This window comes from Alcaligenes sp. 13f (assembly GCF_020496585.1).
Taxonomy (GTDB): domain Bacteria; phylum Pseudomonadota; class Gammaproteobacteria; order Burkholderiales; family Burkholderiaceae_B; genus Alcaligenes; species Alcaligenes phenolicus.
Window position 1 is genome coordinate 1 of the sequence record NZ_JAHKKC010000012.1, and the last position, 57373, is coordinate 57373.

Consider the following 57373-nt stretch of genomic DNA (forward strand, 5'->3'; position numbering starts at 1 on the left):
GATTGAGATCCTGGCGGACCTGACCTTGTAACTTCTTCAGGTCTGCCAGACTACGCCCTACGGCTTTGGGCTTATTTGTTTTCATCCAACCAGCGCTGTGCGTCCAGGGCGGCCATGCAACCGCTGGCTGCACTGGTAATGGCCTGACGATAGATATTGTCTTGCACATCGCCCGCAGCAAAGACGCCAGGAACGGAAGTCATGGTGGCCATGCCTTTCAGACCGCTGCGAGTCGTGATGTAGCCGTCGTGCATTTCCAGCTTGCCTTCAAAGATCCCGGTGTTGGGCTTGTGGCCGATGGCGATAAAGGCACCAGTCACAGCCAGGTCTTCAGTGGCCTGGGTCTGGTTGTTGATGATGCGCACACCTGTCACGCCCGAAGCGTCACCCAGCACTTCTTGCAGTTCGCTGTGCAGTTTCAGCTGGATATTGCCATTCTGGACGCGGTCCATCAGCTTGTCGGTCAGGATGGGTTCGGAACGGAAGGTATCGCGACGGTGAATCAAGGTCACGGTCTTGCAAATATTGGACAGGTACAGGGCTTCTTCCACGGCGGTATTGCCACCACCGACCACGACCACGTCCTGGTTCTTGTAGAAGAAACCATCACATGTTGCGCAACCGGACACGCCACGGCCCATGAATTCCTGCTCGGTTGGCAGGCCCAGGTATTGGGCCGAGGCGCCTGTCGCAATAATCAGCGAATCGCAGGTGTAGACTGTGCCACTATCACCATTCAGGGTCAGGGGACGGGTGGACAGATCAACCGAGGACACCATGTCAAAGATTAATTCTGTTTCGAATCGTTCCGCATGAGCCTGGAAACGTGCCATAAGATCAGGTCCCTGGACGCCTTGGGCATCGGCTGGCCAGTTATCTACATCCGTGGTGGTCATCAGTTGGCCACCTTGCTCCATGCCAGTGACCAAGACGGGGTTGAGGTTGGCGCGGGCTGCGTAGATCGCTGCGGTATAGCCGGCCGGGCCTGAGCCCAGAATGAGTACTTTTGCGTGCTTAGTAGTCGACATCACAGAAAATCCGAAAAAGACGATCTCCAATTATAATGAGTCCATGGCAAGAATACCTGCAACATCCCCTCGTTCGTCCCGGTCATCCAAAAATGTGCGTAATGGGCCTTCAGCCCTGCAACAGCGCCTGACAGGACTGCTGCGCGAAGCACGGTGGATTATCTTCGCTGCTCTGGCAGCCTGGCTGGGCCTGGTACTGGCAACCTGGGATCCGGGCGATCCCGGCTGGTCGCATTCCGTGCACTCGGGTCTGACTCAAAACGGCGGGGGCATCTTTGGTGCTCACATCGCCGATTTCCTCCTGTTTCTATTTGGTCTGACGGCCTGGCTTTGGGTGGTGCTGCTGGTGCAGCGCGTGGCCGTGGGCTTTTACCGTCTGACTGCTTTGCTCTTGCCCAGCACAAAAAACGAGGATGTTCTGCCTCGGGTGCGCTGGGAAATTGGCATAGGCTTTTTCTTTTTGTTTCTGGGCAGCATGGGCCTGGAATCGCTGTTTTTTAAAGACCTGGGCCAGCAATGGCAGCTCCCTGCGGGGGCTGGTGGGCAGTTAGGCCAATTATTATCGCAACTATTAGTAACTTCGATAGGCTTTGGTGGAGCCTCTCTGGTGCTGATGGGCCTGCTCGCCGGTGGGGCCAGTTTGTTTTTCGGTTTTTCATGGCTGACGTTGGCAGAACGTCTGGGCGGCTTCATCGAAGGGGCGATTCGCCGTGTGATGACTTTGTGGTCGGCCCGTCAAGATCGTCGCGTGGGCGAGGTCAAACGTGCCGAGCGTACGGAAAGCGTGGTCGCCAAGCAGGAGCAACTGGTACACGAACAGCCTGTGCGTATCGAACCTGCTTTTGTGGCTGTGCCCAAATCGGAGCGCGTCGAGAAAGAAAAGCAGCAGACTTTGTTCAAGGCGCCTCGTCAGGCTGGCGAAGCGGGCGATTTGCCTCCGCTGTCCCTGCTGGACCCCGCCTCTGACAATGTAGAAACGGTGTCGCCGGAAACCATTGAGTTCACCTCGCGCCTGATTGAAAAGAAATTGTCGGACTTCGGTGTTGCGGTGACGGTAGTGACCGCCCAGGCGGGGCCGGTCATTACGCGCTACGAGATTGAGCCTGCCACGGGCGTGAAGGGTAGCCAGATCGTGAATCTGGCCAAAGACCTGGCCCGCGCCTTGAGTCTGGTCAGCATCCGGGTGGTGGAAACCATTCCCGGAAAAAACCTGATGGGCCTGGAACTGCCCAACCCTCGCCGCCAAATGGTGCGTCTGGAGGAAATCGTAGGCTCGCAAACCTATCACAGCAGCGCCTCTTTGCTGACCATGGCTTTGGGCAAGGATATTGCCGGTAAACCCGTGGTAGCGGATCTGGCCAAGATGCCTCACTTGCTGGTGGCCGGTACAACCGGCTCCGGTAAGTCCGTGGGGATTAACGCCATGATTCTGTCGCTGCTGTACAAGGCAGACCCGGCAGACGTGCGCCTGATCCTGATCGACCCCAAGATGCTGGAAATGAGTGTCTATGAAGGCATTCCTCATTTGCTGGCACCGGTGGTCACGGATATGCGTCTGGCCTCCAACGCCTTGAACTGGTGTGTGGCTGAAATGGAAAAACGCTACCGCTTGATGAGCAAGCTGGGCGTGCGCAATCTGGCCGGTTACAACGCCAAGATACGCGAAGCGCAAAAGCGTGAAGAGCCTATCCCCAACCCTTTCTCTTTGACGCCGGACGCTCCCGAGCCGTTGTCTGTTCTGCCCATGATTGTCGTCATTATTGACGAGCTGGCAGACTTGATGATGGTGCAGGGCAAGAAGATCGAAGAGTTGATTGCTCGTTTGGCCCAGAAGGCCCGTGCGGCTGGTATTCACCTGATTTTGGCTACTCAGCGCCCTAGCGTGGACGTAATTACGGGTCTGATCAAGGCAAACATTCCGACACGTATCGCTTTCCAGGTGTCCTCCAAGATCGACTCGCGCACCATTCTGGATCAGATGGGGGCAGAAACCTTGCTGGGCATGGGCGATATGCTCTATCTGCCTCCCGGTACAGGCTTGCCTAAACGAGTGCACGGCGCTTTTGTCAGCGACGAGGAAGTTCACCGCGTGGTTGAGCACCTGAAAGAACACGGCGAGCCCGATTACATCGAAGGCCTGCTGGAAGGTGCGGTCGAAGGTGAGTCGGGTGACGGCGTCAACCCGGCGACCGGCATGGCAGACGCTGAAGCAGACCCGCTTTACGACCAGGCTGTTCAAGTCATTATTAAGAATCGTCGCGCTTCGATTTCCTCTGTGCAGCGTCATTTGCGTATCGGTTATAACCGGGCAGCCCGACTGCTGGAACAAATGGAGCAGGCCGGTTTGGTATCGGCCATGCAGCCCAACGGTAACCGTGAAATTCTGGTCCCCGCAGGAGGTGCCAAAGATGAAGATTAAGACACTGCTGGCCAGCATGCTGCTGGCCGGTACACCTGCCTTGACCATGGCCGCTTCGGCCAGCGAGCAATTGCGCTCTTTTGTGCAAGATGTGCGCGCTGCAAAGGGCGAGTTTTCCCAGCGTACGGTCGATAGCAACGGCCAGTCCAAAGGCGCGCCGCAATCCGGGCAGTTCGTGTTTCAGCGCCCGGGTCAGTTCAAATGGCATGTGCAACGCCCTTATGAACAGTTGATCGTGTCTGACGGCAAGCTGCTTTATCAATACGACCCGGATCTGGCTCAGGTCACCGAGCGTGGTGTGGACCAGTCCATCGGCGCTTCGCCTGCTGCGATCTTGTTTGGTACTGGCAATCTGGAAGACTCCTTCCGTCTGGTTGAGCAAGATGCACGGGATGGATTGGAGTGGATCCGAGCCACGCCTTTGCAAAGCGATGCCGGCTTTTCCTACGTAGACATCGGCTTCAAGGATCGTGAGCCACGTCGTCTGGAATTGCAGGACTCGTTCGGGCAAACCACGTATATCGACTTCACCGGCTTGGAACCGAACCCTCGGATTACCTTGGGTACCTTCACGTTCAAGGCTCCTGCCGGAGTGGATGTCGTCTCCATGCCTTGATGCACATTCTGTTTTTGTGCAGCTATCGTCAGGGTCAGCACTTAGCTGGCTCTGACAAAACAAGTTTTCAATACAGACCTGGTCCGCTTGGCCAGGTCTTGCCATTTTAGGAAGGGCGATCGCCATGCGTGATTTGTTCGCTCAGGAACCCGCCGCACCCTTAGCCGAAGCACTACGCCCCAAAACTCTGGATCAGGTGGTAGGGCAGTCGCACCTGCTGGGCGAGGGCAAGCCACTACGTTTGGCTTTTCAGTCCGGCAAACCACACTCCATGATTTTCTGGGGGCCTCCCGGCGTGGGTAAAACCACGCTGGCACGTTTGACGGCCAGTGCATTCGAATGCGAGTTCATCGCCTTGTCCGCCGTCTTTTCAGGCGTGAAAGATATCCGAGCCGCCATGGAGCAGGCCCAGCAGAATCTGGCCATGGGCAAGCACACCATCCTGTTTGTGGACGAGATACACCGCTTTAACAAGTCTCAGCAAGACGCGCTGCTCCCTTATGCTGAAAGCGGCTTGGTGACCTTTATTGGTGCCACCACGGAAAACCCGTCCTTCGAGGTTAATTCGGCCTTGCTGTCGCGGGCGCAAGTCTATGTGCTCAAGTCCCTGACGGATGATGAGCTCAAACTCCTGCTACGCCGTGTACAGGAACAAAATGCCCTGGATGGCCTGGAGTTTGAGGATCAAGCCGTCGACACCTTGATCGGTTATGCCGACGGCGATGCCCGACGCTTTTTGAACCTGCTGGAGCAGACCAATACGGCCGCCAAGACTTCCGGCACTGAGCTGGTCACGACAGACTTCCTGCAAAATGCGCTGACCCTGAACTCCCGGCGTTTTGACAAGGGGGGCGACAACTTCTACGACCAGATTTCTGCTTTGCATAAGTCGGTACGTGGTTCCAACCCGGACGCTGCCTTGTATTGGCTGACCCGGATGCTGGACGGCGGAGCAGATGCCCGTTATTTGTCGCGCCGTATCATACGTATGGCTTGGGAAGATATCGGTCTGGCCGATCCGCGCGCCATGCAAATTGCCAACGATGCTGCCTTGACCTTCGAGCGCCTGGGCAGTCCCGAGGGAGAGCTGGCGCTGGGGCAGGCCGTGATTTATCTGGCGATCGCAGCCAAGAGCAATGCCGGTTATATGGCATACAACCAGGCCCGCGCCTTTGTGAAGCAGGATAAAAGCCGCGAAGTGCCAGTGCATTTGCGCAACGCGCCGACCAAGCTGATGAAAGAGCTGGGCCACGGTCATGCGTATCGCTATGCGCATGACGAGCCTAATGCCTATGTGGCGGGTGAGACCTACTTGCCGGACGGCATTCCCGATCCCCACTGGTATCAGCCTGTGCCTCGTGGTCTGGAAATCAAGATTGCTGAAAAAATGGAGCGCCTGCGTCAGCTGGATGAGCAGGCCGGTAAAAAAGACACCTAAGACAGGACAGGCGTTGCCTGACCTGTCACCCCCGTATTTCCCGATACCTCAGTACTGCTTGCGCTGTGCTGCGCTTGTGGTGGCTTGTGGTTAAAATCACCAGATCAATCGGGATTGAACCATCACCTATATGGCTATTAAATGTTAGATCTGAACCAATTACGCAAAGACTTGGAGCCGCTGGTACAGGGCCTGGCGAAACGTGGCGTGCAATTTGACACCGAGCGTTTCCAGCAGCTGGAAGCCCGCCGCAAAGCGGTACAGGTGGAAACCGAAACCCTGCAGGCCGAGCGCAATGCATTGGCCAAACGCATCGGCCAGCTCAAGTCCAAGGGCGAAGACGCCAGCGAAGCATTGGCTCAATCCCAGCAAATTCCGGTGCGCCTGAAGCAGCTGGAGCAGGACTTGTCCCAAGTGCAGGCCGAGCTGGCCTCCTGGTTCGCCACGATTCCTAACCTGCCGCACGAAAGCGTGCCGGTAGGCGAATCCGAAGAAGACAACGTCGAAGTACGTCGCTGGATCCCCGGTCCTAAAGATGATCAGGGCAAGCCTGCGCACATCACCTTTGAGCCGCGTGATCACGTGGATCTGGGTGAGCAGTTTGGTCTGGATTTTGAAGCCGCTCGCAAGCTGGCTGGCGCCCGTTTCATGGTTTTGCGTGGTCCTCTGGCTCGCTTGCACCGTGCTCTGGCCCAGTTCATGCTGGATACCCAAGTGGAAGAGCACGGCTATACCGAGTGCTACACCCCCTACATCGTGAACGCGTCCACGCTGTATGGCACCGGCCAATTGCCCAAGTTCAAGGACGATATGTTCTGGGTCACCAAAGGTGGCCAAGAGAACGAGTCCACTGATCCCGCAGAGTCCAAACCTGAAGACCTGTACCTGATCTCCACCTCCGAGATCAGCCTGACCGGTATGGTGCGTGACGAGATTCTGGCTGGTGACGCCTTGCCGATGCGCTTGACGGCTCACTCGCCTTGTTTCCGTTCGGAAGCGGGTAGTGGTGGCCGTGATACACGCGGTGTGATCCGTCAGCACCAGTTCGACAAAGTTGAAATGGTGCAGATTGTTCACCCCGAGCAATCCTACGAAGCGCTGGAGTCTATGGTTGGCCACGCCGAGCACGTTCTGCAAGCGCTGGAACTGCCATACCGTGTAGTGCAACTGTGCACTGGCGATATGGGCTTTTCTGCTGCCAAAACCTACGATCTGGAAGTGTGGTTGCCTGCCCAGGACACATTCCGCGAGATCTCCTCGGTGTCGAACTGCGAGGCTTTCCAGGCTCGTCGTCTGCAGGCGCGTTTCCGCGCCGACAGCAAGGCACGTCCGGAGTTTGTGCATACGCTGAACGGCTCTGGCCTGGCCGTAGGCCGCGCCTTGGTGGCTGTGTTGGAAAACCACCAGCAAGAAGATGGCAGCGTGATTGTGCCCAAGGTTCTGCGTCCTTATATGGGCGGACTGGAACGTCTGGTGCCTGCGAAGTAACGCCTCTGCTTGAATAGCAAAAGGGCTGATGACCTTTGTGGTCCTCAGCCCTTTTTCATTCATGGTTCCGTAGTGATGGATTAGTCATCATCCCAGTACCGCTCCTGCTGTTTGCGCCAGCGCTTGTGAGCGCGTCGCTGCTCCTTGCGCCATTCCTTGTTGGAGCGACCATATTCCACGTAGCCGGGACGATAGACGTAACGTGGCGGGTGGTAAACCACTGGGGGTGGGGCGACATAAACCGGGCGTTCCACAACATGAGCGGGTGGGTAGTAGATCGGCCCGTAACCGATACCCGGAATACCGACATTGATATCGACATTTACACCGCCCGCAGAGGCGGCGCTGGTGCTCAAGGCCATTAAACCGGCTAATAGTAATTTTTTCATAAGCTGCACCTCTAATGACACTAGCTGCAGCGATTGTTGCCTAAAACCTGTAGTCCAAACGTTAGGTAATCCTGGCAAAGCACTTCCAAACGCAACACGGCTCGTATGCGCTGTGCCAGGGGTTTACCTTTCTTAACACATGTTTCTCCTTTTTCGGCAGGATGGCATGAGTGCATCTAGAAGGTATGGCGTTCAACCTGACGATGGCGGACAGGGCGCCGGTTGTAGTTCGCGTGTAGCTGCCGACCGTGCACAGAATCCAGTTGCTTGTTCAAGTGTGGCGCATGGCGTACGTTGCGTTGCGCAGGCTCTGCACGTGGCTTGGAGTTGACTTCCAGAAACCAGAGACAGAGTGCGGCCCAGAAGAATAACGACAGGATATTGACCAGTCCGCCTCGCAAAGAAGCGTAGCCTGTCGCTTCTGAAGCCTGGATACGCAGTAGATCAGACAGAACCGGGATGGAACCCAAGGTTTCAACTACCAGGCTGCCTGGTATCCGAAAAGCCCAGCGCAGAGTCTGGAGAACCTCATTCAGGCTGTATATGCCGTCGCCGTTGGCGTCGATAATCCATTGGAAGGTTTGCATGACAATTCCTTTTATCAAGTCCAGCAAGTTGCGCCGGAATTACAAGGACTGCCTTGGAGAGGCAGGGCTGCGATGCATCAATGTGTGTTTCCAATATAGGCCTGCGGCTCAGGGTGAACAAGTGAATTAGGCCAAAACAGAGGGTAAACCCTTGATTGAAAAGAGCTCTTTGGTTTGAGCGGCTGGTCTTATCAGGAAACTCCGCTCTTTGACGCAAGTGCTATGTCTCTTTAGTGCTTGTCAAAGAGTGTTCTTTGATCTATATTTATGGGCTTGCTTGTAACCATATAAGCAATCGCGGACAGGTGGCAGAGTGGTCGAATGTACCTGACTCGAAATCAGGCGTACGTGCAAGCGTACCGTGGGTTCGAATCCCACCCTGTCCGCCACCTGGAATTTTGAAAGCCCTTGATTATTCAAGGGCTTTTTTATTTTCTGCTGGTTTGATCATCCTGCTCTCTCAGCATGGTTTATTTGCCGTTTTGTCACATAAGAACCTTAAGGTAAAAGTGTCAGTCGCGGCCGATGTTCGGAAAACTCATCCGCAACATTGTGTATGGCCGATTTTTCCCCGCGCAGGCCGAAGTTCTAGGGGGTAATGCGCTAGTACGTGGTCCGATGGTGTTTGGTCTTGTTTTGCAAGCCTTGATGATTCCGGACAAAACGAGCCCATTGCATTTCCCGGCAGTGCAGGCCGGCGAGTACACTTGGGGTTTCAGTTCTCTGTTGTCCATACTCACGAGGTATCTATGCTGAAAGGTAAAAAAGCGGTCGTAACAGGATCGACCAGTGGTATCGGTCTGGCCATGGCCACCGAGTTGGCGAAAGCCGGTGCAGATGTGGTGATCAATGGTTTTGGTCAACCTGAAGATATCGAGCGCGAGCGCAGCACGCTGGAGTCCAAGTTTGGTGTCAAAGCCTATTATCTGAATGCTGATTTGAGCGACGCACAGGCCACGCGTGACTTTATTGCCAAGGCGGCAGAGGCCTTAGGCGGTTTGGATATTCTGGTCAATAATGCTGGTATTCAGTACACCGCGCCTATCGAAGAGTTCCCTGTCGACAAATGGAACGCCATCATTGCCTTGAACCTGTCAGCCGTCTTCCACGGCACAGCGGCTGCCTTGCCCATCATGCAAAAGCAGGGTTGGGGGCGCATTATCAATATCGCCTCGGCACATGGTCTGGTGGCATCGGTAAATAAATCGGCTTATGTGGCTGCCAAGCATGGTGTCGTGGGTCTGACCAAAGTGACCGCACTGGAAAATGCTGGCAAGGGTATTACGTGCAACGCAATCTGCCCGGGCTGGGTACGCACTCCCTTGGTGGAAAAGCAGATCGAAGCTATCAGCCAGCAAAAAGGGATTGATATTGAAGCTGCCGCACGCGAGCTGCTGGCTGAGAAACAACCTTCCCTGCAGTTTGTGACTCCTGAACAATTGGGCGGTGCTGCTGTGTTCCTGTCGTCTGCCGCCGCAGACCAAATGACGGGTACGACGCTAAGTCTGGATGGTGGCTGGACGGCTCGCTAATTGCTGTCAAAGCGTGTTTTGTAGATGGCAGATAAAGGGCATGGCCCTTTATCTGTTTGGATAGAAAGGATATAGGCGCATGTTGTTATTGCTATCGCCAGCGAAAAAGCTGGATTACGATTCCCCTGTACGCACGCAGCTGGAAACCCAGCCTCTGTTTGTGGAGCAGGCGCAAGGCTTGATTGATATTTTGCGCACTCAGTCCGAAGAGGATATTGCCGGCTTGATGAAGCTGAGCGACGACCTGGCGCGCTTGAATGTCCAGCGTTACCAGGAGTGGGAGCCCAAGTTTGACCGCTCCAATGCCCGTCAGGCCATTCTGGCTTTTAATGGTGATGTGTATGAGGGCATGGCTGCAACGGATTTGTCGGACAAGGAGCTGAAGTGGGCGCAGGACCACATTGTGATTCTTAGCGGTTTGTACGGTGCTTTGCGTCCTTTGGATTTGATGCGTCCTTACCGTCTGGAAATGGGCACTCGCTTGAAGAATCCCGAAGGTGCCAATTTGTACGCTTACTGGGGCAGCCGGATTGCCAATTATTTGAACGAGCGTCAGGAAGGCGAAGCCAAGCCCGTTGTCTTGAACTTGGCCTCTGAAGAGTATTTCAAGGCAGTCGATCAAAAAGCCTTGCGTGCCCGTGTGGTTCAGTGCGTTTTCCAGGACGAGAAAAACGGTGTCTGGAAGATTATCAGTTTCTACGCCAAGAAAGCCCGTGGTTTGATGGCCCGCTTTGTCATCGACAAGCGTGTGCAAACAGTGGAAGGCTTGAAGGCGTTTGATCGCGAGGGGTATGTATTCCAGCCTGAGCTCTCCAGCGAGGACAAGCTGGTGTTCCGTCGCTCCGAGCAGGATGCCAAGGCTTGATAAGTAGTTAGCGTTGTTGCTTGCGCCGTAAGAACAGCTCTTTAGCTGATCTGCGGTCTTGCAGGTAAAAAAGGAAAGGCAAGGCCATGTATTTGCGCCTTGCCTTTTTATTTTTGGTCCTGCGAACTGAGGAGGGCTTGGCACCCTATGCTCTTTTGCTTTGTGCTTTGAGTTCTTGTTTATTTGGTCCCGACAACGAGCTCCACATGTATACAGGACATGGCATGGCCATCAGGCCCCTTGCTGTTTCAGTTCCTGCTTGCGCTCAGGCGGCAGTTGCGGGCCAGCGCTGTATTCCAGGCCTCTCATATCCTGACGTATCAGTTGGGCGGCCTTGACCATCTGACGGATAGGGTAGGCCAGCATGGCCAGCTCACCGTCGGTTTCGATGGAAGCAGGCGGGTCGGCATCCTGGTCGTTAATCAGTGCGCCAATGGCATCCAGGGAGTTCTGGATGCCTGGCGGAATCTGACTCAAATTAGCCAGAAGCGGGGCAGCGGCGCTGATCTGCGAGGCCAGTACGTGGTTCTGAATCAGCAGGTTATTCAGCAGGGATACATTGGCTTGTCGGCTAACTGGTTCATCCATCATGCGATAAAAGGCCGAGGCAAAGTTGCTGAAGGCAATATGTACGTTCTTGTTTGCCACTTGCCAGGCGGTGTCGGCTTCCATCAAGTCCAGATCCACCTGGTTTTTCTGGGCCTCTGTCATAGTGGGTTCGCCTTCCTGACCGCTTTTAAGGATCTGGTTATGCAGGCGGCTCAAGCGAGCGAATTCCAGCCCTGCACGCCAGAACTCTTTGTTGGCGGCCAAGGCTGCTCGGGCCAGGCCTGTCATGGCGCTGGATTCCCAGTTGGGGAGCAAATAACTGGCGGCCATGGCAATACCGCAACCAATCAGCGTATCCACCAGACGTTCTCCAATAATGAAGGAGCCGCCCGTGGACAGGAATTGGAAGGACAAAATCACAAAGATTGTGTTGAACAGGGCCGATAGCAGGAAGTTCAGTTGAACCAGGCTGTTACCCAGCAGGTAGGCCAGCAACATGGCGATCAGATACAGCTCGCGGTTGTCCGTTAGCTTCAGGAGCAGGAAGGCCGCCCCGCAGCCCAGTACCGTGCCAAAAAGGCGCCAGCCATTGCGTTGGCGTGTGATGGCAAAGCCTGGCTTCATAATGACCAGAATCGTCAGGATGATCCAGTAACTGTGTGCTGTCAGGGCGCTGACCAGGCCCAGTTCGCTTTGGAAATGGGCGCTGAGTGCGCCAACTCCCAGGGCCACCATGGACGCAATGCTGACACGTGCCGCATAGCGGAAGTGCGAGGACTTCAGCTTCATATTGCTGCTGAGCATGCCCAAACGCAGTTCTTCACGCGAGAGCATGCGGCTTAGCGATTTATTCAGGTATTGATCGACTGGCAGATTCTGGCTGGCACGATGCGACAGGCTTGCCATGCTGTCCACAATGCGGTTCAGGTTACGCAGTCGGCGCAAGACCTGGACTAGCAGGGCGTAGGTTTCCGGGTCTGTTTGCGACATGCCCTGGCGTTTGTACTTCTCCAGCTCGTATTCCATGGCGCGGATTTCCGCTTTGACGCTGGAGCGACGGGTGGTGCGAGCGCTTCGTGAAACATTCATGGCAATGCGGCCAATATCCAACGAAAGCTTGTGCAAGCCATCACGCGCAAAAACCATGAAATCGCTGTCGGAAAGCTGACGGCGCAGGACGGTGTAGTCGGTATAGGTCGCGACCAGCGAGTCCAGAATGCTGACCATATTCAAGAAGATTGTCAGCAGTGCCTTGCGGTGGTGATCGCCTCGTCCATAACCGCGCGGCAATTCACGCAGTACCACGTCGCGGGCGGCCTGGTGCTTTTCGGTCATATTGGATTGAAGATTGATCAGCCGTCTATAGCAGGCGTCCAGATCCGAGGTGGAGTCATAGAACTGCGAGCGCGCCTCCATGTATTCAGCCGTGGCAAACAGGGCGACGGCCAGCGTCTGACGCTCCTCCCGATACCAGAACAGCCGCCTGAACAAGGTGCTGAACAGGTAATAGGACAGACCACCGGCAAAGGAATACAGCGTGTGCGCCAATACCTCGTGAGGCTGCATGGGAAAGCGCATCGTCAAGGTCATCAGCAGCAGGGCGGCAAAGCCGATCAGCCCGCCGCGACGACCAAAGACGGAGAACATGCTGTACAGAAAGCACAGAAACGGTACGCACAGGACCAGCAGCAGGGGAGAGCTGGAGGCCAGACCTGTCAGGCCAACGGTGACCGTGCCCAGCGCAATACCGCCCAGCATTTCATTGTTGCGATAGCGGCGTGGGCCGCCGGGTTGGTCAATGATGGCAACGCAGGTGGCACCCATGGACGCAATGACGCCAATGTCATAGTGACCAAAGAAGCGGCCCAAAATAATGACCGGCAACAGCACACCGATGGACTGGCGCAGTCCGCCGAAAAAATAGTGGCTATACAGGAATTGTTTTAATTGTGGGATGGGCGATGCCATAAAATACCCGGACAGCTCGTCATAGGTAGACAGTATATCGTTTTACGTATGCAAGCTTTAAGCCTGTTTTTTTGCACTTTACCAACAATCACAGTTGCTCGCTTTGTGCAGTCAAGGTAAAGTAACCAGGTGTTTTTGCTCCTTATCCGAGCAAATTGTAGCGAGGCACTGTTAACCGGGCCATCCGCCCGGTTTTTTGCGCCTAAAAACTTTGTTGCTGGCCGCGTCACAAGCGTGGGATGCCAGGACTTCCGTTTCAAGCTAACGCATACGTTTTTGTATGCACGCACTGGGTGTCGAAGAGTGCAGGCCGGACGGTAATGTGTCTGGGTGGTGTGGTCCTGTGGGCCATGAAGCGCCAGATCATGTTGCTGACATCGGTTCAAGCTCGGACCGTCGTGGTCAGTCGATATTGCAGAGCAAGACTGAAAGGAAAACTCATGTCTGAATTAAATGGCGCAGATATTGTGGTGCGCACGCTCGCGGACGAAGGCGTGGAACACGTTTTCGGTTATCCGGGTGGTGCCGTTCTCTATATCTACGACGCAATCTTCAAGCAGGACCGCTTCCAGCACATTCTTGTGCGTCATGAACAGGCCGCTGTTCATGCTGCGGATGCCTATTCCCGTTCGTCCCAAAAAGTTGGCGTGGCACTGGTAACCAGTGGCCCGGGCGTCACCAATGCCGTCACCGGTATTGCGACCGCTTACCTGGACTCCATTCCGATGGTCATCATCAGTGGACAGGTCAGCACCCAGGCAATTGGTGAAGATGCTTTCCAGGAGTGTGATGCCATCGGTATCACCCGTCCTTGCGTCAAGCACAACTTCCTGGTGCGCGATGTTCGTGATTTGGCCGATACCATTCGCAAGGCATTTTTTATTGCCACGACGGGCCGTCCCGGTCCTGTGCTGATTGATATCCCCAAAGATATTACGACCGCAACGTGCAAATACACGCCCAAGCGTGGCGAGGTCAAGATGCGTTCCTACGCACCTGTGACCAAAGGCCATCAGGGGCAGATCAAGAAAGCCGTCCAGATTCTCAATAGCGCCGAGCGCCCGCTGATTTATGTTGGTGGTGGTGTGGTGCTGGGTAATGCTGACAGCGAACTCAATGAGCTGGTCAAGTTAAGCGGTGCTCCTTGCACGACTACCTTGATGGGTCTGGGTGCCTATCCAGGTACGGCGGATCAGTACATCGGCATGCCCGGCATGCACGGTACTTACGAAGCCAATATGACCATGCAGCATTGCGACGTTCTGATCGCAGTGGGTGCACGGTTTGATGATCGAGTGATTGGTAATACCCGCCACTTCGGTCAGAACCCACGCAAGATCATTCATATTGATATTGATCCCTCGGTAATTTCCAAGCGCGTGAAAGTTGATGTGCCTATCGTGGGCTGTGTCAAAGACGTGCTGACCGAGTTCAATGAGCTGTATGCGCAAAGCCGTCAGGAATCGCAGAACCAGCCTTCCCTGAATGATTGGTGGAAACAGATCAATGTCTGGCGTGGCAAGAACTCCTTGGCCTACGCCAAGTCGGATGAACTGATCAAGCCGCAATTTGTGGTGGAATCCCTGTGGGAAGTGACAGGCGGCAACGCTTTCGTGACGTCTGACGTGGGTCAGCACCAGATGTGGGCGGCTCAGTACTACAAATTCAATAAGCCTCGTCGCTGGATCAATTCCGGTGGCCTGGGCACGATGGGCGTGGGCTTGCCTTACGCAATGGGTGTGCAAATGGCCAACCCTGGCCAGGATGTTGCCGTCATCACGGGTGAAGGCTCCATTCAGATGAACATCCAGGAACTGTCTACGTGTAAACAGTACCGCTTGAGCCCCAAGGTTCTTTGCCTGAACAATCGTTATTTGGGCATGGTGCGCCAGTGGCAGCAAATCGACTACGGCTCGCGTTATTCCGAGTCCTACGTGGATGCACTGCCTGACTTTGTCAAACTGGTGGAAAGCTATGGTCATGTGGGTCTGGAGATCGACAAGCCAGCCGATGTGGTCCCCGCTATTCGCGAAGCCTTCACCACGCACAAAGACCGCCTGGTATTTCTGAACTTCATCACGGACCAAACCGAAAACGTGTTCCCGATGGTGAAAGCAGGCCGCGGCCTGACAGAAATGCTCTTGGGCCCGGACGATCTGTAAGGAGAGAATCATGAAACACGTCATTTCTATCCTTCTGGAAAACGAGCCCGGCGCACTGTCCCGTGTGGTCGGTCTGTTTTCGGCCCGTGGCTATAACATCGAGACCTTGACGGTCGCTCCAACCGAGGACGACACCCTGTCTCGCATGACTATCGTTACCCGAGGGGCGGACGACGTCATCGAGCAGATCACCAAGCACTTGAACCGTCTGGTTGACGTGGTCAAGGTGGTGGATCTGTCCGAAGGCCCACACATCGAGCGTGAACTCATGCTGATCAAAGTGCGGGCGGTGGGCAAGGAACGTGAAGAGATGAAGCGCATGGCGGATATTTTCCGCGGTCGCATCATTGATGTTACGGACAAGACATACACCATCGAATTGACCGGTGTTCAAGACAAAATTGCTGCTTTCATCAATGCGCTGGATCGTACGGCCATTCTTGAAACAGTGCGCACCGGGGTCTCTGGTGTCAGCCGTGGCGAACGTGTCTTAAAGCTGTAAGCCAAGGCTTTTTCAGGACATAATTACCGCTTTTATTCAAGGAGCTGCTTTTCAAGGTAGCTCCTTATAAAGGGTAAACACGGCCTGACGCTGTGTAGACCGCGGTGGCCCTGTTCTGAAAGTAATGAGTCAAGGTCCTTTTTGTGCCGCTGCTGCATGAGCGGCCATTCTCGAATTGCTGTTTAAGCGAAATTATTAAATTTGGAGCACCTGAAATGAAAGTTTTCTACGACAAGGATTGTGATCTTTCCCTGATCAAAGGCAAGACTGTTGCCATCATCGGTTACGGCTCGCAAGGCCACGCCCACGCCCTGAACCTGCACGAGTCCGGCGTGAACGTGGTTGTTGGTCTGCGCAAAGGCGGCGCCTCCTGGAGCAAAGCCGAGAACGCTGGCCTGAAAGTTCAGGAAGTGGCTGAAGCCGTCAAGAGCGCTGATGTCGTCATGATCTTGTTGCCTGACGAAAACATTGCTGAGGTTTACCGCAACCAGGTTGCTGAAAACATCAAGCCCGGCGCCGCTCTGGCATTTGCCCACGGCTTTAACGTTCACTACGGCCAAGTTGTGCCACGTGACGATATCGACGTCATCATGATTGCTCCCAAGGCTCCTGGTCACACTGTGCGTGGCACCTACAGCCAAGGCGGCGGCGTTCCTCACCTGATCGCTGTTTACCAGGACAAGACCGGCGCTGCTCGCGACGTGGCTCTGTCTTACGCATCGGCTAACGGCGGTGGCCGTGCCGGTATCATCGAAACTAACTTCCGCGAAGAAACCGAAACCGACTTGTTCGGTGAACAGGCTGTTCTGTGCGGTGGTGCGGTTGAGCTGATCAAGGCTGGTTTCGACACGCTGGTTGAGGCTGGTTACGCTCCTGAAATGGCTTACTTCGAGTGCTTGCACGAACTGAAGCTGATCGTGGACCTGATCTACGAAGGTGGTATCGCCAACATGAACTACTCGATCTCCAACAACGCCGAATACGGCGAATACGAGACCGGTCCGAAGATTGTTACCGACGAAACCCGCAAAGCCATGCGTCAGTGTCTGGAAGACATCCAGACTGGTGTGTACGCCAAGAACTTCATCCTGGAAAACGCCGCAGGCGCTCCTACCCTGATCTCGCGTCGTCGTATCAACGCCGAATCGCAGATCGAGCAAGTGGGTAGCAAGCTGCGCTCCATGATGCCTTGGATCGCCGCTAACAAGCTGGTCGACAAGTCCAAGAACTAAGTTTGATATCGGGGCAACCTCATAGGCTGCCCTGGTCTTGAGCCTGAACCGGCTGACGTCTTGCGGCGTCAGCCGGTTTTTTATTGCTGCAAGAGTTTGGCTTTCAGTGCCGCCTCTACTTGGGCTGAGAAAAGGATGGAAGCGCCTTGTTCTCGTCTTATAGCCGTATTGGTGAGGGCGCGATAAAATGCAGTGCTTGGTTTGACCATCGTGCCCCTGTTGGGGTGGTGCGCAAGCGGGTTCGATAAAATCTACTGTTTATCCATGAACTCCCTGGCCGCAGGCCTCTTGGCCATTTTTGTTCGCTCTGGCTTATATATGCTGGAATTATTTGCACTCTGTAGCCTTGGGGACAATGCTACATTCGAGTGTTCAGTCCTTAGCAACAACTCTTAAAGCATAAATTATGCCCAATTTGCTCAATGATGAAACCCGTCGTCGGCGTAGCATCTATCTTCTGCCCAACGCATTTACGACCGCCAATCTGTTCGCGGGGTTTTATGCTGTTGTGCAGGCCATGAATGGCCGCTTTGAGGCGGCAGCCATCGCCATTTTCCTGGCGCTGGTGTTTGATGGTATGGACGGGCGGGTTGCTCGTTTGACTAATACTCAGTCCGCCTTTGGTGAGCAATACGACTCCATGGCAGACATGATTTCCTTTGGTGCGGCGCCCGCGCTGGTCATGTACGTCTGGGCCATGCAGGGCCTGGGACGCTGGGGCTGGTTGGCTTCCTTTATTTACGTAGCCGGTGGTGCGCTGCGCCTGGCCCGCTTCAATACCAATATTGAAGTGGTCGACAAGCGTTTTTTCCAGGGCTTGCCCAGCCCGGCGGCCGCTGCTCTGGTCGCTGGCTTTGTCTGGCTGGCGGTGGACAACAAGCTGTCCTTGCAAGTGAATGTGATTCCCTGGGTTGCCTTTGGTTTAACCATTTATGCCGGCCTGGCCATGGTCTCCAATGCGCCGTTCTACAGCGGTAAGTCCTTTGCGATCAGCCGTAGCGTGCCATTCTGGGCCATGCTGCTCTTCGTGCTGGTCTTTGTGTTTGTATCTACCGATCCACCTGTTTTCCTGTTTGGGCTGTTCTGCCTGTACGGTTTGTCGGGCTGGTTCGTCATGGCCTGGCGCTGGCGTCGTGCCCGTGCCTTGGCGCGACTTCGGCGTGGAAACAACTAAAATACCCGGCTTGGGCGGGCTTTCAGGCCGAAATGCTTAACGCCTTGCCCGGTTTTTCGTTATAATTGTTTGCTTGCACTTGGCCCAGTGGTCCGGTGCACTCAATCTCATTTTCAACACGTTAGGGCACCTCGGTCCTAACGCAAGTCTTAGAGGCTAAATAAAATGGCAGTTGCAGATATCAAAAAAGTCGATATCGTTTCCGAGTTTCAGCGTAAACAAGGCGATACAGGCTCCCCAGAAGTGCAAGTGGCTTTGCTGACCGCTCGCATCAACGAATTGACCGGCCACTTCAAGGCTCACAACAAAGATCACCACTCCCGTCGTGGTCTGTTGCGCATGGTTAGCCGTCGTCGCAAATTGCTGGATTACCTGAAAGGTCGTAATCCAGACGCTTACCGTGCTTTGATCGAAAAACTCGGTCTGCGTAAGTGATACCGGGGCTGGCTCCCCGCTAAACAACCGTGCATTCGGCGAACTGGTTTCGCTGTGTGCACGGTTTTTTTATTGTAAGGATTCTCCTAATGTTCAATAAAGTCACCAAGTCTTTCCAGTACGGCGAGCATACCGTCGTTCTGGAAACCGGCGAAATCGCACGTCAGGCGTCAGGTGCCGTGCTGGTTTCGATTGAAGACACTGTTGTGTTGGCCACTGTTGTTGGCAAAAGCGAAGCGAAAGCAGGTCAGGATTTTTTCCCTCTGACCGTTGATTACGTTGAAAAAACCTACTCCGCTGGCAAGATCCCTGGTGGTTTCTTCAAGCGTGAAGGTCGTCAATCCGAGCGCGAGATCCTGATCTCCCGCCTGATCGACCGCCCACTGCGTCCTCTGTTTCCTGAAGGCTTCTACAACGAAGTTCAGGTCATCATTCACACGGTATCGGTCAACCCTGAAATTGATCCTGATATCGCTGCCATGATCGGCGCCTCGGCTGCCCTGGCTATTTCCGGCATTCCTTTCAACGGTCCTGTGGGCGCTGCCCGTGTGGGTTACGTTGATGGTCAGTACGTGCTGAACCCATCCGCTACTCAGCTGAAATCTTCGGCTCTGGATCTGGTTGTGGCTGGTACCGAGCAGGCTGTGCTGATGGTTGAGTCCGAAGCCAAGCAATTGTCCGAAGAAGTCATGCTGGGTGGTGTGGTGTTTGCTCACGAGCAAATGCAAGCAGCCATCAACTGCATTCACGAACTGGTTGAAGAAGCTGGCAAGCCCGAGTGGGATTGGCAGCCTGCTGCTGTTAACGAAAGCCTGTTGGCTGCGGTAACCGCTGCTGCTGAAGAAGGTCTGACACAGGCCTACCAGACTCGCGAAAAACAAGCTCGTACCGAGCAAGTGCGCGCTGTCTACGCTCAGGTTAAAGAAACGGTCAAGGCTCAAGCTGAAGCCGCCGGTCAGGATCAGCCTGATATGGTTGCCGTCGAAAACATGATGTTCGACCTGGAAAGCAAGATCGTGCGTTCGCGCATCTTGAGCGGCGAGTCCCGTATTGATGGTCGCGACACCCGTACCGTTCGTCCTATCAGCATCCGTCTGGGCGTTCTGCCCCGTGCTCACGGTAGCGCCTTGTTCACGCGTGGCGAAACTCAGGCATTGGTGGTCACTACTCTGGGTACCAAGCAAGACGAGCAGATCATTGATTCGATCATGGGCGAGTACCGTGATCGCTTCATGATGCACTACAACATGCCTCCATTCGCCACTGGTGAAGCTGGCCGTTTCGGCGCTCCCAAGCGTCGTGAAATCGGTCACGGTCGTCTGGCCAAGCGTGCTTTGACTCCCTTGCTGCCAGCCGCTGAAGACTTCCAGTACTCCATCCGCGTGGTGTCCGAGATCACTGAATCCAACGGTTCCTCCTCCATGGCATCCGTGTGTGGTGGCTCTCTTTCCATGATGGACGCTGGTGTGCCTGTGCAGGATCACGTGGCTGGTGTGGCCATGGGTCTGATCAAGGAAGGCAACAAGTTTGCTGTGCTGACCGACATTCTGGGTGACGAAGATCACCTGGGCGATATGGACTTTAAGGTTGCCGGTACCGAGAAAGGTATTACTGCTTTGCAGATGGACATCAAGATCCAGGGCATCACCAAGGAAATCATGCAGGTTGCATTGGCTCAGGCTCACGAAGGCCGTATGCACATCCTGGGCAAGATGAAAGAGTCCATCGACGGTTCCCGTACCGAGATGTCCGAATTTGCGCCTCGCATGCTGACCGTGAAGATCAACCCCGAGAAGATTCGTGACGTGATTGGTAAGGGTGGTGCAACCATCCGTGCCCTGACCGAAGAAACCGGTACACAGATCGATATTTCGGATGACGGCACCATCACGATCGCCAGTGCTGATCTGGACAAGGCCCGCGAAGCCGAGCGCCGTATTAAGGAACTGACCGCTGAAGTGGAAGTGGGTCAGGAATACGAAGGTCCTGTGATGCGTTTGCTGGACTTTGGCGCGATTGTGCAAGTGCTGCCAGGCCGTGACGGCTTGCTGCATATCTCCGAGATTGCCAACTACCGTATCGCCAACATCAATGACGTGCTGAAAGTAGGTCAGGTTGTTAAGGTCAAGGTCATTGAAGCTGACGAGAAAGGTCGTCTGCGTCTGTCGATCAAGGCTATCGGCGGTATCGAAGCTCAAGGCGGCCCAGCTGCTCCTGCTGCTTCCTGATAGCGCTTGCAGTCTGCTTGAAGAAAAACCCGCCGCAAGGCGGGTTTTTTGCGTTTGGCATTGCCCGGGGTTGGAGGGGACTGGTTTGAATGCGCCTTGTTTAAACGTTGTGCATTCTGACTAAAGCCTTGGCCTTCCGTGCTTTAGAGGAAATCTGTCACGGGCTCTGGTAGCGCTTGTCTTGGGTTTGCAGAGCTTTATTAAGCGCTGTCTGGATGTCGAAATCATAAAATCCATAAACAGAGAGTGATGCGATGTCATGCTGATCCAAGTTTGAGTTGTCGCTTGGGTGGGTACTGGCCGAGCATGATCAAAAGCTGATGCAGGAGACAGTTAATGATGGGAATAAACAGGCTATTCAGGTGCTTGTGTGCTGTGATGCTAGTTGGGTCTACGGGGAGCGTTGGCGCTAATGAAGTCGCTGATACGATCTTTCTGGACGCGAAGATCTATACCGCTAATGCCAATTCACCTGATGCCGAGGCGATGGCCGTGAGCCACGGCCGAATTCTGGCCATAGGCAAGAGCGAACAGATCTTGCACTATCAGGGAGCGAAAACTCGCATGCTAAGCCTTGAGGGTCGACGCGTTATGCCTGGCCTGATTGATGCGCACTCCCACGCTATTTTTGCGGGCCTGGCTGCCTTGGCGCCAAACCTGGAGGATCAAGAGCTCAGTCCGCTTGAACTCGCTCAGAAATTGCAAACCTGGCTGGTGGAAAAAGAGTCCGGACCGGATGTGCCTATGGTGGTGTTTGGGGTGAATCCTGCGGTGTGGTCTGCGCCCGAGTCATTGAGCGCTTTGCTGGATGCAGGGGCTTGGCAGCATCAGGCAGTGTTGCTGATGGGGGCTGACTATCATACGGCCTGGGCGAATCAGGCAATGCGTGAAAAGGCGGGAATTGACACTGCTTATATGCAGTCATTGCCTGCGAAGTCTCGACACACCATCGGTGTGGCCAGTAATGGCCAGCCTGATGGGGTATTGGTGGACGCTGGCCTGGATAAGGTAACGGTGATCCTGCCCAAACCAGCTGAAAAGCAGTTACTGGCAGCTGCAAAAATTGCTGTTGAAACCAATAATCGCTATGGCATTACGGCCTGGATGGACCCGGCGGCCAACGCCGGACCGGGGGAAGCGTTGTTTTCTCGATCTCTTGGCAGTGTTGGAGAGGGCATATTGCCGGCTTACCGGGTTTTATCAGAAGCGGGTTTATTAACTGCTCATGTTGCTGCCTTGCTGGTGGCCAGTCCGGAGAGTGATGCTGCGGATCTGGAGCGGCTCGATGGTGTCCGAAAGCGCTTTGCGCACATCCCTAACCTGAGTTTGCCGGGTATCAAGGTGTTTGCTGATGGGGTGTTGGAGTATCCGGCTCAAAGCGCAGCCTTGCTGGGCCGCTATGAAAACTCTGGCAAGCAGGGCGAGCTGCTGCTGGAGCAGCACAAAATGACGCAGCTGGTTGATGCTATTGATCAGCGTGGCTGGCTGGTGCATATCCACGCCTTGGGTGATCGGGCTGTGCGTGTATCTTTGGATGCTATTGAGTCGGCGCGCAAAAAGCGTAGCAGTGGTGTACCGCATTCCATTACGCATCTGCAGTTGGTAAGTCCGGCTGATTACCCCCGCTTTAAACAGCTCGATGTGATGGCTGTCATGCAGTTGCACTGGGCCGAGCTTGATAACTATCTGCTTGATCTGGTCAAGCCTTATATTCCTGATTCGGAGTTTCAGGGTCAGTATCCAGCTCGGTCGCTGCAGCAGCATGGAGCGGTGATTGTGGGTGCCAGTGATTGGCCTATTTCTACGGCGAATCCGTGGGAAGCCATGCATCATGCAATGACACGCTCTGGGCCGGGTGGCGGTTTGAATGCAGGCGAGCGTATGGATAAAGACAGTATGTTTAGGGCCTATACCATCAACGCGGCCAGGGCTATCCGAATGGAGAGGGAAATTGGCTCTCTGGAGGTGGGTAAGCAGGCAGACTTTATCGTGCTGGATCGCGATGTGCTGGAGGTAGATGTAGAGGCTTTGAAAGACACTCAGGTTCTGGCGACTTACTTTGCCGGTCGGCAGGTCTACGGCGCAGCTCCGTAGAAGGAGCCTGGCAATGTTTTTCTGATTGGCAGGGTTTGAACAGGCAGTGTGTATGCCGGTATGCAGCTTATATAGCGGCAGATGGTTACTGCCCCATTCGATGGTTAGGTAAACAAAAAAGCCCACTATGCGTAGTGGGCTTTTTGTCGCCTGGTTTTTGCTGCAAAACCAACGCAGGTTTGGGCAAATTCAAGGCTTATGTATCAGTGCAGACCGCTTCAGGTCTATGGTGCATCCAGCCGGAATCGAACCGGCACGATCAAAGATCGAGGGATTTTAAGTCCCTTGCGTCTACCAATTCCGCCATGGATGCAGCGGGAGATGATGGCGGAAGCGGTGAGATTCGAACTCACGGATGGGTTACCCCATCGCCGGTTTTCAAGACCGGTCCATTCAACCGCTCTGGCACGCTTCCTGTCTGTCGGGCTTTTCTTCCTGACAAGTCACATGCGCAAAAAAGCACGGAGGCCAGGAAAGCCTTAAAGTGTAACGTATAAATTTGCCAGCGTCATCGAAATAATCTGTTTTCATGGCTGGAATAGGGCGTTGATGCCAGTGCCTGTGATAGATTGCAGCAGGTAAGGCGGCTGCTTATGGTTTGTACTTGCAGCCGCGCTGGAAAAATAGTCTAGATATCAGGGAGTAGGTATGCGAGCTGTTGAAATTACCGAGTTTGGAAAGCCGGAAGTGTTGCAAGTGGGCGAGCGCCCCATGCCACAAACAGGTCCGGGTGAAGTGCTGGTCAAGGTGCTGGCGGCGGGCGTGAACCGTCCGGACGTCTTGCAACGAGCAGGCGCTTACCCGCCGCCGGCTGGTGCCTCTGATATTCCCGGTCTGGAACTGGCCGGGGAAATCGTATCGGGCGATGTGCAGGGCAGTGAGTTCAAGATTGGTGATCAGGTCTGTGCGTTGGTCACTGGTGGTGGCTATGCCGAATATTGTGTGGTGCCAGTACAGCAATGCTTGCCTATTCCGGCGGGTTTCAGCTTGCTGGAGGCGGCGGGGCTGCCAGAAACTTTCTTCACTGTCTGGAGCAATGTGTTCGACCGTGGTCAGTTGAGCAAGGGTGAAACCCTGCTGGTGCATGGCGGTGCCAGCGGAATTGGGACAACAGCTATCCAGTTGGCAGTGGCTCTGGGGCATACGGTATATGCCACGGCAGGCAGTGATGAGCGCGTGGAGGCCATTAATCGCTTGGGCGGGATCGGCATCAACTATAAAACCGAGGTTTACGAAGACGTCATCAAAAGCAAAACAGGCGGCCGTGGCGTTGATGTGATTCTGGATATGGTCTCTGGCGACTACATCAACCGGGATTTGACGTGTCTGGCTGATGACGGTCGTATCGTCATTATTGCTTTGCTGGGTGGGGTGAAGGCCACGATTAATTGTGGGGAGATCCTGCGTCGTCGCCTGACTATCACTGGCTCAACCTTGCGGTCCCGCTCTGTCGAGTTCAAGGCGCAACTGGCGCAAGCTCTGAAAGAGCGTGTCTGGCCTTTGCTGGAAGCAGGGCAGGTACGTCCCTTGATTCATGCCACTTTCCCCTTGGAAAAGGCGAGCGAAGCGCATGCCATGATGGAGGCGGGTGAGCAGGTGGGCAAGATCATTCTTGTTCCATAAAAGCAGCAAGGGTGGCATAGCCACCCTTTTTCTTGCCGTTCTGAAACGAATTTTCTGTCAAATATGCGCGAAATGGATTAGCACGCGCTACAATAGCCGGTTAGCTGCGCCTTGATTGTGGGCGTTGGTGTAACTTTTTGACTGGCATCAAGGGAGCAATGAGCGTACATTCTTCGCGTAAACGACTGGTTGCGGGTAATTGGAAATTAAATGGCTCGCTTGATGGCAACAGCCGTCTGCTGCAAGAACTGCTCGTTCAGCCTGGTGCGCAGGCAGATTGTGATGTGCTTGTATGCGTTCCTTATGTGTATTTGCCTCAAGTGGCAGGTATCTTGAAAGGTTCGACCATAGCGGTCGGCGCTCAAGATGTCAGTGTCCACGCCAAGGGTGCATACACGGGGGAAATCTCGGCAGCCATGCTGGCTGATATAGGTTGTCGCTGGGTGATTGTCGGGCATTCCGAGCGCCGTCAGTATCACCAGGAAAGTAGCGCTCAGGTTGCCGCCAAAGTTGTTGCAGCACTGGATGCGGGCTTGACGCCTATTGTCTGTATTGGCGAGCAGTTGGCCGATCGTGAGGCAGGGCAGGAAACCTGTGTGGTGCAAGATCAGCTTGAACCCATCAAAGCTCTTGGGGCTGAAGTGGTATCCAAACTGGTCCTGGCGTATGAGCCGGTCTGGGCTATTGGTACGGGCCTGACTGCAACGCCGGAGCAAGCGCAGCAAATGCATCAACAGATTCGTGCCTATATGGAGTCGGATCAGTTGCGTATTTTGTACGGTGGCAGCGTGAAGGCAGATAATGCCGCCGAGCTGTTTGCCATGCCGGATATTGATGGTGCCTTGGTGGGTGGTGCATCTTTGGATGCGCAAGAATTTTTACGTATTGTGGCCGCTTAAAGGGTCTGGAGTCTTTAAATGCAAGATTGGATGTCTTCCGTTCTGATGGCGGTGCAGGTTATCTCCTCGCTGTTGATTATTGGTCTGGTTCTGCTGCAGCAAGGCAAGGGCGCTGATATGGGCTCGGCCTTTGGTGGCGGCTCGGCAGGGAGTGTGTTTGGTGCGGCAGGTGCGGCGAACTTTTTGTCGCGCATGACCAAATGGGCGGCAATCGTCTTTTTTGTGTCCACCGGTGGTTTGGCTTGGGTTGCTCACCATCCTGCACAGAAAGCGGATGCGGGCGTGATGCAAGGCTACGAATCTTCCGTGCCTGGCGCAGCTCCATCAGGCGCAGCCTCGGTTCCGGCTCCTGACGCCTCTGTGCCAGCTGCTGTACCTTCGGCAACTCCAGAGCAAAGCGCTCCTGCGGTTCCTGCTGCTGAGTAAGTTCGATCTGCTTTGGGGGTCAATGCTGCTCTATATATAGAAGGCAGCAAAGATCACAAGCAGGATCGGAAAATACGATATCAAAGCCCGCCTTAATGGCGGGCTTTGTTCATTTGACTGTGTTTGTGTGGAATATGCCTGCGTACGTGCTTTTTTAGGCGTTTTAAGCTGTTTTGTACTGACAGCTTTACTTTTGTCATGCTAATATCGCTGTCTTGATTGCTTGCCGACGTGGTGGAATTGGTAGACACGCTATCTTGAGGGGGTAGTGGCGAAAGCTGTACGAGTTCGAGTCTCGTCGTCGGCACCAAACAAAAAAGTTGAAAAGCTCTGCGATTGCGGAGCCTGGAAATAAAACCTGATCCTGACAAAGGGCAGGTTTTTTTTTATCATTTTTCGGGCGTTTTGCCTTCTTGTGTAAAGTGCTTGCATTGTGATTTTCAAGGCCTGTTCTTGATTGTCTGAAAAGTGATTGAACCGGGTCAGTGCATGCTAAATTCTTTGTTGGTGTAAATTCCCATAATGTGAGAATTTATCAGGTGGGTTGAGTGGCCAGCTTTGGCTCTCGATAGGCTGGGGTCGGCGATCTTGTCTTTTTCGGTGCCGATTTCATTTTTTGCCTTGTTTGCAGAAAACCAGCATTGGCAACCGATTGCTCGGATCACTTAAAGCAAGTTCTTAAGAAGATTCCGGCTTTAGCCTGCTAATTGTCGCGCTTGCTCAAGGCGGCATGGAAAGCGGCTTCAAGTGGGTTTTTGTTGTGTATAGCCAACAAGCTGTGCACAAAGATTCACGTTTCCGAAGGGTTTCGTAGTCAAGCGACGGGAATTTTGATGCAATAGCGTTAACTTCCCATCGCGGAGTTAGAAAGAGCAGCAGCACTGTTGTAGTTGGGCTGCTCTGATTTACTCAAATCTACGGAGATTTCTTACATGAAAAAGACTCTGCTCGCTGCTGCTCTGATGGCCGGCTTCGCTGGCGTCGCACACGCAGAAACGTCTGTCACCCTGTACGGTATTCTGGACGCTGGTATTGGTTACCAAAAAGTTAAAGGTTCCGAAGGTTACGTTACCAGCGGTCCACAAACTGAAATCAACTCCAAGCGCACTGGTCTGATCAACGGTATTCAGTCCGGCAACCGCTGGGGCCTGAAAGGTTCCGAAGATCTGGGCGATGGCCTGCGCGCTGTGTTCGTTCTGGAAAGCGGCTTTGATATGGGTACCGGTAACTCTGGTCAAGGCGGTCGTTTGTTTGGTCGTCAAGCCACTCTGGGTCTGGCTGGTGACAGCTGGGGTCAACTGGACTTCGGTCGTCAAACCAACATCGCTTCCAAGTACTTGGCATCTGTTGCTGATCCTTTTGGTGGTGGTTTCGATCAGGCTAACATTGGTGGTGCTTTTACGGCTGCTGACACCGTGCGTTACGACAACCTGGTTATGTACCAGACTCCTAACTTCTCCGGCTTCCAGTTCGGCGTTGGTTACTCCTTTAACGCTAATGGCAAGCAGGCTTGGGATAAAGATCTGCCACTCTACGAGACGGGTAACCCCAACTCGATCGGTACAGCCAACTCCAAGGACTTCAACCAACAAGCTATTACTGCTGGTTTGCGTTACGCCAATGGCCCTGTTGGAGTCGCACTTACTTACGACCAAATTCGTAAGCGTGGTCTGAACCCAGCTTCCGGTAATCAGGGTGCTGGTGCTACTTACTCTGGTGCCCAAGATACTACTGTTCGTTCTTGGAATATTGGTGGTAGCTACGACTTTGAGGTTATCAAGGCTTATTTGGCCTTCGGTCAAACTCGTAATGGTTTGTTCGAAAACCGTACTTTTGGCGAAGATTTGAATCAACAAGCTTTGTTGGGTAAAGGCTTGAAGGTTAACTCTTACCTGGTCGGTCTGTCTGCTCCAGTTGGTGCTGGCACTGTGATGGGTTCTTGGACTATGGCTGATCCAGATAAGGCTCCTGATTCGTTCTACCAAAGCTACGCTCACGATTCTTGGGAAATGAAGAAGCAGCACACTTTCAGCCTGGGTTACAGCCACCCACTGAGCAAGCGCACGAACGTGTACGCAATTGGCTCCTACGTCAAGAACGTGTACTTCATGCCTGATGCTAAGTCGACTCTGATCGGCGTTGGTCTGCGTCACCAGTTCTAATCGTTTTGCGTAGCATGTCTATGCATCGCGATGAGCAAGTCTTCGGGCTTGCTTGAGCTGAAGAAGTATAAAAAGCCATCCTTCGGGATGGCTTTTTTATTGCTCGCTATCTGGGGTGTTCAGGTCAGTCTGTTTGGATTGCGGCTCTTGGGCTGTTTTGAGGCTGTTGCTTCTAGGGTTGTTGGTATGTGCTTGTCTTCGCTCTTGCGGTTCTGTGTGCAGATCTGTTGAATGAGGTGATGCTGAGGCCTGCTGTGCCTAGCGTCCGAATCGCTTGTGTGTTGTGCTTGCTTATCTACTATTCCGACTGCTCGGTCTTGTTTGTCTTGCTTACAAAATAAGCGCAAAAAATCGTTTTCCTGGCTGTTGTGGCTGACATTTTCCTTACAAAAGCGGGTAAGATAATTAACCGTTGCCTGAAATCGCAACCCTTAATAAAGTAAATAATCAATAGTTGAAGGGTTTTTGGTCAGGTAGCTGACAGTTTTTGCGGCATGGGTGCAACACCCGTGCATAGATGTAATGGTTTGGGGTTATCCCCCAAAACTGTGCTCTCAAAATGCTACAATCCAAGAGTTTATTTACTGCGATTGGATGCTTTGCATGAACCTGCAAGAGTACTTTCCCGTTTTGCTATTTATCATCGTCGCCACTGGGATTGGCCTGGCTCTACTTTTAGTCGGTCGAGTGCTCGGTCCAAACCGGCCCGATGCTGAAAAGCTCTCTCCTTACGAATGCGGTTTTGAGGCATTCGGCGATTCGCGCATGAAGGTGGACATTCGTTACTACCTGATCGCGATTCTGTTCATCATGTTCGATCTGGAAATCGCTTTTCTGTTTCCCTGGGCCATGGCCAATGGAACAGTAGGCCTGGTCGGTTTCTGGACCGTTATGGCGTTCCTGGCCGTTTTGACGGTCGGTTTTATCTACGAATGGAAAAAAGGCGCTCTGGACTGGGAGTAAACCCATCCATAGAGAACCCTGCTAGGGGTTTTCGCGTCTGCTGCTGGGCATAAGGGGCACGAGGATGCGTCTTGATGACAGCGGGTTTGGTCAGCAACAGGATAGGCCGGGGCTTCCCAGGGTCTGATCCGGCAAAAGGCAACTACTATGGCTATCGACGGCATTCTCAAAGAAGGTTTTGTGACGACCAGTGCAGACAAGTTTCTGAACTGGGCAAAAACAGGGTCCATGTGGCCCATGACATTTGGTCTGGCCTGTTGTGCAGTGGAAATGATGCACGCTGGTGCAGCTCGTTATGACCTGGACCAATTCGGCATTATTTTCCGTCCCAGCCCACGTCAATCTGACTTGATGATTGTGGCGGGCACCCTGTGCAACAAGATGGCACCCGCCTTGCGTAAGGTGTACGACCAGATGGCCGAGCCACGCTGGGTCGTCTCCATGGGCTCCTGTGCCAACGGTGGCGGTTACTACCACTACTCCTACTCGGTCGTTCGCGGCTGTGATCGCATCGTGCCGGTAGATGTGTACGTGCCAGGCTGCCCTCCGACTGCTGAGGCTTTGGTTTACGGCTTGCTGCAAATGCAGAACAAGATCCGTTTGACCAATACCATCGCACGCTGAACGGTTAGAACAGGCTAAACAAGACTATGACACGGCTAGAAACTTTAAAAACCAACTTGCTCTCTATCCTTGGCGAGCAGGCTGCGTTGACGCAAGCGCGCAATGAACTCACTTTGGAAGTGCCCGCTGATGCATGGGTCGACACTTGCACATTGCTTCGCGACCACGCTGATCTGCGCTTTGAGACCTGTATCGACTTGTGCGGGATTGATTATTCCGCCTGGAAAGCGCCCACCTATCAGGCTGCATCGGCTCAGTTTCCCCATCGCTTTGCCGTTGTACTGCACCTGATGTCCTTGAAGCACAACTGGCGCCTGCGTGTGCGCTGCTTTGTGCCCAACGACGATTTCCCCGCTTTGCCAACCCTGTTCGAGGTCTGGCCGTCGGTGAACTGGTTCGAGCGCGAGGCGTTTGACCTATACGGCATTATTTTCGAGAACCACCCTGATCTGCGTCGCATCCTGACCGACTATGGTTTCATCGGTCATCCGTTCCGCAAAGACTTCCCCATCTCCGGCTACGTCGAAATGCGCTATGACACCGAGCAGAAGCGGGTCATTTACCAGCCCGTCACCATCGAGCCGCGTGAAATCACGCCACGAGTGGTGCGCGAGGACGATTACGGAATTGGGCGATAAGCATCATGGCAGAAATTCAAAACTACACCCTGAACTTTGGTCCTCAGCACCCAGCCGCACACGGTGTGTTGCGTTTGGTGCTTGAGCTGGACGGCGAAGTCATTCAGCGTGCTGACCCCCATATTGGTTTGTTGCATCGCGCCACCGAAAAGCTGGCTGAGCACCGCACTTTCCTGCAAACCCTGCCATACATGGATCGTCTGGACTATGTGTCCATGATGGTCAACGAGCACGCTTACTGTATGGCCGTGGAGCGTCTGGTCGGTGTTGAGGTGCCGTTGCGTGCCCAATACATCCGCGTCATGTTTGACGAGATCACCCGCATCCTGAACCACCTGATGTCGGTCGGTTCGCATGCGCTGGACGTGGGTGCCATGGCCGTGTTCCTGTACGCCTTCCGTGAACGTGAAGACCTGATGGACTGCTACGAAGCGGTCTCCGGCGCCCGTTTGCACGCGGCCTACTACCGTCCTGGTGGCGTTTACCGCGATCTGCCCGGCACCATGCCTCAGTACAAGGCCAACAAATACCGCTCCGACAAAGAACTGAAAGCCATGAACGAAGCGCGTTCGGGTTCTTTGCTGGATTTCATCGAAGACTTCACCAACCGTTTCCCCGCTTGTGTCGACGAGTACGAAACCTTGCTGACCGATAACCGTATCTGGAAGCAGCGTCTGGTGGGCGTGGGCGTGGTTGATCCCGATCGCGCCAAGGCGTTGGGCTTTACCGGCCCCATGCTGCGTGGTTCGGGCGTGGAGTGGGATCTGCGCAAGATGCAGCCCTACGAAGTCTATGATCGCGTCGAATTTGATATTCCTGTGGGTCGCAACGGTGACTCTTATGACCGTTACCTGGTTCGTATCGCAGAAATGCGCGAGAGCAACCGCATCATCCGTCAGTGTGTACAGTGGCTGCGTAACAACCCCGGTCCTGTCATCACGGATAACCACAAAGTGGCGCCGCCATCGCGCGAACGCATGAAAACCGGGATGGAGGACTTGATCCACCATTTCAAACTGTTCTCCGAAGGTATGCACGTGCCTACTGGCGAAGTGTATGCCGGTGTGGAGCATCCCAAGGGCGAGTTTGGCATTTATCTGGTATCTGACGGCGGTAACAAGCCTTACCGCATGAAGATCCGTGCTCCGGGCTTCGTCCACTTGCAGGCCCTCGATGAAATGAGCCGCGGTCACATGATTGCCGACGCGGTAACGATCATCGGCACGCAGGACATTGTGTTTGGCGAGATCGACCGCTAAGGTCGCGCCTGGAAAAACGGAACCGAATTATGTTGCTTTCCGAAAAAGCCTACCAACAGATAGATAAGGAACTGAGCAAGTTCCCGGCAGATCAACGTCGCTCTGCCATCATGGCCTCCCTGGCCATTGCCCAGCAGGAAAAAGGCTGGGTATCGCCAGAAATTATCGAGGATGTGGCCCAATACATTGGCGTGGAGCCTATCGCTGTGCAGGAGGTTGCGACCTTCTACAACATGTTCCACACCAAGCCCGTTGGCCGCGTCACCATTTCCGTTTGCACCAACTTGCCCTGTGCGCTGCGTGATGGCGTCAAGGCTGGCGAGTACCTGAAAGAGAAACTGGGTATCGAATACGGTGAAACCACGGCGGACGGCCAGTTCTCCCTGATCATGGGAGAGTGCATGGGTTCATGTGGTGATTCGCCCGTCATGCTGCTGAACAATCAGCACATGTGCGTGCGCATGGAAGCCGAGCGCATTGATGCCATGCTCGAAGAATTGAAGACACACGGAGAATCGGCATGATTGCACCGGACATTCTGCGCAAGTTCGCACAGGGATTGGAACCTAACCCTGGTGGCGACCTGTCGCGCAGCATGATTTTTCATGATCGTCATATTCAGCCACAGATTCTGGCTGGTTTGAACGGCGATAACTGGGGCCTGGAAGAGTACGTCAAGCGTGGTGGCTATGAAGCTCTGCGTAAAGTACTGACTACCGGCATGAAGCCCGAAGACGTGATTGCTGAAGTCAAGACTTCGGCCTTGCGCGGTCGTGGTGGTGCGGGTTTTCCATCGGGTTTGAAGTGGAGCTTCATGCCCCGCAGCTTGCCCGGTCAAAAGTACCTGGTATGTAACTCCGACGAGGGCGAACCCGGCACTTTCAAAGACCGCGATATCCTGCGTTTCAACCCGCACATCGTGATCGAAGGCATGGCCATTGCAGCCTACGCCATGGGTATTACCGTGGGCTACAACTACATCCACGGTGAAGTGTTCGAAATTTATCAGCGTTTTGAAGAAGCGCTGGAACAGGCCCGTGCGGCTGGCTTCCTGGGTGACAAGATCCTGGGTTCGGATTTCAGCTTCCAGCTGCATGCGTTCCACGGTTACGGTGCCTATATTTGCGGTGAAGAAACTGCGCTGCTGGAGTCCCTGGAAGGCAAGAAGGGCCAGCCTCGCTTCAAACCACCATTCCCGGCCAGTTTTGGTCTGTACGGCAAGCCGACAACCATCAACAACACCGAAACCTTCGCGGCTGTACCCTGGATTTTGCGCAACAGCGGTCAGGAATACCTGGAAGTGGGTATCCCCAATGCGGGCGGTACCAAGATCTTCTCCATTACTGGCGACGTAGAGCGTCCCGGTAACTACGAAGTGCCTCTGGGTACACCGTTTGCCACCTTGCTGGAATTGGCAGGCGGCATGCGCGACGGTCGCAAACTGAAAGCTGTGATCCCTGGTGGTTCCAGCTCGCCCGTTTTGCCCGCCGACATCATCATGGCGACCAACCTGGACTATGACTCCATTGCCAAGGCTGGTTCCATGCTGGGTTCGGGCGCTGTCATCGTGATGGACGAGACTCGTTGCATGGTCAAGTCCCTGCTGCGCCTGTCCTATTTTTACTATCACGAAAGCTGCGGCCAGTGCACGCCGTGCCGGGAAGGCACAGGCTGGTTGTGGCGCATGGTGCATCGTATCGAGAACGGTCAAGGTCGCCCAGAAGATCTGGACATGCTCGATGACATCGCACAGAACATCATGGGTCGCACCATTTGCGCCCTGGGTGATGCTGCTGCCATGCCGGTGCGCAGTTTCGTTAAGCATTTCCGCGACGAGTTCGCACACCACATCGAGCATAAAGGCTGTGTGGTGCCTCAATATTTGTAGGCCAGGACAACGTAATGGTAGAACTCACCATCGATGGCATTAAAGTTGACGCCCCGGAAGGCAGCATGGTCATTCAGGCTGCCCATGACGCCGGGGTCTACGTGCCGCACTTCTGTTATCACAAAAAACTGAGTATTGCCGCCAACTGCCGCATGTGTTTGGTGGACGTGGAAAAAGCGCCCAAGCCTTTGCCTGCTTGCGCCACTCCCGTCACCAACGGCATGGTTGTGCGTACTCGTTCGGAAAAAGCCATTGCCGCTCAAAAGAGCGTCATGGAATTCCTGCTGATCAACCACCCCCTGGATTGCCCCGTGTGTGATCAGGGCGGTGAGTGTCAGCTGCAGGATCTGGCCGTGGGTTACGGTGGCTCCGAGTCGCGCTACAAGGAAGAAAAGCGCGTCGTGGCCGCCAAATCCATGGGTCCACTGATCTCGACCGAAGCCATGCAGCGTTGCATTCACTGCACCCGCTGTGTGCGTACTGGCGAAGAAATCGCCGGCGTTCAAGAGGTTGGTATGCTCAACCGCGGCGAACACGCCGAAATCACCACCTTTGTGGGGCGCGCAGTCGAGTCCGAATTGTCGGGCAACATGATTGACGTTTGTCCCGTAGGTGCCTTGCTCTCCAAACCTTTCCGCTTCAATGCCCGTACCTGGGAACTGGCCCGTCGTCGCAGCGTTAGCCCGCACGACAGCGTGGGCGCCAACCTGGTGCTGCAAGCCAAGATGGACAAGGTGCTGCGTGTTGTTCCTTTCGAGAACGACGAAGTCAACGAGTGCTGGATCAGCGACCGTGACCGTTTCTCCTACGAAGGCCTGTACACCGAAGATCGTCTGACTCGCCCCATGGTGCGCGGTGATGACGGCCAGTGGCGCGAAGCCTCCTGGAACGACGCCATGCAAACCATCGTTGCCGGCATGAACGCCGTGCGCGAGAAGTTTGGTGCAGATCAGCTGGGCTGTATTGGTTCGGCTACCTCCACGACTGAAGAACTGGCTTTGCTGGCTCGTCTGGGTCGTGCTCTGGGTACCGAAAACGTGGACTTCCGTCTGCGTCAGACCGATGCCCGTCTGGATGGTGCTCTGGCCGGTGTGCCTTGGTTGGGTATGCCTCTGACCGCCTTGAACGAGCTCGATCGCGTTCTGGTCGTGGGCTCCTTCCTGCGTAAAGATCACCCCTTGATGGCCCAGCGTCTGCGTCAGGCTGTCAAACGTGGCGCTCAAGTTTCCTTTATTGATTCGGCTGCCGATAATCCATTGTTCAATGCGATTGCTGGCCGCATGACGGTGGCTCCCAGCCAGTTGGCCAACTCTCTGGCTCAAGTGCTGGTTGCCGTTGCCAAAGCCAAAGACAGCGCAGTTCCTGCGGGTCTGGAAGGCGTGCAAGTTTCTGCTGAAGCTCAGCAGATTGCTGACAGCCTGGTTTCCGGCGAACGCGTCGCTATCTTGCTGGGCAATATGGCTGTCAACTCGGATCAGGCTAGCGTAATTGCTGCCAACGCCAATGCGATTGCACAGGCTAGCGGTGCCAAGCTGGGCTTCCTGACTGCCGGTGGTAACACCGTGGGTGGTTATTTGGCTAACGCCGTACCGGGCAAGGGCGGTTTGACTGCCGAGCAAATGCTGGCTCAAACCCTGCGTGCTTACCTGGTTCTGAATGTTGAGCCAGCACTGGACAGCGATCTGGGCGAACGAGCAGTAGAAACACTGAAGTCCGCCACCTTCTCGGTCGCGCTGACTTCATATCGTTCCGCTGCCGAGCAGTGGGCCGATGTGATGCTGCCCGTGTCTCCTTTCACTGAAACCTCCGGCACCTTCGTGAACGCCGAAGGCCGTGTACAAAGCTTCAAGGGTGCTGCAGCTCCTGTGGGCGATACACGTCCGGCCTGGAAGGTTCTGCGCGTGCTGGGCAATCTGTTCCAGCTGGATGGTTTTGACGATGAAACCTCCGAATCGGTTCGTGACTCTGTCATGGCTGCCGGTGTGGAATCGCGTCTGTCCAACCAGATCAATCTGGCTGCCAGCGTTCTGCCTGCAGCAAGCGGTCTGGAGCGTGTGGCTGATGTGCCTATCTACCGTAGCGATGCGCTGGTGCGCCGTTCGGCTCCCTTGCAGGAAACACCTGCTTCGGCAGCACCTACGGCTCGCATGGCCGCTGCCACGCTGGCCCAACTGGGTCTGGCTGACGGCGATCTGGTAAAGGTTCGTTCTTCGCAAGGCGAAGTCAGCCTGCCAGCTCAGCTGGATGACACCGTGGCATTGAACTCGGTGCGTGTTGCCACCGCTTTTTCTGAAACAGCCGCTTTGGGTAGCGCATTCGGTCAATTGACAGTGGAGCGTGCATAACATGGAATTTCTCTCTGCCATCAATAGCTACGGCACGGACCTGCTGGGTCCGACCGCATGGTATGTGGTGTGGACGCTGCTGAAGGTTGTTGCCATCGCTGTGCCCGTCATTCTGTGTGTTGCCTACCTGACTTACTGGGAACGCAAGATGATCGGCTTCATGCACGTTCGTCTGGGACCAACCCGTGTTGGTTATCGTGGCTTGCTGCAGCCTTTCGCTGATGTTTTCAAACTGCTGACCAAAGAGCTGATCGTTCCAGCGAAGTCCAACAAGGTCCTGTACCTGTTGGCTCCGGTTGTGACGCTGATGCCTGCTCTGGCTGCCTGGGCTGTGATTCCTTTCAGCCCCGATGTGGTTCTGTCCGACGTTAACGCCGGTCTGCTGTACATTCTGGCGATTACTTCGCTGGGTGTGTACGGTGTGATCGTGGCCGGTTGGGCTTCCAACTCCAAGTACGCCTTGCTGGGTGGTCTGCGCGCAGCCGCTCAGGTGCTGTCCTACGAACTGGCCATCGGTTTCGTGCTGATTACCGTGTTGCTGGTTTCCGGCACGCTGAATCTGTCGGGCATCGTGCTTGGTCAGACTCAGGGTTACTTTGCGGACAAGGGCTTGAACTTCCTGTCCTGGAACTGGCTGCCATTGCTGCCACTGTTTGTGATCTACGTGATTTCCGCCGTTGCTGAAACCAACCGTCACCCGTTTGACGTGGTGGAAGGCGAATCGGAAATTGTGGCCGGTCCCATGGTGGAGTACTCCGGTACTGGTTTCGCTCTGTTCTTCTTGGGCGAATACGCCAACATGATTTTCCTGTCGGCTCTGGCGTCCATCATGTTCTTGGGTGGCTGGACTCCCATTGTCGAGTTCGCTCCATTTACCTGGATTCCGGGGTGGCTGTGGCTGGGTCTGAAGACCTTTGTCGTGGTCTCCATGTTCATCTGGTTCCGTGCAACGTTCCCACGTTACCGCTATGACCAGATCATGCGTTTGGGCTGGAAAGTATTTATCCCGCTGACCGGTGTTTGGCTGGTTATTGTGGCGATCTGGATGCAGACGCCCTGGAACATCTGGCATTAAGGCTAAGGGGCAAGATTATGGAAGCAATCAAAGATTTCTTTGGCAGCCTGATGCTGTCCGAGATGCTCAAAGGCATGCGCCTGACGGGGAAGTATTTCTTCAAGCGCAAGGTAACCCTGCGTTATCCCGTTGAAACTACGCCCGCTTCGCCACGTTTTCGCGGCCTGCACGCTTTGCGTCGCTACGAAAACGGCGAAGAGCGTTGCATCGCGTGCAAACTGTGCGAGGCCGTATGTCCCGCCATGGCCATCTCGATCGAATCGGCAGAGCGCGAGGATGGCACCCGCCGTACTACGCGTTATGACATCGATCTGGCCAAGTGTATTTTCTGTGGTTTCTGTGAAGAAAGCTGCCCGGTCGATTCGATCGTGGAAACGCACATTCACGAGTACCACGGTGAAAAACGCGGCGATTTGTACTACACCAAGGACATGCTGCTGGCTATCGGTGACCGCTACGAAGACGAGATCGCTCGTCGTCGTGCCGCAGATGCACCTTATCGCTAAGGCCGGAGCTCTACACTCATGTTATTTACTACTGTTCTGTTTTATGTGCTGGCGCTGGTGATGGTGGTGGCCGCGTATCGCGTGATCGCTGCCAAGAATCCGGTTACAGCCGTATTGCATTTGATTCTGGTGTTCTTCACGGCCGCCATGATGTGGATCACGATGGGCGCCGAGTTCCTGGGCCTCTTGCTGGTGGTGGTCTATGTGGGCGCCGTGATGGTGATGTTCCTGTTCGTCATCATGATGCTGGACGTTCGTCAGGAATCCGCTGCCAAGAAATTCAAGGCTCACGTGCCTATGGGGCTGTTGATCGGCGCCATCATGGTTCTGGAAATGGGCTTTGTGCTGACCAAGCTGTGGTTCACAACGGCACCTGCTGCCGCGGTGGCTGCGGACTACAACAACACCCGTGTTATTGGCGAGTTGATGTACTCCCAGTACGTGCTGGCGGTGTTGCTCGGTGGCATTGTGCTGCTGGTTGGCATGATCTCGGCCATTGCACTGACTCTGCGTAAACGTGAAGGTGTCAAGCGCACCGTCTCCAGCGAACAAGTCAAGGTTCGTTCGCAAGACCGTCTGCGCATGGTTTCCATTCCTTCTCAAACCGAAAAGCCGTCGGCGTCCAGTTCGGCTGACGCTGTCGTGCCAGGAGACAAATGATGATGACGCTGACGCTTGCGCACTATTTGGTCCTGGGCGCTGTGCTGTTCACGATTGGCCTGTTCGGCTTTTTCTTGAACCGTCGCAACCTGATTATCTTGCTCATGTCTGTTGAGCTGATTCTTTTGTCGGCCAACATGAACTTTGTGGCCTTCTCCACCTGGATGGGCAACGAGGCAGGTCAGGTGTTTGTCTTTTTCGTCCTGACGGTCGCTGCGGCCGAGGCGGCCATTGGTCTTGCAATTCTGGTTCTGTTGTTCCGTAACCTTAATTCGATCAATGTCCAGGATCTCGACCAGCTCAAGGGTTGATGGGATAGCACACTAATGAACTCCATAAATCTTTACTTAACGATTGCGCTTGCTCCCCTGGTGGGTTCGGCGCTAGCCGGTTTGTTCGGTACCGGCTTTCTGGGTCGATTTATCGGCAAGACAGGCGCTCACCTGATTACGATCGCGGGCGTGCTGATTTCCTTTATCGGCTCGGTCATGGTCATGTTGCAGGTTCTGGAAGGCCAGACCTTCAACGGTCCGGTCTACACCTGGATCACCATTGGCAGCATTCAGTGGGATATCGGCTTTCTGATCGACAAGCTGACTGCCCTGATGATGGTGGTGGTGACGTCCGTGTCGCTGATGGTGCATATCTACACCATTGGCTACATGAAAGATGATCCGGGCTACCAGCGCTTTTTCTCCTACATCTCGCTGTTTACCTTCTCGATGCTGATGCTGGTCATGTCCAACAACATGCTGCAGCTGTTCTTCGGTTGGGAAGCGGTGGGTCTGGTGTCTTACCTGCTGATCGGTTTCTGGTACGAGCGCAAGACTGCCATTTTTGCCAACATGAAGGCCTTCCTGGTCAACCGTGTGGGTGACTTCGGTTTTGCTCTGGGTATTGGCTTGCTCTACGCCTACACCGGCTCCATGAACTACAGCGACGTGTTCGCCAAGGTTCAGGAACTGAGCACCATGACATTCCCCGGTACTGACTGGCAATTGCTGACCGTTGCTGCTCTGGCCCTGTTTGTGGGTGCCATGGGTAAATCGGCTCAGGTTCCTTTGCACAGCTGGCTGCCTGACTCCATGGAAGGTCCTACTCCTATCTCGGCGCTGATTCACGCCGCGACCATGGTGACGGCCGGTATCTTCATGGTGGCTCGTTTCTCGCCTGTGTTTGAACAGTCGACAACCGCGCTGTCCTTCATCATCGTGATCGGTGCAACGGGTGCCTTGTTCCTGGGCTTGCTGGGTATTATCCAGAACGACGTCAAACGCGTTGTGGCTTACTCCACCTTGTCCCAGCTGGGTTACATGACGGTAGCTCTGGGTGCTTCGGCTTACTCGGCTGCTGTGTTCCACCTGATGACACACGCTTTCTTCAAAGCCTTGCTGTTCCTGGGCGCTGGTTCGGTGATTATCGGTATGCACCACGATCAGGACATCCGCAATATGGGTGGTCTGCGCAAGTACATGCCTATTACCTGGCTGACTTTCCTGATCGGTACGCTGGCTCTGGTGGGTACGCCGTTCTTCTCTGGTTTCTACTCGAAAGAGCACATCATCGAAGCCGCAGGCGAAGCCGGTATCTGGGGTTCGACCTACGCTTACTACGCCACACTGATCGGTGTGTTCGTCACCTCGCTGTACTCCTTCCGTCTGTACTTCCTGGTATTCCACGGCAAAGAGCGCTTCCGTGACGTCAAGCACGACGAGTCGCATGGCCACGACGACCATCACGCTCACGGTGGCGATCCTCACGAGTCGCCTTGGGTGGTTACGCTGCCTCTGGTTCTGCTGGCCATTCCGTCGATCTTCGCCGGTATCTGGTTCGTTGATCCATTGCTGTTCGGTGGCTACTTTGAAGGCATTGTGACGGTTCTGCCTGAACACCCTGCAATGGCAACGCTGGCCGAGCACTGGACCGACTGGATGGCTTACGCCGTACACGGTTTTGGCACACTGCCATTCTGGCTGGTTGTGGCTGGTGCTGTGGTGGCCTGGTACATGTACCTGGTTAATCCTGCTTTGCCTGCCGCTATCAAAAAGAACTGCTCTTTTATCTACCGTATCCTGGAGAACAAGTACTACGTTGACTGGTTCAACGAGCAAGTGCTGTCTCGTGGCGTTCGCTGCCTGGGTACGGGCCTCTGGAAAGGTGCTGACCGCGGTCTGATTGACGGCCTGGTGGTCAACGGTAGTGCACGCGTAGTGGGCTGGGTGGCTGCAATCAGCCGTCATATCCAGTCCGGCTATGTCTATCACTACGCCTTTGCCATGATCCTCGGGATCCTGGCGCTCTTATCCTTTTTTGTACTGACGGTTCGGTAAATGGCTAGCGATATGGCGTCTTCTACTCTTCCTTGGTTAACGCTGGCGATTTTCGTACCTATCGTCGCTGGCCTGTTGGTGCTGGCTCTGGGGCGTGATGATCGTCCCACCTTCACCCGCTGGCTGGCTCTGCTGGGTTCGATTGCCGGTCTTGTTGTCACTATTCCTCTGTACACGGGCTTCAATCCCGGTACGGCCGACATGCAGTTTGTCGAGCTGGCCCCCTGGATTGATGCCTTCAAGGTGAATTACCACCTTGGCGTGGACGGTATTTCCATGTGGTTTGTTCTGCTGACTGCTTTCATCACGGTGATCGTGGTGCTGGCGGGCTGGCAGGTAATCAAGAACCGCGTGGCTCAATACATGGGTGCCTTCCTGATCCTGTCGGGTCTGATGGTTGGCGTGTTTGCCGCTTTGGATGGCTTGCTGTTTTACGTGTTCTTTGAAGCCACGCTGATCCCGATGTACTTGATCATCGGTATCTGGGGTGGTCCGAACCGCGTGTATGCATCGGTCAAGTTCTTCTTGTACACCTTGCTCGGCTCGCTGTTGACCCTGATCGCATTCATCTACTTGTGGAATGTGTCCGGCGGTACTTTCGATATCCTGACCTGGCATAAAGTGCCGCTGGATTACACCACTCAGGTGCTGATCTTTGCTGCTCTGTTCATGGCTTTTGCTGTGAAAGTGCCTATGTGGCCTGTCCACACCTGGTTGCCGGATGCCCACGTGGAAGCACCTACTGGTGGTTCCGTGGTGCTGGCGGCCATCATGTTGAAACTGGGTGCTTACGGTTTCCTGCGCTTTTCCCTGCCCATCGCTCCTGATGCTTCGCAAGGTCTAGCCGGAATCATCATTGCCCTGTCTCTGGTCGCGGTGATCTACATTGGTCTGGTCGCCATCGTTCAGGACGATATGAAAAAGCTGGTGGCTTACTCCTCTGTGGCTCACATGGGTTTTGTCACGCTGGGCTTTTTCGTGTTCAACACCACGGGTATGGAAGGCGCGATCATGCAAATGATCTCGCACGGTTTCGTGTCCGGTGCCATGTTCCTGTGTATCGGTGTTCTGTACGACCGTCTGCACAGCCGTCAAATCGCCGATTACGGTGGTGTGGTCAAGGTGATGCCTCGTTTCGTTACCTTCTTTGTGCTGTTCTCTATGGCCAACAGCGGTTTGCCAGGCACCAGCGGCTTTATCGGTGAGTTCACCGTCATCATGGGCGCGGTGGAGTACAACTTCTGGATCGGTCTGTTGACTGCAACAGCGCTGATTACAGGCGCGTCTTACTCGCTGTGGATGCTCAAGCGCGTGGCCTTTGGCCCCGTGGGTAACGACAATGTTGCCGGCATGAGCGACCTGAGTGGCCGTGAGTTCTTCGTTCTTGGCGTAATGGCGATTGCGGTGCTGGGCATGGGTGTGTATCCCAAGCCATTTACCGAGGTCATGCACGTTTCGGTTGAAGCGTTGCTGCAACACGTCTCCATCTCGAAACTGTAGGCCGAATCACTATGGATACTACCTTTAACTTTTCTCTGGCTTTGCCCGAGATCCTGCTCCTGGTTCTGGCTTCGTGTGTGCTGATTTTTGATGCTTTCAGCAAACACAAACAGCGCCACTCGACGTTTGTTCTGAGCCTGTTGACGCTTGCCGTGGTTGCGGCCAGCGTAGCCTGGCAGTGGTCCAAGGGCGTGAGCGGTGTCTCGTTTGGTGGCCTGTTCGTCGCAGACGAGTTGGCGCACTTTCTGAAGCTGCTTTCGTGTGTGGCCGTCGCCGCTACCCTGATCTACGGTCGTGAGTACGCCGAACAGCGCGACATGATGGAACGCGGTGGCGAACTCTACACCCTGACTCTGATGGCTCTGCTGGGCCAGATGATCATGATTTCGGCCAACAGCATGTTGACCGCTTATCTGGGTGTGGAGCTGATGTCCTTTGCGCTGTACGCACTGGTTGCGCTGCGTCGTGAACACCGTCAGTCCATTGAAGCGGCGTTGAAGTACTTCGTTCTGGGTGCGTTGGCATCGGGTATCTTGCTGTACGGTATGTCCATGATTTTTGGCGCTACCGGCCATCTGGAACTCCCACGTATCGCTGAGGTCATCGCTAACGGTCAAGCCGAACGTCTGGCTCTGGTCTTCGGTGTGGTGTTTGTTGTGGCAGGTCTGGCCTTCAAATTGACGGCTGCTCCTTTCCATATGTGGACACCGGACGTCTATCAAGGCGCTCCTACTACCGTTACCCTGATCATCGGTGCTGCTCCTAAACTGGCTGCTTTTGCCGTAACCATGCGCTTCCTGGTTGAGGCTCTGCACGGTATTGCCGTGGACTGGCAGCCCATGTTGCTGATCATGGCTGTGCTGTCGCTGGCTCTGGGTAACCTGACTGCGATCATGCAAAAGAATCTCAAGCGTATGCTTGCGTATTCGACCATCTCGCACATGGGTTTCATTTTCCTGGGCTTGCTGGCTGGCGTGTTCAATGGCGAGACTCACTCTCAAGCCTACGGTGCTTCGCTGTTCTATGTGGTGATCTACGTTTTGACCACCCTGAGCACTTTCGGTCTGATCCTGATCCTGAGCCGTCGTGGTTTTGAATGCGAAAACATCAGCGACCTGAAAGGCCTGAACCGCCGTAACCCTGGTCTGGCTTTGATCTGGCTGCTGTCCATGTTCTCCCTGGCTGGTATTCCTCCGCTGTCCGGCTTTGCTGCCAAGCTGAGTGTTCTGCAAGCCGTGGTGGGTGCAGGCTATGTCTGGCTGGCTGTGTTTGCCGTGATCATGTCCTTGATTGGTGCTTTCTACTACCTGCGTGTCGTGAAGGTTGTTTACTTCGACGAACCTGAAGGTGAAGAGCATCCTGTGGCAACGGGCTTGCTGACCAAGCTGGTCATGCTGGTAAACGGCGTTCTGATTATCGGCCTGGGCGTATTGCCTGGTGGCTTGATGGACACCTGCATCCGCGTGATTCAGTCTTCCTTGCAGTTTTAAGTAGGTAGCACTATGGACCAAAGCCTTTCCATCTGGGTCTTGATTGTTCTTTCCGTGATTACGGCTAATCTGCCGTTTCTCGTGGAAAAGCCCTTGCTGGTTTTGCCTTGGTCCATGCCGGGCGAGCGCTCAGGCCTCTCGCCCTGGCTGCAGCTGATCGTTGGCCTTGTGTACCTGGCCGTGCTGGCTGCTTTGGGTTTGGGAATCTACACGGTGATTGCCTCCAGCTCCGGCCTGAGCTCCTTGCCAGTCATGTTGGGCAAGTTGTTTTTGGGTCTGGCTTTGGTGGGGGCCATGTTTTACTTCCCGGCCTGGCGCTCTCGCCATCAGAAAGTTTCCAAAGGCTTTTTTTCTCGCCTTCTGGAAGTCTGTGCTTTTTACGGGATTATGGGTGCGTTCGGCTTTGCTTTTGAAGCCAGTATCGGTAACCCGTTCAAGCAAACTTGGGTGTTCTACACCATTACCTTTGCTCTGTTTTTGGTGATGGCGTACCCCGGCTTTGTGTATCGCTATTTGATGCGTCACCCCAAGGGCAAGTTTGAATAGTGCTGAATGCATGAAAAAAACCTCGCAATTTTGCGAGGTTTTTTTTGTCCTGAATGTCTGGGCCATGCCGTCAGCGGCTGGCTTTGACGCATGTGAGGGGCTGCACACCGCGTGTGCAGCCCGCAGAATCGATCAAGGTTTGTCCAGGGGAGCATGGGTAGCGCCAGCCACGCCCAGACGCTTGCAGACGCCCTGAGCCTCTTGGGCGAGAACCAGTGTCAGTTCCTCGGCAGGCAGGGCACGACCCAAGGCAGCGCTTTGTCCGCTCCAGAGGGAACTGAATTCGGTACGACCTTGTTTTTCAGCTTCGATACGCAGCGGGCTGAGAGCCGAACCCGCATGGGGAAATACCGGAGCGCTGGCACTTAAAGGACCGATTTCATCCATCAGACGAGTGCGGATACTGCGGGCAGGGCGACCGGAGAACAGATTGGTCAAGGCTGTGCCGTCCGAGCGACTATTGGACAGGGCTTCGCGATGCAGTGGAGTGATCTTGGATTCAGGGCAGAACAGGTAGGCCGTGCCAATTTGAGCTGCGCTGGCGCCCAAGGCCAGGGCGGCAGCAATACCGCGTCCATCGGCAATACCACCGGCCGCAATCACGGGAATAGTGACGGCATCGGCAATCTGGGGAACCAAAGACATGGTGCCCACTTGTGTATGCACTTTATCGTCCAGGAATATGCCACGGTGGCCACCGGCTTCCAGACCCTGGGCGATGATGATGTCGGCGCCGTGCTCTTGCAGCCAGACCGCCTCAGCTGTCGTGGTAGCGCTGGACATGACCAGGGCACCGGCTTTTTTCACACGCTGGACCAGCTCGGGGGAGGGCAAGCCGAAGTGGAAGCTGACGACTTCGGGTTTCAGGTCTTCGACCAATTCTGCATGCTGACTGGAGAAGGGCGCGCGTGCCGCTTTGGGCAATTCCTGATTGGGGTCCTGGCCGTATTCCTGGTAGTAAGGCATCAGGCGCAGACGCCACTCTTGCAGAGCCTCTGGCTCCAGGCGCAGGTCTTCATGACAAAAGAAGTTCAGATTGATAGGGGCCGATACGGCTTGCCGGAACAAGCCTACTTGTTCCCGAATCTGCTCCGGACTGAGCATGGCGCAGGCCAAAGAGCCCAGACCGCCAGCACGAGCAACGGCAATGGCCAGTTCGCTGTCTTGGGCGCCGGCCATAGGGGCTTGAACGATGGGATGTTCGATGTGGAGCAGATCCAGCAAGGTATTGTTGGGCCAGATGTACATGGAGGGCGTCCTCGGTCATTTCGCGATAGCTTTTATCGTAGCAGGATGAGTTCAGGCTGAAAACTGACATTGTCGCCTGTTGGCAGGGCCGTGCCGGGGCTGCAGCAGGCTACAATAATCGTCTTTTGGCACAGTGGCTGTGCTGTATTTTCTTGCTTTGTGGACGATCTGATGTCTCATCTCATTCTTCAAGGGCCGCGCCTGGATAGCGCCATCATCGAAAAAATTGCGGCAGTGGTGCAGGCCGATGGAGTCCAGGAGTTGGGTCCTACCGCCGTGCGCCTGCTGGGTGCAGATGCTACGCAACGCGCTGAGGTGCAGGCCCTGTGCAAGACCGGCGCGATGGATTTTGCTTTTCTGGAGCAGATTGATCGCCTGAAAGAAATGCGTGTGCTGGCAATGGACATGGATTCCACGCTGATCAATATCGAATGTATTGACGAGATTGCTGATATGGCTGGCCGCAAGGAGCAGGTTGCCACAATTACTGAAGCGGCCATGCGCGGCGAAATCAAGGACTTCACCGAGAGTCTGAATCGCCGTGTCGCATTTCTGGAAGGTGTGCCGGTCAGCGATCTGACTCGCGTCTATGAAGAGCGCTTGCAGCCTAACCTGGGTGCGGATCGTTTGATTGCGACGGCCCATGCCCACGGGGTGAAAACTTTGCTGGTGTCGGGGGGCTTCACCTTCTTCACCGAGCGCATGAAAGACCGTTTCAGTTTGAGCTACGCCCACTCCAACACCTTGGAAGTGGTGGACGGCAAGCTGACCGGTAAAGTGTTGGGCGCAATTGTAGATGGTCAGGCTAAAGCCCGTTTCCTGCAGGAACTGGCGGCTGAGCTGGGTGCAGGTCCAGAGCAGTGTATTGCGATTGGAGATGGGGCCAATGACTTGCCCATGATGTCCAAGGCCAAGTACTCGGTGGCTTATCGTGCCAAGCCGGTGGTGCAGGAGCAAGCCAGCTTTGCCTTGAATCACTCTCCGTTGGATGCCGTGTTGAACTGGTTCCGCCTGGACGTTTGATGTCGGCGGATCGTCAGCGTAGTCTGGCGAAAGAATGAAGGTGGGCGCCCCAAACTCAAGGCTTACCAAGAGTTGGTCTGTATATAGGCCTTCAAGCTCACCAGCGTAAACGCACAAGGCAGGAGTTTGGCTGTCAAAAATAAAAGAGCGCTGTCCTTGGGCAGCGCTCTTTTTTACATCCTAGCCTTGTTGTTAAGGCTTACTTCTCTTTGCGCAAGCTGTTCAAGACATTACGCACGGCTTGAATACGGTTCTTGATTTCCTCGCCTTTGGTAATTTCAACTTTCAGCTTGTCTGGCCCAGCCAGGCGGACCTGCTTGTTCTTTTGCACCAGTTCAATAATGCTGACCGCGTCCACATTGGGCTTGGAGGAAAACTGAATCGTCGCTTGAGCTTCGCTGGCATCGATTTTCACAATGCCCAGCGGTTCGGCCTTGATGCGCAAGCGATGCACGGCCAGCAGGTTTTCGCCCGCTTCTGGTAGCAGGCCGTAGCGGTCGATCAGCTCCTCATGGATATGGATCAGGTCGTCTTCGGTACGGGCGTGTGACAGGGCTTTGTAGTGTCCCAGACGGGCATTCACATCCGGACAGTAGTTGGCTGGCAGCAGCGCAGAAGTATGCAGATTCACTTCGCACTGCAAGGCAAAGGGCGAGTCTAGGTCAGGTTCTTCACCTGCTTTCAGGGCTTTGACGGCCGTGTTGAGCATATCCGCATACATGGAATAGCCCACTTCCTGAATGTCGCCGGATTGGGATTCGCCCAGCACTTCACCGGCACCCCGAATTTCCAGATCGTGCATGGCCAGGAAAAAGCCTGCACCCAGCTCTTCCATGGCTTGAATGGCTTCCAGCCGCTTTTTCGCATTGCTGGTGATGGCATCCTCGCCAGGGGTCAGCAGATAGGCATAAGCCTGGTGGTGGGATCGACCCACTCGTCCGCGCAGCTGGTGCAGTTGAGCCAGACCCAGGCGATCCGCACGGTGGATGACGATAGTATTGGCCGTAGGCACGTCAATGCCGGTTTCAATAATCGTGGTACACAGCAGCACGTTGTAGCGCTTCTGGTAGAAGCCCTTCATGACGGCTTCCAGTTCGCGTTCCGGCATTTGGCCGTGAGCCACTGCAATACTGGCTTCTGGCACCAGTTCTTCCAGACGGGCACGGCGGTTGTGAATGGTCTCGACTTCGTTATGCAGGAAGTAGACCTGACCACCGCGTTTCAATTCGCGCAGCAGCGCTTCGCGTATGGTGCTGCCATCTTCACGACGCACGAAGGTCTTGATCGCCAGACGTTTTTGCGGTGCCGTGGCAATGACGGAAAAGTCCCGTATGCCTTCCAGGGACATGCCCAAGGTGCGTGGAATAGGTGTCGCGGTCAGGGTCAGGATATCGACTTCGGCACGCAGCTGTTTCAAGGCCTCTTTCTGGCGCACACCAAAGCGGTGTTCCTCGTCGATGATGACCAGACCCAGTTGTTTGAAACGCACGTCCGAGGACAGGATTTTGTGCGTACCAATCACAATATCTACGCTGCCATCGCGCAGGCCCGCAATCGCGGCTTGCGTTTCCTTGGTCGAACGGAAGCGGGACAGTTCGGCAACACGGATAGGCCAGTCGGCAAAACGGTCCGAGAAGGTCTGCGCATGTTGCTCGGCCAGCAGAGTGGTTGGGCACAACAGGGCAACCTGTTTGCCGTTGGCCACGGCCAGAAAGGCGGCACGCAGGGCGACTTCGGTTTTACCAAAGCCCACATCCCCGCAGACCAGACGGTCCATAGGCTGGCCGGACGTCATGTCGTTCACGACGGCTTCAATGGCAGCAGCCTGGTCCGGTGTTTCCTCAAAGCCAAACCCTTCGGAGAAGGCTTGATAGTCATTGAGCGGCAGCTTGAACTTGAAGCCTTCACGAGCGGCGCGCTGAGCGTACAGAGCCAGCAATTCCGCAGCGCTGTCACGTGCTTGTTTCGCTGCGCGGCGGCGGGCCTTATCCCATTGGCCGGAGCCGAGCTGGTGTAAAGGTGCATGCTCGGGATCAGCACCGCTGTAACGGGCAATCACGTGCAACTGGGCTACGGGCACATACAAAGTGCTGCCTTTGGCGTATTCCAGGTGCAGGAACTCGACCGGGCCTTCGCCCAGGTCCATTTCTTTCAGGCCGCAGTAGCGACCAATCCCGTGCTCGGCGTGAACCACGGGGTCGCCTTCACGTAGCTCGGACAGGTCCCGCACCATGGCTTCCACATCGCTGCTGCGCTCGTTGCGGCGACGGCTGCTTTGGGTGCGAGTCTGGGTGGGGTAAAGGTCGTTTTCAGTCAGCAGGCTCAGGCTGTCATGCACCAAGGCAAAGCCACGTGACAAAGGCGCGACGACCAGGGCAAAAGCCGCGTCTGACTCCAGGAAATCGGCCAGACTCTGGCAGTCTGTTGCGGGTGACAGATCATGTTCACGCAGCATCTGCAGCAGCGTTTCCCGACGACCTGCCGAATCCGCACACAGCACGGTCCGGTTTTTCGGGTCCAGCACTTCTTGCCGCAGTTGAGCCAATGGATCCTTGTCGCGTCGGTTTACAGCAACCACAGGCAAAGGCTCGAAATCGGAATGAGCGATAGGCTGGTTGTCAGCCTGGGCGCTCAGGCTCAGGCGGCTGAAAGGCTTGATGCCATTGAAAAACTGCTCGTCTGACAAAAACAGGCTTTCTGGCGGCAGAATCGGGCGTTCACGGTCGTTCTTCAGGAAGGAAAAACGGCTATGAGTATCGCTCTGGAAGCGGCCAATCGCGTTTTGTGCATCCCCGTGAGTAACGACCAGGCTGCCTTGGGGCACATAGTCCATCAAGGTGGCTGTTTCTTCAAAGAACAGCGGCAGATAGTATTCAATACCGGCAAAGGCAATGCCGTTGCCTACATCTTTATAGGGCAGGGCACGTGAAGGATCGCCCTCAAAGAACTCGCGGAAACGCGCCCGGAATTGCGTACGCGCCTCTTCGTCCATGGGGAATTCACGGCCGGGTAGCAGCTGGATTTCCTTGACCGGATACAGGCTGCGCTGGGTGTCGATATCAAAGCTGCGTATGCTTTCAATTTCGTTGTCGAACAGGTCCAGACGATAAGGCAACACTGAACCCATAGGGAACAGGTCAATCAGGCCACCGCGAATGCTGAATTCGCCTGGAGCGCTGACCTGTGTCATATGGGTGTAGTTGGCCAACATCAACTGGGCGCGCAGTTGCGCCTCATCCAGCTCGTCGCCCTGGCGGAATGAGAAGGTGTAGGCGGCCAGAAAGGAGGGCGGTGCCAGACGATACAAGGCGGTGGTGACGGGGACCGTCAGTACATCGACCTCGTGCATGGTCAGGGCATGCAAGGTGCGCAAACGCTCGGAGATCAGATCCTGGTGCGGAGAGAAGCTGTCGTATGGCAGTGTTTCCCAGTCCGGCAATTGGCGAACGCGCAGGGCGGGGCCAAACAACAGGATTTCCTCGGCCAGCCTTTGGGCCGTCAAGGGATCGGCGCAGAGCACCAGAATAGGCGCTTTATGTTGGCGGGCCAGGTCGGCAATCAGGCAGGCATCACCCGAGCCGGGGGGCATGGGCTGCGAGTAGCGTTGACCGGGGCGTAAGGCAGCCAGCACATCTTGGGTGCTGGGCAGGGACAGGGAGTGCTGTTTTTCGGTTTCCATCAGGATTGTCATTATAAAATCACCCACCTATGAAGACTACCTTGATTGCAATTGTTCCGGCCGCCGGTATTGGCTCGCGCGCCCTGGATTCTGCCACGAAGGCGCAAGGCTTGCCCAAGCAATACCGTTTGCTGGGTGGGCAGCCCATGTTGCGCCGCTCGGTACAGGCTTTGCTGGCTGATGAGCGCATCAGCCAGGTGCGGGTGGCCGTGGCCCCCGGTGATACCTGGGCCGCCTCCGCACTGGAAGGCTTGCCGCGCACGATTTGTCTGCCTTGTGGTGGGGAAACGCGGGCAGAAACAGTGCTCAATACCTTGCAGAGCCTGGATAGGGACGAACAAGCCTGGGTTCTGGTTCACGACGCTGCTCGTCCCGGTTTGCCCAGGAAGGCTTTGGCGCGGCTGATCGATGCCTGCTTGCAGGCGCAACGCGGTGGCTTGCTGGCTTTACCCGTGCCTGATACCGTCAAGCGCGCAACGCCCGCCGAGCCAGCCGCGGTGCAGGAAACAGTGGATAGAGATGGACTGTGGTTAGCGCAGACTCCCCAGCTGTTTCCTGCCCATACTTTGCGTGAGGCTCTGCTAGCGGCTAAAGAACAGGGTTTTGCGGTGACGGATGAGGCCAGCGCCATGGAGTTGGCGGGCAGCCAACCCTTATTGATATTGGGTTCGGCGCGGAATTTTAAAGTCACCTGGCCTGAAGATTTTGAATTGATGGAGAAATGGTTATGAGCATGCCGATTCGCGTAGGACAAGGTTTTGATGTGCATGTGCTGTGCGAAGGCCGACCTTTGATTTTGGGCGGCGTCACTATTCCGCATACGCATGGCCTGATGGGGCATTCGGATGCTGATGCCTTGCTGCATGCGATTACCGATGCGATTCTGGGGGCGGCGGGTCTGGGAGATATTGGTCGTCACTTTCCGGACACGGACCCAAAATACAAGGGGGCCGATAGTCGAGTGCTGCTGCGCCATGCCTATGAGCAGGTACGTGCGGCAGGCTGGTTGGTAGGCAATGTGGATGCCACGATTCATGCGCAAAAACCCAAGATTGCACCACATGCTCCGGCGATGGTGGCCAATATCGAGGCCGATCTGCAATTGGAACCCGGCAGTGTGAACATCAAGGGAAAAACAAACGAGGCGATCGGCTTTGTGGGACGCCAGGAAGGGATTGCGGTGACCTCAGTTGCCTTGTTGTACCGTGCTTGATCGACTGCGGGACTGAGTCCGGCCTTGGGCAAGGGCTGCCCCCTGCCCAAGGCTCATGGTACTCAGGAAGCTTTGGTGTCTTTATCGCCCTGGGTTCCAGGCGCATTACGACTGGCGCGGATGCGGGGCAATTGAATGCGGGCGGTCAAGCCCTCGGACGGAGCACTGACCAGCTCGAAGTGGCCGCCAACTTGTCCCAGCAAACGCTCCACAATAGCCAGTCCCAAGCCTGCGCCACTGACGCCTGTGCGTGCAGAGACGCCGCGCGAGAAGGGGCGCAGCAGGCGCTGGATATCGCCTTTTTCAATACCGGCTCCCTGATCCTTGACGGCAATCACCAGAATATTGCCATGCTGATGCGCCGACAGCTCAATGCGTGCCCGATCATCCTCAGGACTGCGTCCATAGCGACGGGCATTTTCGATCAGGTTGGATACGATGCGTTTCAAGTCGTGGGCGCTGATGCGGGCATACAGATTGGGTTCGACGGAGGCTGTCAAAATCCCACCCAGTGATTCGGTATGCGTGCGTTCGCGTTCGTAGACATCATTGAGCACGGCGGAAACATCAATGCCATGTTCAGGAACGGCAGCAGCGGGGCGGGCGTATTCCATCAGTTGACCAATACTGTGGTCAATCTGGGCCAGGTCCTCGTCAATGGCGGCGCGGGTTTCGTCCGATACCTGGCTTAATTCAATTTCCAGACGCATGCGCGCCAGCGGTGTGCGCAAGTCGTGCGAAATGCCGGCCAGCATGATTTCCCTGTCGGCCTCCGTCTGGCGAATGTCGCGCGCCATGCGGTTAAAGGCAATATTCATGTCGCGGATTTCAACCGGACCTTTTTCAGGCAGGGTACTGGGGGTTTCGCCACGGGCCAGTTGCTGAGCCACTTTGGCCAACTGAGCCAAAGGCCGGTTCACAAAACGCACACTGACAGCGGCACCGATCAAGGCCAGCAGCAAGGCGGTAGCGCCCCAGCCCAGCCATTCCACGCCGGCAGTCAGACTTAATTGTTCGCGATCAAAGACCAGCCAATACTGATCTTCATTGATATCAAAGGAAACCCAGATGCCGGGCACGCTGTTGACCGACCACATGATCAAGGTCTGGCTGCCCAGTGCGCCACGCACTTCGGTAGAGACGTGCTGCCAGTAGTTGGAGCGTGGCAAGGGTTCCAGTTCGTCCGTGTTCTCGCGTGGTTGCACGCGCAGACTTTCCTTGGTGGCCAGATCCAGCAACAGGGCAGGGCGTACCGCCGGGGGCGCGTACACCAGGGCCGAGCGGGTGATGCTGACAATGGACGCCACGCGCTGTGCCATTTGGGCTGCGCGTGGGCCTTCTTCCATACTGAAGAATACTTGCAGCCAGGCACCCAGGCTGACGAGCATCAACGCTGCGAGCAATAAAAAAGACCGGCTGAATAAACCCAGCCGGATACTTGAGTTTTTTGTTGCTCGGCGTTGGGCGGCCACGGCGGGCCGCCCTTCTTGCTGACCGGAAGACAAGGTCAGTTACCGCCGTCTGGAACAAAAACGTAGCCCAGACCCCAGACCGTTTGAATGAACACGGGCTTGGAGGCATTGGGTTCGATCAGCTTGCGCAGACGCGAAATCTGCACGTCCAGGCTGCGGTCAAAAGCTTCGTATTCGCGGCCACGCGCCAGTTCCATCAGTTTGTCGCGCGACAAGGGGATCTTGGGATGACGGGCAAACACCTTCAGCACGGAGAACTCGCCCGTTGTGATGGGGACGACTTCGTTGTTGCGTGTCAGTGTTCGTGTGGACAGGTTCAGCACATAGGGGCCGAACTCGATCGATTCATTTTCCTGACTAGGTGCGCCGGGGTGTTCCTCGGTACCACGGCGTCGCAAGATAGCGTTGACACGGGCTAGCAGTTCGCGGGGGTTGAAAGGTTTGATGAGGTAGTCATCGGCACCCATCTCCAGGCCCACGATACGGTCGATTTCTTCGGCCTTGGCAGTGAGCATGATGATGGGGGTGTTGTCGTGTCCGCCGCGCAGCCGACGACAGATGGACAGGCCATCCTCGCCTGGCAGCATCAGATCCAGTACCAGCAGATCGAAATGCTCGCGTTGCCAGAGTTTGGCCATTTCTTTACCGTCTTCGGCGACGAAAACGTTGAACCCTTGTTCAGACAAGTAGCGGCGCAATAAATCGCGCAGCCGGGGATCGTCGTCAACGACAAGGATTTTGCGGGTGAGGGGGGGGGTCGGCGTATTCATAGCGAAAATGTAACAGGCATCAGAAACCGCGTATAGGGGGGTGTAGAAAAATATTACACATTAAGCGTTTTGTACTATTTATGCGCCTTGCAGCGGATTTGGACTGGCTTCACAGAAGATTATATGGTGGCAAATAGTTTGACGGCCCGGCTTGAGTCAGGTCAAAAAAAGAGCGGCCAGAGGGCAAATACACCCGAAATTCCATGATGGACTGCTTTGTCCTTGTCCGATCCCAGGGAGCTGCCTATTTTGAGTCTGCTTAAACTAAAATAGCGCGATGGATGCACATATTCTTGCCCTGGAGACTTCCTCCAATCTCTGTGAACTGACCTTGTTGTCTCGCACCCAAGCGGGTATTTCGCTGGTGGAGCTGAGCCACGAGGGGACTGGCGATCATGCCGAACGCCTTTTGCCCATGGCTGAGCAACTGCTGGAGCAGGCCGGTCTGGATAGGCACGCCCTGACGGCGATTGCTTTCGGCCAAGGCCCTGGCGGTTTTACCGGCCTGCGCGTGGCCTGTGGTGTAGCTCAAGGTATGGCTTTTGCCTTGGACTTGCCGGTGCTGCCGGTCTCGTCCTTATTGGCGGCTGCTGCTTGCGGTACGCCTGTAGAGGGCACAGCCTATGTGGTGGCACAGGATGCGCGCATGCAAGAGGTCTACGCGGCTGTGTACTGCTGGACAGCTGAGAAGTCCTGGTCTGTGCTGCAAAGCCCGGTCTTGCTGGATGCCGCGCAGGTCACTACCTGGATCGCCCGTTTGCAGGCTGAGGGTTTGATCGCAGAGCAGCAGCCTATTCAAGTCGTCGGTGACGCATTGGAGCAGTTTCCTGATCTGGCCCCAGCTATCGTTGCGCAGGGCTGGGAAGTGGGCCAGACATGGCGTGCAACAGGTGCCAGCGTGGCGCATTTGGCTCTGCATGATCTGGATGAAGGACGGGGGATCTCCCCGGATCTGGCCATGCCGCTGTATGTGCGCGAGAAAGTCGCCTACACCATCCAGGAACGTGAGCAGGGCCTGGGCGGAAACCCTGCGGCTCTGGATCAACCTCTACAAATTGAAGCCATGCAGGCCGGGCATGTGTCCGCCGTGCTGGATATTGAACGTCGTGTGGAAAGCCATCCCTGGACGGCAGGCAACTTCACGGATGCCCTGGGCAATAGCGCGTACTGCTCCCGGATCATTCACAAGCAAGGCCAGGTGCAAGGCTATGCCGTTTGGCTGCAAGCTCCCGATATGATCGAACTCTTGCTGATTGGGGTGGCCCCTGAACAGCAGCGGCGCGGTCTGGCTCGACAATTGCTGGATGACGGCCTGCAGTGGGCTCGTCAGCATCAGCTGGAGCGCGTGGTTCTGGAAGTGCGGGCCTCGAATGCGCCAGCTATTGGTCTGTATCAGAAGTACGGTTTCAAGGCGGATGGTCTGCGTAAAAACTACTATCCGCTGGGCGATGGACAGCGTGAAGACGCGGTCTTGATGAGTCTGAGTCTGGCCAGCAAGGCAGGGGCATGATCGATTTTCAGCCTATCTCTCCTTTGCAGCGCACCTGGCTTTTGGAGTTGGGGCTGGAGCGTGCTTTTCTGGCGCGTCTGCCGCAGGCACAGCCTCTGGTTCAATCCGCCGCCATTACCGCAGCCCCTGCGCAAGAGGCCGCAGCGTCACCGCAGACGGCTCAGTTGGCAGGCCGAAATCTGGATGATGCAGGCAGCCCTGCGCCTGTTTCAGCTCCCGCAGCGGCTACTGATGCCATGTCGGCGCGTGATCAGGCGCTAGCAGTTTTGCGTAAATCCGGCGCTCGACCTGTTACAGCGGCTCCTGTGGAGGACGTGGTGCAGCGGCCTGCTGTACTGATTCAGCCCGAAAAAGCCCAGGATATGGCCAGCTTGCTGGAGCAGGTACAGGCTTGTCAGGAATGCGGTTTGCATACGGGCCGCGCTCAAGTGGTATTTGGTTCAGAACTCTTGTCTGAACCGGACTGGATGATTATTGGTGAAGCGCCGGGCACCAGTGATGATCGCAGCGCCCAGCCTTTTGACGGCAAAGCCGGGCTGCTTTTGCAAGCCATGCTCAATAGCGCGATTCCTGATGCTTCGGTCTATAAAACGCATCTGGTGAAATGCCGCCCCTTGGGCAACCGTCCACCTACCCAAGAGGAGCTGGCCGCGTGTCGGGCCTTTCTGGATGCGCAGATTCGCTTGGTACAGCCACGTCGCTTGCTGGCCGTTGGCCATTTGGCGGCGGTGGCATTAAGTGGTCGTGATGAAGATCTGGAGGCTTTGCGGGGCCAGGCCCTGACGTATACCGATGCCCAGGGTCGTAGCCTGCCTTTGGTGGTGACTTACCATCCTGCCTCGCTGTTGCTGCGCCCGCAGCACAAAGCCAATGCCTGGCGGGATTTGTCCTTGCTGCGCGAGTTGCAGGGCCAGTCCTGATCTCAGTTCTTGCAGGTGGCTTTTAGCGCTTAGTTGCCTCGTCAGACGTCATCATGGAAAAACACCCCAAAGATTGGATTCATGTCCAACTTTTGGGGTGTAGTGCCTTTTTGGGGCTGTCCCTTACTTAGCCGTCAAGGCCTGCCCATGACCTTCCTGGCCTATGCAGGCTTCCAGCTCGGGGTGCGCGCGCAGATTGGCGTTTTTCCAGATGATGAATACCGTCATCAAGGACGCTACCATCAGGCCAAAGAACACAATGATGTAGTTGATGGGCAAACGCAGCCACAGCAGCAGGCTGTACAGCGCCAGCATGAAAAGAATGTTCAACTGTTCATTGAAGTTCTGCACGGCAATGGAGTGACCGGCCGACAACATGACGTGCCCGCGATGTTGGAGCAGGGCATTCATGGGAACGACGAAAAAGCCGGACAAGCCGCCAATGCCCATCAGTAGGGTGTAGACCGCCCATTTCTCGTGCACCAAGGGCATGAGCAGAACCACAAAGCCCATTGCCACGCCCACTGGCAGAACGACCAGTGATTTCTTCAGGGGGACGCGGGCCGCAAAAACGGCGCCAAAGACCGTACCCAATGCGGCTACGCCCATCAGCACCGAGGCCTGGTCCAGACGGTAGCCCAGATGTTGAGCGCCCCATTCGATCACAATGAATTGCAGTGTGGCACCGGCCCCCCAGAATAAAGTGGTTACCGCCAGCGAGATCTGGCCCAGCTTGTCACGCCACAGAATATGTACGTAGGTACGGAATTCCTTGAGCAGCAGAATGGGGTTCTTTTGTTGGGGCGGGTAGTCGATATTGGTGCGGGGAATCAGCAGGTTGCACAGCGCTGCCGACAGGTAGATAAAGGAAATCAGCAAGATAGCGACTTCGGCACGCGTCTGGGCCAAAGGTGCAATCAGGGGGTGTTCGGCCAGCGAACTGGCGATCGACGGGTTGATCAGAATGCCGCCCAGCACGGTGCCGCCGATGATGGACAGAACGGTCAGCCCTTCAATCCAGCTATTGCCCTTGACCAACTGTTCGGGCTTGAGCATTTCGGTGACGATGCCGTATTTGGCGGGAGAGTAGGCGGCAGCACCGATACCTACCAGGGTGTAGGAGACAAAGACCAGAACCAGCTGCTGGGAGTCGTTCATGCCAAAGTACTGGTGGCAGAACATCAACATACAGCCTATCAGCTTGATGGCATTGGTGGCGAACATCACCCGGCCCTTGGGATACGAGTCGGCAAAGGCCCCTACAAAAGCGGCCAATAGCACGTAGGACAGCGCAAACCACCATTTCATCATGGGGACCATCCAGATAGGTCCGTGCAGGTCAGCGATCAGGGCGATGGCGGCAATCAGCAAGGCATTGTCGGCAACTGACGACAATGCCTGCGCGGCCATGACCAGATAAAATCCTTTATTCAAAATACATCCCGAATACGTGTGCCCACAGGTGCAGTCTCGGGACTGCAGAGCACGAATCAAAGCCAGGTGTCAGGCCTGGGGAGCTTTTTCAAGGCGGCTCCTCATGGTTTTTCTGACCAAGCCTGAGCCGGTGTGAAATTTACGAAGAGAGATGGGGAGCAAGAATAACAGGGACTGCGGGGGCAGTGGTATCAGAAATTCATTGCGGCTATCTGTCTGCGCGGATTTTCTGGCCGGGCGGGCGCTGGCAAAGCGCTATTGTAAATGCCCTGTCTGACACTCTTGTCCTGCTTGCCAAGCAGGGTAAACAGGACTTGACGGCAAGGGGGAGTTTACTGCCTTATCATCCCAGCAGCCGTGCCGTGGTTTTCATTTGTTTTTTGGCGTGTTTTGCTGTGGGTGGCAGGTGCTGCGGTATCATACGACTCGCGGTGCCGGGCAGATCAAGATGCGCCTGTGCGCCT

At 55.2% G+C, this 57373-nt stretch carries 46 protein-coding genes and 4 tRNA genes; 39 read left to right on the forward strand and 11 right to left on the reverse strand.

The annotated features are described in order from the left end of the window. Nucleotides 1-71 precede the first annotated feature (71 nt). On the reverse strand, nucleotides 72-1028 hold the full coding sequence (trxB, locus tag KOE80_RS11625) for a thioredoxin-disulfide reductase (protein ID WP_009456742.1): 957 nt from the start codon (nucleotides 1026-1028) through the stop codon (nucleotides 72-74). A 43-nt stretch (nucleotides 1029-1071) separates the two neighbouring features. Here trxB and KOE80_RS11630 point away from each other — a divergent pair, with 43 nt between their 5' ends. The 4 genes from KOE80_RS11630 to serS all read left to right on the forward strand — a co-directional run bounded on the left by KOE80_RS11630 (nucleotide 1072) and on the right by serS (nucleotide 6989). Then, nucleotides 1072-3447: a DNA translocase FtsK gene (locus tag KOE80_RS11630; protein ID WP_226349193.1), complete on the forward strand. Its 2376-nt coding sequence runs from the start codon at nucleotides 1072-1074 to the stop codon at nucleotides 3445-3447. Continuing rightward, nucleotides 3437-4063: an outer membrane lipoprotein chaperone LolA gene (lolA, locus tag KOE80_RS11635; RefSeq protein WP_226349194.1), complete on the forward strand. Its 627-nt coding sequence runs from the start codon at nucleotides 3437-3439 to the stop codon at nucleotides 4061-4063. The genes KOE80_RS11630 and lolA overlap by 11 nt, the downstream gene beginning before the upstream one ends. 124 nt (nucleotides 4064-4187) lie before the next feature. Next, on the forward strand, nucleotides 4188-5501 hold the full coding sequence (locus KOE80_RS11640; protein ID WP_226349195.1) for a replication-associated recombination protein A: 1314 nt from the start codon (nucleotides 4188-4190) through the stop codon (nucleotides 5499-5501). A gap of 141 nt (nucleotides 5502-5642) precedes the next feature. Continuing rightward, nucleotides 5643-6989: a serine--tRNA ligase gene (gene serS, locus KOE80_RS11645; protein ID WP_226349196.1), complete on the forward strand. Its 1347-nt coding sequence runs from the start codon at nucleotides 5643-5645 to the stop codon at nucleotides 6987-6989. A gap of 80 nt (nucleotides 6990-7069) precedes the next feature. Here the strand turns inward: serS and KOE80_RS11650 are convergent, their stop codons facing one another. Further along, nucleotides 7070-7378: a hypothetical protein gene (locus tag KOE80_RS11650; protein ID WP_026483206.1), complete on the reverse strand. Its 309-nt coding sequence runs from the start codon at nucleotides 7376-7378 to the stop codon at nucleotides 7070-7072. A 176-nt stretch (nucleotides 7379-7554) separates the two neighbouring features. Continuing rightward, nucleotides 7555-7965, reverse strand: a complete 411-nt coding sequence (locus tag KOE80_RS11655; RefSeq protein ID WP_026483205.1) for a hypothetical protein — start codon at nucleotides 7963-7965, stop codon at nucleotides 7555-7557. A gap of 299 nt (nucleotides 7966-8264) precedes the next feature. Between KOE80_RS11655 and KOE80_RS11660 the strand changes: the two genes are divergently transcribed. The 3 genes from KOE80_RS11660 to yaaA all read left to right on the forward strand — a co-directional run bounded on the left by KOE80_RS11660 (nucleotide 8265) and on the right by yaaA (nucleotide 10362). Then, nucleotides 8265-8354 (forward strand) — tRNA-Ser (locus KOE80_RS11660). 360 nt (nucleotides 8355-8714) lie between these two features. Further along, nucleotides 8715-9497 (forward strand): 3-hydroxybutyrate dehydrogenase, encoded by a 783-nt coding sequence (locus tag KOE80_RS11665; RefSeq protein ID WP_060186460.1) that lies wholly within the window; start codon nucleotides 8715-8717, stop codon nucleotides 9495-9497. A gap of 79 nt (nucleotides 9498-9576) precedes the next feature. Continuing rightward, entirely contained in the window at nucleotides 9577-10362 is a 786-nt protein-coding gene (yaaA, locus tag KOE80_RS11670; protein ID WP_009456706.1) for a peroxide stress protein YaaA, read from the forward strand. Between the two features lie 231 nt (nucleotides 10363-10593). Here yaaA and KOE80_RS11675 read toward each other — a convergent pair whose 3' ends face one another. Next, nucleotides 10594-12879 carry an FUSC family protein gene (locus tag KOE80_RS11675; protein ID WP_115633931.1) on the reverse strand — a complete coding sequence of 762 codons (2286 nt, stop codon included), beginning with the start codon at nucleotides 12877-12879 and terminating at the stop codon, nucleotides 10594-10596. A 440-nt stretch (nucleotides 12880-13319) separates the two neighbouring features. Between KOE80_RS11675 and ilvB the strand changes: the two genes are divergently transcribed. From ilvB to KOE80_RS11710, 7 genes are all read left to right on the forward strand, one after another. Then, nucleotides 13320-15041 (forward strand): biosynthetic-type acetolactate synthase large subunit, encoded by a 1722-nt coding sequence (gene ilvB, locus KOE80_RS11680; RefSeq protein ID WP_203145603.1) that lies wholly within the window; start codon nucleotides 13320-13322, stop codon nucleotides 15039-15041. A gap of 10 nt (nucleotides 15042-15051) precedes the next feature. Continuing rightward, nucleotides 15052-15543, forward strand: coding sequence for an acetolactate synthase small subunit (gene ilvN / locus KOE80_RS11685; protein ID WP_003801075.1), 492 nt, complete (start codon nucleotides 15052-15054; stop codon nucleotides 15541-15543). 215 nt (nucleotides 15544-15758) lie between these two features. After that, nucleotides 15759-16775: a ketol-acid reductoisomerase gene (gene ilvC / locus KOE80_RS11690; protein WP_009456705.1), complete on the forward strand. Its 1017-nt coding sequence runs from the start codon at nucleotides 15759-15761 to the stop codon at nucleotides 16773-16775. A 406-nt stretch (nucleotides 16776-17181) separates the two neighbouring features. After that, nucleotides 17182-17949 carry a CDP-diacylglycerol--serine O-phosphatidyltransferase gene (gene pssA, locus KOE80_RS11695; protein ID WP_026483198.1) on the forward strand — a complete coding sequence of 256 codons (768 nt, stop codon included), beginning with the start codon at nucleotides 17182-17184 and terminating at the stop codon, nucleotides 17947-17949. A 165-nt stretch (nucleotides 17950-18114) separates the two neighbouring features. Next, on the forward strand, nucleotides 18115-18384 hold the full coding sequence (gene rpsO, locus KOE80_RS11700; protein WP_003801068.1) for a 30S ribosomal protein S15: 270 nt from the start codon (nucleotides 18115-18117) through the stop codon (nucleotides 18382-18384). A gap of 89 nt (nucleotides 18385-18473) precedes the next feature. Beyond that, nucleotides 18474-20612: a polyribonucleotide nucleotidyltransferase gene (pnp, locus tag KOE80_RS11705; RefSeq protein ID WP_035272454.1), complete on the forward strand. Its 2139-nt coding sequence runs from the start codon at nucleotides 18474-18476 to the stop codon at nucleotides 20610-20612. 378 nt (nucleotides 20613-20990) lie between these two features. Next, the gene (locus tag KOE80_RS11710) at nucleotides 20991-22706 is read left to right on the forward strand and encodes an amidohydrolase (protein ID WP_226349197.1); all 1716 of its coding nucleotides are present in this window, start codon (nucleotides 20991-20993) and stop codon (nucleotides 22704-22706) included. Between the two features lie 227 nt (nucleotides 22707-22933). Here KOE80_RS11710 and KOE80_RS11715 read toward each other — a convergent pair. After that, nucleotides 22934-23019: transfer RNA gene (locus tag KOE80_RS11715), tRNA-Leu, on the reverse strand. Between the two features lie 12 nt (nucleotides 23020-23031). Further along, a tRNA-Ser gene (locus KOE80_RS11720) sits at nucleotides 23032-23121 on the reverse strand. Between the two features lie 233 nt (nucleotides 23122-23354). On the opposite strand from KOE80_RS11720, the gene KOE80_RS11725 reads away from it, so the two are divergent. The 20 genes from KOE80_RS11725 (at nucleotide 23355) to KOE80_RS11820 (ending at nucleotide 43640) form a co-directional block, all read left to right on the forward strand. Further along, nucleotides 23355-24329 (forward strand): NAD(P)H-quinone oxidoreductase, encoded by a 975-nt coding sequence (locus KOE80_RS11725; protein WP_035272457.1) that lies wholly within the window; start codon nucleotides 23355-23357, stop codon nucleotides 24327-24329. Nucleotides 24330-24487: 158 nt separating this feature from the next. Beyond that, nucleotides 24488-25228 (forward strand): triose-phosphate isomerase, encoded by a 741-nt coding sequence (gene tpiA, locus KOE80_RS11730; RefSeq protein ID WP_226349198.1) that lies wholly within the window; start codon nucleotides 24488-24490, stop codon nucleotides 25226-25228. 18 nt (nucleotides 25229-25246) lie between these two features. Next, on the forward strand, nucleotides 25247-25654 hold the full coding sequence (gene secG / locus KOE80_RS11735) for a preprotein translocase subunit SecG (protein ID WP_226349199.1): 408 nt from the start codon (nucleotides 25247-25249) through the stop codon (nucleotides 25652-25654). Between the two features lie 225 nt (nucleotides 25655-25879). Further along, nucleotides 25880-25964 (forward strand) — tRNA-Leu (locus KOE80_RS11740). A 622-nt stretch (nucleotides 25965-26586) separates the two neighbouring features. Then, the gene (locus tag KOE80_RS11745) at nucleotides 26587-27816 is read left to right on the forward strand and encodes a porin (protein WP_226349200.1); all 1230 of its coding nucleotides are present in this window, start codon (nucleotides 26587-26589) and stop codon (nucleotides 27814-27816) included. 603 nt (nucleotides 27817-28419) lie between these two features. After that, nucleotides 28420-28779, forward strand: coding sequence for an NADH-quinone oxidoreductase subunit A (locus KOE80_RS11750; protein ID WP_003801061.1), 360 nt, complete (start codon nucleotides 28420-28422; stop codon nucleotides 28777-28779). Between the two features lie 147 nt (nucleotides 28780-28926). Further along, nucleotides 28927-29403 carry a NuoB/complex I 20 kDa subunit family protein gene (locus KOE80_RS11755; RefSeq protein ID WP_003801059.1) on the forward strand — a complete coding sequence of 159 codons (477 nt, stop codon included), beginning with the start codon at nucleotides 28927-28929 and terminating at the stop codon, nucleotides 29401-29403. Between the two features lie 26 nt (nucleotides 29404-29429). After that, complete coding sequence (locus tag KOE80_RS11760) at nucleotides 29430-30041, forward strand: NADH-quinone oxidoreductase subunit C (protein ID WP_009456690.1); 612 nt, start codon at nucleotides 29430-29432, stop codon at nucleotides 30039-30041. 5 nt (nucleotides 30042-30046) lie between these two features. Next, nucleotides 30047-31300 (forward strand): NADH-quinone oxidoreductase subunit D, encoded by a 1254-nt coding sequence (locus KOE80_RS11765; protein WP_003801056.1) that lies wholly within the window; start codon nucleotides 30047-30049, stop codon nucleotides 31298-31300. A 29-nt stretch (nucleotides 31301-31329) separates the two neighbouring features. Next, nucleotides 31330-31824, forward strand: coding sequence for an NADH-quinone oxidoreductase subunit NuoE (nuoE, locus tag KOE80_RS11770; RefSeq protein WP_026483139.1), 495 nt, complete (start codon nucleotides 31330-31332; stop codon nucleotides 31822-31824). Continuing rightward, nucleotides 31821-33188, forward strand: a complete 1368-nt coding sequence (gene nuoF, locus KOE80_RS11775) for an NADH-quinone oxidoreductase subunit NuoF (RefSeq protein ID WP_009456684.1) — start codon at nucleotides 31821-31823, stop codon at nucleotides 33186-33188. Before nuoE ends, nuoF begins: the two co-directional genes overlap by 4 nt. Before the next feature lie 14 nt (nucleotides 33189-33202). Then, nucleotides 33203-35533: an NADH-quinone oxidoreductase subunit NuoG gene (nuoG, locus tag KOE80_RS11780; protein ID WP_035272463.1), complete on the forward strand. Its 2331-nt coding sequence runs from the start codon at nucleotides 33203-33205 to the stop codon at nucleotides 35531-35533. 1 nt (nucleotide 35534) lies between these two features. Continuing rightward, complete coding sequence (nuoH, locus tag KOE80_RS11785; RefSeq protein ID WP_060186470.1) at nucleotides 35535-36608, forward strand: NADH-quinone oxidoreductase subunit NuoH; 1074 nt, start codon at nucleotides 35535-35537, stop codon at nucleotides 36606-36608. Nucleotides 36609-36625: 17 nt separating this feature from the next. Beyond that, entirely contained in the window at nucleotides 36626-37114 is a 489-nt protein-coding gene (gene nuoI, locus KOE80_RS11790) for an NADH-quinone oxidoreductase subunit NuoI (RefSeq protein ID WP_003801051.1), read from the forward strand. A gap of 18 nt (nucleotides 37115-37132) precedes the next feature. After that, nucleotides 37133-37774 (forward strand): NADH-quinone oxidoreductase subunit J, encoded by a 642-nt coding sequence (locus tag KOE80_RS11795; RefSeq protein ID WP_009456678.1) that lies wholly within the window; start codon nucleotides 37133-37135, stop codon nucleotides 37772-37774. 2 nt (nucleotides 37775-37776) lie between these two features. After that, entirely contained in the window at nucleotides 37777-38085 is a 309-nt protein-coding gene (gene nuoK / locus KOE80_RS11800) for an NADH-quinone oxidoreductase subunit NuoK (RefSeq protein WP_026483136.1), read from the forward strand. Between the two features lie 15 nt (nucleotides 38086-38100). Next, nucleotides 38101-40104: an NADH-quinone oxidoreductase subunit L gene (gene nuoL, locus KOE80_RS11805; protein WP_086061087.1), complete on the forward strand. Its 2004-nt coding sequence runs from the start codon at nucleotides 38101-38103 to the stop codon at nucleotides 40102-40104. A gap of 12 nt (nucleotides 40105-40116) precedes the next feature. Then, the gene (locus tag KOE80_RS11810; RefSeq protein ID WP_026483134.1) at nucleotides 40117-41604 is read left to right on the forward strand and encodes an NADH-quinone oxidoreductase subunit M; all 1488 of its coding nucleotides are present in this window, start codon (nucleotides 40117-40119) and stop codon (nucleotides 41602-41604) included. Between the two features lie 11 nt (nucleotides 41605-41615). Then, entirely contained in the window at nucleotides 41616-43094 is a 1479-nt protein-coding gene (nuoN, locus tag KOE80_RS11815) for an NADH-quinone oxidoreductase subunit NuoN (RefSeq protein WP_226349201.1), read from the forward strand. Nucleotides 43095-43106: 12 nt separating this feature from the next. Then, entirely contained in the window at nucleotides 43107-43640 is a 534-nt protein-coding gene (locus tag KOE80_RS11820; protein WP_009456672.1) for a DUF2818 family protein, read from the forward strand. A gap of 132 nt (nucleotides 43641-43772) precedes the next feature. On the opposite strand, the gene KOE80_RS11825 is transcribed toward KOE80_RS11820, so the two are convergent. Further along, entirely contained in the window at nucleotides 43773-44888 is a 1116-nt protein-coding gene (locus tag KOE80_RS11825) for an NAD(P)H-dependent flavin oxidoreductase (protein WP_115633925.1), read from the reverse strand. A gap of 171 nt (nucleotides 44889-45059) precedes the next feature. Here KOE80_RS11825 and serB point away from each other — a divergent pair, with 171 nt between their 5' ends. Beyond that, nucleotides 45060-45911: a phosphoserine phosphatase SerB gene (serB, locus tag KOE80_RS11830; RefSeq protein WP_009456669.1), complete on the forward strand. Its 852-nt coding sequence runs from the start codon at nucleotides 45060-45062 to the stop codon at nucleotides 45909-45911. Nucleotides 45912-46110: 199 nt separating this feature from the next. Here serB and mfd read toward each other — a convergent pair whose 3' ends face one another. Continuing rightward, nucleotides 46111-49590, reverse strand: coding sequence for a transcription-repair coupling factor (gene mfd, locus KOE80_RS11835; RefSeq protein ID WP_413228933.1), 3480 nt, complete (start codon nucleotides 49588-49590; stop codon nucleotides 46111-46113). A 29-nt stretch (nucleotides 49591-49619) separates the two neighbouring features. On the opposite strand from mfd, the gene ispD reads away from it, so the two are divergent. After that, complete coding sequence (gene ispD, locus KOE80_RS11840; protein ID WP_226349203.1) at nucleotides 49620-50321, forward strand: 2-C-methyl-D-erythritol 4-phosphate cytidylyltransferase; 702 nt, start codon at nucleotides 49620-49622, stop codon at nucleotides 50319-50321. Continuing rightward, nucleotides 50318-50803, forward strand: coding sequence for a 2-C-methyl-D-erythritol 2,4-cyclodiphosphate synthase (gene ispF / locus KOE80_RS11845; protein WP_021446886.1), 486 nt, complete (start codon nucleotides 50318-50320; stop codon nucleotides 50801-50803). The genes ispD and ispF overlap by 4 nt, the downstream gene beginning before the upstream one ends. 62 nt (nucleotides 50804-50865) lie before the next feature. Here the strand turns inward: ispF and KOE80_RS11850 are convergent, their stop codons facing one another. Both KOE80_RS11850 and ompR read right to left on the reverse strand, forming a co-directional pair. Further along, the gene (locus tag KOE80_RS11850; protein WP_162473399.1) at nucleotides 50866-52275 is read right to left on the reverse strand and encodes an ATP-binding protein; all 1410 of its coding nucleotides are present in this window, start codon (nucleotides 52273-52275) and stop codon (nucleotides 50866-50868) included. Nucleotides 52276-52310: 35 nt separating this feature from the next. After that, nucleotides 52311-53045, reverse strand: a complete 735-nt coding sequence (ompR, locus tag KOE80_RS11855; protein ID WP_003801024.1) for a two-component system response regulator OmpR — start codon at nucleotides 53043-53045, stop codon at nucleotides 52311-52313. Nucleotides 53046-53322: 277 nt separating this feature from the next. Between ompR and tsaB the strand changes: the two genes are divergently transcribed. Together tsaB and KOE80_RS11865 are read left to right on the forward strand one after the other, a co-directional pair. Further along, nucleotides 53323-54555 carry a tRNA (adenosine(37)-N6)-threonylcarbamoyltransferase complex dimerization subunit type 1 TsaB gene (gene tsaB / locus KOE80_RS11860; RefSeq protein WP_226349204.1) on the forward strand — a complete coding sequence of 411 codons (1233 nt, stop codon included), beginning with the start codon at nucleotides 53323-53325 and terminating at the stop codon, nucleotides 54553-54555. After that, a complete protein-coding gene (locus tag KOE80_RS11865; RefSeq protein ID WP_226349205.1) occupies nucleotides 54552-55475 on the forward strand; it encodes a uracil-DNA glycosylase in 924 nt (307 codons plus the stop codon). The genes tsaB and KOE80_RS11865 overlap by 4 nt, the downstream gene beginning before the upstream one ends. Before the next feature lie 123 nt (nucleotides 55476-55598). Here KOE80_RS11865 and lplT read toward each other — a convergent pair whose 3' ends face one another. After that, on the reverse strand, nucleotides 55599-56909 hold the full coding sequence (lplT, locus tag KOE80_RS11870; protein ID WP_203145610.1) for a lysophospholipid transporter LplT: 1311 nt from the start codon (nucleotides 56907-56909) through the stop codon (nucleotides 55599-55601). Nucleotides 56910-57373 lie beyond the last annotated feature (464 nt).

What these genes read in the sequence shown, in the direction of transcription:
- trxB (WP_009456742.1), bottom strand. Translation starts at nt 1,028, where the DNA reads ATGTCGACTACTAAGCACGCAAAAGTACTCATTCTGGGCTCAGGCCCG.
- KOE80_RS11630 (WP_226349193.1), top strand. Translation starts at nt 1,072, where the DNA reads ATGGCAAGAATACCTGCAACATCCCCTCGTTCGTCCCGGTCATCCAAA.
- lolA (WP_226349194.1), top strand. Translation starts at nt 3,437, where the DNA reads ATGAAGATTAAGACACTGCTGGCCAGCATGCTGCTGGCCGGTACACCT.
- KOE80_RS11640 (WP_226349195.1), top strand. Translation starts at nt 4,188, where the DNA reads ATGCGTGATTTGTTCGCTCAGGAACCCGCCGCACCCTTAGCCGAAGCA.
- serS (WP_226349196.1), top strand. Translation starts at nt 5,643, where the DNA reads ATGTTAGATCTGAACCAATTACGCAAAGACTTGGAGCCGCTGGTACAG.
- KOE80_RS11650 (WP_026483206.1), bottom strand. Translation starts at nt 7,378, where the DNA reads ATGAAAAAATTACTATTAGCCGGTTTAATGGCCTTGAGCACCAGCGCC.
- KOE80_RS11655 (WP_026483205.1), bottom strand. Translation starts at nt 7,965, where the DNA reads ATGCAAACCTTCCAATGGATTATCGACGCCAACGGCGACGGCATATAC.
- KOE80_RS11665 (WP_060186460.1), top strand. Translation starts at nt 8,715, where the DNA reads ATGCTGAAAGGTAAAAAAGCGGTCGTAACAGGATCGACCAGTGGTATC.
- yaaA (WP_009456706.1), top strand. Translation starts at nt 9,577, where the DNA reads ATGTTGTTATTGCTATCGCCAGCGAAAAAGCTGGATTACGATTCCCCT.
- KOE80_RS11675 (WP_115633931.1), bottom strand. Translation starts at nt 12,879, where the DNA reads ATGGCATCGCCCATCCCACAATTAAAACAATTCCTGTATAGCCACTAT.
- ilvB (WP_203145603.1), top strand. Translation starts at nt 13,320, where the DNA reads ATGTCTGAATTAAATGGCGCAGATATTGTGGTGCGCACGCTCGCGGAC.
- ilvN (WP_003801075.1), top strand. Translation starts at nt 15,052, where the DNA reads ATGAAACACGTCATTTCTATCCTTCTGGAAAACGAGCCCGGCGCACTG.
- ilvC (WP_009456705.1), top strand. Translation starts at nt 15,759, where the DNA reads ATGAAAGTTTTCTACGACAAGGATTGTGATCTTTCCCTGATCAAAGGC.
- pssA (WP_026483198.1), top strand. Translation starts at nt 17,182, where the DNA reads ATGCCCAATTTGCTCAATGATGAAACCCGTCGTCGGCGTAGCATCTAT.
- rpsO (WP_003801068.1), top strand. Translation starts at nt 18,115, where the DNA reads ATGGCAGTTGCAGATATCAAAAAAGTCGATATCGTTTCCGAGTTTCAG.
- pnp (WP_035272454.1), top strand. Translation starts at nt 18,474, where the DNA reads ATGTTCAATAAAGTCACCAAGTCTTTCCAGTACGGCGAGCATACCGTC.
- KOE80_RS11710 (WP_226349197.1), top strand. Translation starts at nt 20,991, where the DNA reads ATGCTAGTTGGGTCTACGGGGAGCGTTGGCGCTAATGAAGTCGCTGAT.
- KOE80_RS11725 (WP_035272457.1), top strand. Translation starts at nt 23,355, where the DNA reads ATGCGAGCTGTTGAAATTACCGAGTTTGGAAAGCCGGAAGTGTTGCAA.
- tpiA (WP_226349198.1), top strand. Translation starts at nt 24,488, where the DNA reads ATGAGCGTACATTCTTCGCGTAAACGACTGGTTGCGGGTAATTGGAAA.
- secG (WP_226349199.1), top strand. Translation starts at nt 25,247, where the DNA reads ATGCAAGATTGGATGTCTTCCGTTCTGATGGCGGTGCAGGTTATCTCC.
- KOE80_RS11745 (WP_226349200.1), top strand. Translation starts at nt 26,587, where the DNA reads ATGAAAAAGACTCTGCTCGCTGCTGCTCTGATGGCCGGCTTCGCTGGC.
- KOE80_RS11750 (WP_003801061.1), top strand. Translation starts at nt 28,420, where the DNA reads ATGAACCTGCAAGAGTACTTTCCCGTTTTGCTATTTATCATCGTCGCC.
- KOE80_RS11755 (WP_003801059.1), top strand. Translation starts at nt 28,927, where the DNA reads ATGGCTATCGACGGCATTCTCAAAGAAGGTTTTGTGACGACCAGTGCA.
- KOE80_RS11760 (WP_009456690.1), top strand. Translation starts at nt 29,430, where the DNA reads ATGACACGGCTAGAAACTTTAAAAACCAACTTGCTCTCTATCCTTGGC.
- KOE80_RS11765 (WP_003801056.1), top strand. Translation starts at nt 30,047, where the DNA reads ATGGCAGAAATTCAAAACTACACCCTGAACTTTGGTCCTCAGCACCCA.
- nuoE (WP_026483139.1), top strand. Translation starts at nt 31,330, where the DNA reads ATGTTGCTTTCCGAAAAAGCCTACCAACAGATAGATAAGGAACTGAGC.
- nuoF (WP_009456684.1), top strand. Translation starts at nt 31,821, where the DNA reads ATGATTGCACCGGACATTCTGCGCAAGTTCGCACAGGGATTGGAACCT.
- nuoG (WP_035272463.1), top strand. Translation starts at nt 33,203, where the DNA reads ATGGTAGAACTCACCATCGATGGCATTAAAGTTGACGCCCCGGAAGGC.
- nuoH (WP_060186470.1), top strand. Translation starts at nt 35,535, where the DNA reads ATGGAATTTCTCTCTGCCATCAATAGCTACGGCACGGACCTGCTGGGT.
- nuoI (WP_003801051.1), top strand. Translation starts at nt 36,626, where the DNA reads ATGGAAGCAATCAAAGATTTCTTTGGCAGCCTGATGCTGTCCGAGATG.
- KOE80_RS11795 (WP_009456678.1), top strand. Translation starts at nt 37,133, where the DNA reads ATGTTATTTACTACTGTTCTGTTTTATGTGCTGGCGCTGGTGATGGTG.
- nuoK (WP_026483136.1), top strand. Translation starts at nt 37,777, where the DNA reads ATGACGCTGACGCTTGCGCACTATTTGGTCCTGGGCGCTGTGCTGTTC.
- nuoL (WP_086061087.1), top strand. Translation starts at nt 38,101, where the DNA reads ATGAACTCCATAAATCTTTACTTAACGATTGCGCTTGCTCCCCTGGTG.
- KOE80_RS11810 (WP_026483134.1), top strand. Translation starts at nt 40,117, where the DNA reads ATGGCGTCTTCTACTCTTCCTTGGTTAACGCTGGCGATTTTCGTACCT.
- nuoN (WP_226349201.1), top strand. Translation starts at nt 41,616, where the DNA reads ATGGATACTACCTTTAACTTTTCTCTGGCTTTGCCCGAGATCCTGCTC.
- KOE80_RS11820 (WP_009456672.1), top strand. Translation starts at nt 43,107, where the DNA reads ATGGACCAAAGCCTTTCCATCTGGGTCTTGATTGTTCTTTCCGTGATT.
- KOE80_RS11825 (WP_115633925.1), bottom strand. Translation starts at nt 44,888, where the DNA reads ATGTACATCTGGCCCAACAATACCTTGCTGGATCTGCTCCACATCGAA.
- serB (WP_009456669.1), top strand. Translation starts at nt 45,060, where the DNA reads ATGTCTCATCTCATTCTTCAAGGGCCGCGCCTGGATAGCGCCATCATC.
- mfd (WP_413228933.1), bottom strand. Translation starts at nt 49,590, where the DNA reads ATGGAAACCGAAAAACAGCACTCCCTGTCCCTGCCCAGCACCCAAGAT.
- ispD (WP_226349203.1), top strand. Translation starts at nt 49,620, where the DNA reads ATGAAGACTACCTTGATTGCAATTGTTCCGGCCGCCGGTATTGGCTCG.
- ispF (WP_021446886.1), top strand. Translation starts at nt 50,318, where the DNA reads ATGAGCATGCCGATTCGCGTAGGACAAGGTTTTGATGTGCATGTGCTG.
- ompR (WP_003801024.1), bottom strand. Translation starts at nt 53,045, where the DNA reads ATGAATACGCCGACCCCCCCCCTCACCCGCAAAATCCTTGTCGTTGAC.
- tsaB (WP_226349204.1), top strand. Translation starts at nt 53,323, where the DNA reads ATGGATGCACATATTCTTGCCCTGGAGACTTCCTCCAATCTCTGTGAA.
- KOE80_RS11865 (WP_226349205.1), top strand. Translation starts at nt 54,552, where the DNA reads ATGATCGATTTTCAGCCTATCTCTCCTTTGCAGCGCACCTGGCTTTTG.